This is a genomic window from Rhizobium sp. CB3060 (genome assembly GCF_025200735.1).
Classification (GTDB): Bacteria; Pseudomonadota; Alphaproteobacteria; order Rhizobiales; family Rhizobiaceae; genus Rhizobium.
Window position 1 is genome coordinate 3,527,575 of sequence record NZ_CP104158.1, and the last position, 57,363, is coordinate 3,584,937.

A 57,363-nucleotide genomic window follows, 5' to 3' on the forward strand; every position below is an offset into this window, starting at 1 on the left:
CCTCGCACGCGATCTGGCTCTGTCGAGCACGTCCGGGCGAAGCGATCTCCTACGCGCTGCTAAACTGGTCGGGCTGAAGGCAAAGCACGTCGAGATCCACACCGATGCCCGCCTTGGGACACTCCCAACGCCTGCCATCGTCTGCCTGACGGATGGCCGCTTTGGTGTCTTTGGCGGTGTCACGCCCGATGGAACCTACCGGATCATCGATCCCGTCGATTTTTCCAGCCGCAATCTCGGATCGCACGAGGTGTTGGCCGAGACAGCGGGACATTTCATCCTGCTGCAGCGGCGTCTGGCTGGGCCTGGATCTTCGAGGGGGAATTTTGGGTTCCGCTGGTTCCTGCCGTCTATCTGGCGGTATCGTCACGCCTTCGGACACGTGCTGCTGGCCTCACTGATCGTTCAGATTTTCGCGTTGGTGACGCCACTATTCTTTCAGGTCGTGGTCGACAAAGTTTTGGCCCATCGCAGTTACTCGACTCTGATCGTGCTGGTCATCGGACTGGCGGCGGTCGGACTGTTCGATGTCATCCTGCAGTATCTTCGCACCTATGCGCTGTCGCATACGACCAACCGCATCGACGTCGAACTCGGCCGCCGGCTGTTCCGACATCTCTTAAATCTACCGCTCTCCTATTTCGAGACGCGGGCGACCGGCCAGACGATCGCGCGGGTCCGTGAGCTCGAAACGATCCGCAACTTCCTGACCGGGCAGGGGCTGTTCTCCGGTCTGGACCTGATCTTCACCGTCGTCTTCATCTTCGTCCTGTTTTCCTACTCGTCCAAGCTTGCCTGGATCGTCATTGCCTCGATCCCCTTCTACCTGGCGATCGGTTTCCTGGTGCGTCCGTTCCTGAAGGAGAAGATCGACGAGAAGTTCGAGCGCGGCGCTTACAGTCAGCAGCTTCTTGTCGAGACGGTCGTCGGTGTGCAGACCTTGAAGGCAGCCGCCGTCGAACCGGTGGTCTCGGCGCAATGGGAGGAGCGGCTGGCTGGGTATGTGCAGTCGTCGTTCGGGACAACGATGTTGGCCGCCAAGGGCCAGAACGCCATTCAATACGTCAACAAGATCACCTCGGCGGTGTTGTTGTTGTTCGGCGCCCAGGCGGTCATCAATGGCGAGCTGACGGTCGGCGGATTGGTGGCATTCAACATGATCGCCGGACAGGTTTCGCAGCCGATCCTGCGTCTGTCGCAGCTCTGGCAGGATTTCCAGCAGGTGCAGGTGTCGGTGGCTCGACTTGCCGATATCCTCAACGCGCCGCCGGAGCCGCGGCCGGAAGTCTCCGTCAGCCTGCCGAAGCCAAGAGGCGCCATTGCCTTCAAGGGTGTCAACTTCCGCTATACTCCCGATGGACCGGAAGTACTGCGCGACATCTCGTTCTCGGTGCGGCCCGGCGAAGTGATCGGCATCGTCGGCCCATCCGGATCGGGCAAGTCGACGCTCACCAAGCTGGTGCAGCGCTTCTATATCCCCAATCGCGGTCAGGTCTTCGTCGACGGCCAGGACATCGCCCAGGTCGATCCGGCGTGGCTACGCTCGAACATCGGCGTCGTCCTGCAGGAGAACATGCTGTTCAACCGGACGATCCACGACAACATCTGTCTGGTGAATCCATCGATGTCGCGAGCAGCGGCGATGCAGATGGCACGGCTGTCGGGCGCCGACGAGTTCATCGCCAAGCTGCCGAAGGGCTATGACACCTTGATCGAGGAGCGCGGCGCCAATCTCTCCGGAGGCCAGCGGCAGCGGCTGGCGATTGCCCGCGCCCTGGCGACCAATCCGCCGATCCTCATCCTCGATGAAGCAACCAGCGCGCTCGATTACGAAAGCGAGCGGATCGTTCTCGCCAATATGCGCGAGATCGTCAAAGGCAGGACGGTGATCATCATCGCCCACCGCCTGGCGACTGTTCGACACTGCGACCGCATCATCGGCATGAAGGATGGCCGCATCGTCGAGGAAGGCAATCACGATAGCCTGTTGAATAAGCCCAACGGCCTCTACGCCCATCTCTGGCAATTGCAGACGGGACTGAACCAGGCATGAACCAGGTCATCAAGCCCCCGAAACGGCCAAGACGGCCACGCCGCACGAGGATCGAAAACGAGTTTCTGCCGGCGGCGCTCGAGATTCTGGAGACGCCGGCCTCTCCGATCCGCACCGCCTTCATCTGGTTCATCGCTGTCGTTGTCTGCAGCACGCTCATCTGGAGCTATCTCGGCACGTTCGACATCGTCTCGACGGCGCAGGGCAAGCTGCAGCCGACTGGCCGCGTCAAAGTCATCCAGTCGCTGGAAGTCGGCAAGGTCAGGTCCATCCCAGTGGTCAACGGCTCGAAGGTGAAAGCCGGGGACGTCGTCGTCGAGCTCGACGATACCGAGCTCAAATCCGATGAAGAAGCATTGACCGTCAACCTGCATGCGTTACGCGCAGAAATCGCCCGGCGCGACATCGCCCTGGTACTGGTGAGAAGCTGGCTTGCAGGAGACATCTGGACCAGCGACCGCACCATACCTGCGATCCCGTTGTCGCTTCCCGCCGACACACCCGACAATATTCGCACGCGTGAACAGACGATCTTCGCGGCTGATCTGGCGCAACTCGATGCCAATCTCGATAATCTCGCCGCCCAGCGCACCCAGCAGCAGGCGACCATCGAGCGGCTGAGCGCGACGATCGATGCCCACAAGCGATTGATCAGCACGCTGGCTGAGCGAGTTGCGATGCGCTCGACCTTGGTGGATCAGGCAGCCGGCTCAAAATCCGGTGTCATCGATGCACTGGAGACGCAGCAGAAGGAGGAAACCGATCTTGCGACAGAGGTCGGTCAACTCGCCGAGGCAAAAGCCGCGCTCGCTGTTGCGACAAGCGAAGGGGAAAAGGCCTTGCGCGCCTTCATCGCCGACAATGCCGAGAAGCTGGGCGATGCCTCAAAGCAGGCGGACGAGCTGGATAAGCAACTCATCAAGGCAAACAAGCGCCGCCAGTCGATGACGATCGCAAGCCCGATCGATGGCGTTGTTACCGCCTCGGCGATCACCACCATCGGCCAGGTCGTCAACCCCGGTTCTGAACTGATGCGAATCGTACCGGCCGATACCGCCCTCGAAATCGAAGCCTTCCTGCCGAACAGCGATATCGGCTTCGTCGCGGCCGGACAGGAAGCGGTGATCAAAGTGCAGGCCTTCCCATTCACGCGTTACGGTGTGGTCCACGGTCATGTGACCGCGGTCGCAACCGACGCTGTTCCGGAGCCGGATGCGCAGCAGATGGAGGGCGAACCGGCCAAGCAGCTTCAGAGCCTCATTCCGATCGGTAACGTCGAGCGGGTTCAGAACTTGGTCTTCCCCGTCACCGTCCGACCGGACACAGAGGTGATCAATGTCGACGGCGTGCTGCAGCCGCTGTCTCCGGGCATGGCAGCGACAGTCGAGATCAAGACTGGCAAGCGGCGGATACTGGAGTATCTGTTCTCGCCGCTTGCGGAGGTGGCGTCGGAAGCGATGCAGGAGCGGTAGGGATAAATCCTTTAAGGCGGTTTTGTCGCCGCACTGCTGCCAAGCCTGCGACATCGGGGTATAACCAGAAGGTGCGATCGGCTTGTTACGCGATCCTACGTAACTTCGATCTTGACGCCGACTATTTGTGACAGGCTAGCCTCGGGTTTAAACCTTGAGGTGATACATGACGAAAATCGGTTATGCCCGGGTCAGCACAGTTGATCAGGATTTTGAAATTCAGCAGCAGCGCCTGAAGGCTGAGGGGTGTCTAATCATACGTGCTGAAAAGATGTCCGGCGCGAGCCGCGACGGCCGAACGGAGCTTGCAACAATTATCGAATTTCTTCGCGAGGGCGACGAACTCGTCGTGACGCGTCTGGATCGTCTCGGTCGCGACACACGCGATGTACTGAACATCGTGCACGACTGCGAGCGGCGCGGTGCCTACGTAACGATCCTGGATCCGCATGTATCGACACGAGGTGAAATGGGCCACGTCATTTTGACTGTGCTGGGCATGGTCGCTCAAATGGAACGGCGCTTCATAAAGGAGCGCCAGCGTGAAGGTATCGAGCGGGCCAAGTCAGCCGGGCGGTACACCGGTGGGAAGGTTCGAATTGACCATCAAAAAATTCGAGAGCTGTCAGCATCGGGCGTCGGCGCAACGGCGATCGCAAAGGAAATTGGTTGTTCGCGAATGCAGGTTTATAGGGTCCTCAACGCAGCTAGCTTGTGATCGCTTGCGCCTCCATACCGGTCGTCCAGCGGCTTGCACTGCTTCCTGGAAGCCGTCGTTGATCATGCGTTCGCGGAGTCTAGCTGACCGTCCACGGACAAGCGCCGTATTTCCCGCTAAGCAGGCTGTGACGTCCCCGCCTGGTTCGTCATGCATCCGCCGACCTGCGCCTCAGTCGGTTCAATATCGCGCCGATCTCGCGTGACTCCAAGGGGGCGGCGAACCTATTCAGGCGCTGCGCGCTGTAGATGTCATTAAACATGGCGGTGACAAAGATCTCGACCAACCCTTTCAGGTGAGCGTCCCGTAACCCCGCCTTCCTCACGTCAGCCTTCATCTCCTCGAGTTCGGAGAGCGCGGTCGACGACATTCGCTTGTCACGCGCCATTATCTGCCACCGCCGCAGCTGGAGTTCGACGCGATCATCTATGGCGATCGCCTTTTCAAGTTCAGCCACGGCAACGTCTGGTGCTTCCCTGAGTTCGGCATCCTCCGCGAGCACCTCGTGATATGCGCCCGTTCCTCCAGGATGCGCCTGGAGGTCGTTGAGCGCGTCGTCGTATCGCTTTTTCAGGTCGGCCGGGGTCGGATTTCGCAACGTCGGCCCTTCGTGCATCCAGAGGAGATAGATGCGGCAAAGGGCGTGCTTGGCGAATACAGTCTGCCTCACCTTGGCCCAGTCCAGCGCGTAATCCTCGGCCAGTCCGAAGTCGGGAAATTTCGTGAGAAGAATGCACTTTATGAGCGGGCGGTAGATGCGCTCCAGCCGGTTTCCCATTCCCTGATTCAGCCTCAGAGCCTCCTCATACTTCTCCTTCGCCTCCAAGAAGCGCTGCTGAACTTCAAGGTTGAATGCCTCAAGATACGAAGCTATTTCCTTGCTCTTGTAGTCGCCGTTTAGGAGCAAGATGCACCTTTCGACGTCCTCGCTGTGTCCGGTCCTGATCGCTGCTAGTCCGAAGTAACGGAGAAGCTCGGTGCGCGACGCCTGTGAGAAGGATTCCCTTGCCGCGAACACCTTCTTCAACAGACGGTGCGCCGCGGCGTGCTGTCGCGCGTGATAGAGGCGGACGCCCGCTTGGAACCAGTGGGATGCAGATACGAACTTCTCTATCAGGTTCGGCAAATCATCCTTGCCCGTCCAAAGCGAAGCCTGGATGCGGGCTTCGATCCGGATGAACCCATTCTCCGTATCGAGATCTATTGGCGACTTCGCAAAGTTCTCGATGACCGTACGCCGCCAATCAACGAGGTCCGCGCGGACCAGATGGCGGCCCAGCCGACCTGACAGGAACGGCGTCAGCCTATAGAGCCCGCCGCTGTCACGCTCCACGAAACCAAGCTTAATGCACTTTGATAGAATATTCAGGATCGATTCGCTGGCATCCTCGAAGAGGCTCCCCAGATCCCGGGGATCGCAAGGACTTACGTCATTAAGGAACAGCAGAAGCCGCTGACAGTGAATGTGGTCGTGCAAAGTCCCGAACGCCCAGTCCACATAGTAAGCTATGGACTGCAGCGCCCTATTCTTCGCATGGGCGACTAGTTCGTCGACCTCCCCAAGATCAATCACGGAGCTGGCCGCTTTGGCAAGCGTCACCAACAGGCCGAGATTGCCTTGGGCAGCCTCTATCAAATCGTCGACCGCCTTTGCGCTCCACCGATCCGGCTGGGGGTCGAAGTGCGCCAGGAGGGACTCGGTGAAGGACGTTACCTCGTGATTGGAGAAGCCGGGCACACGCTGTTCCGCCAGCTTGTCGAAACAGGCCTTTCTGCGCTCGATGGACAGCGGCATCTGCGACACGATGAAGAGCTTGGGCCGCTGCGCCGGATCGAGAGCACCGACTACGTCGTCGAACCATTCGGGCAGGTCAACATTGTTCTGGAGGATCATCTCATGCCTAAACACGACGTAGTTCCCGGCCTGGAATATCCTGTCGATCCTTGCGGCCACGCCTGAAGGCATTGCTGCCTCCTCCGCCTCCTGCACCTGCTGCAGCCGCTCGAAATCCGCACCCAATCCCCCGCTCTCAAGCTTGAGGCAGATCTGCCGGGGAAGAGAGGCGGCATTAATGTCGATCGAGATGAGGCGTCCGTTCGGCGTCATCGACCTGTTCAGCTGCTCCACCAACGTGGTGCGCCCAGCCCCTGGGAAGCCGGAGATCCACATGGCCGGAAAGCACTTGAACCGCTCCTTTTGTACAGCGGACCGCATCGGCTCGAGTATGTCGTCGCGGGGGAACATCGGATGGGCTACGTTCATCGCGGGCTCGATGAACCTCTGCACTAGATGGCTCGCGTCATCGACGGGGATGTTCGGTCTGGATGTCCGGACCTCCAGAAGAGGGGCGAGATCCGAAAACACCTGCTTCAGCTCGCCGGGCAGCTCGTCGCTCCAGATTATCGGAAAATCGTCCAATCGCAGGATCAAGGGCGAAAGCGTTCCACTGGCGACAAGTTCCGCCGCCTGGCGCAGCTCCCGCACGCAGCCTTTGGCTCTTACATAATCCTTAGACCAGAAGACGATGAGATAGTTGGAAGATGGGAGCTCACGTCTGGATATCTCGTCCCAAAGTTCTGCGCCCTCTTCGCCTGACGCGGAGTAAAGGTATGCCCAGTCACGCGGCAGATCTTCCCATATGGAATGGGCGAATTTCTCGTCGTTTGAACTAACCGAAAGGAATACGGGGTACATAGTGCTGAGAGCCTCTTGGTATTTCGACGCACGTCGGTAGATCCAAATAATGCACACGACAACGCCTATCGGCCAAGCGCGGAAGGCCCTTTAGACGAGGTTCCAGTCGGCCAATGGCCGACACTTCCATATTGGATCACCTAACTATGCCGTTACAAGATCTTTCTAAACCTCGAGATCAACACCCAAGTACGAGGCCCCCCGGGGATCGCCGCATCCGGAGCGAACCCGCTGCACTTGTTAGCGGCAATCAGCTTCATGTTAAGCCGCCTGGTTCATGGGTTGAATCAGCGACTGTACGAGATCAAACATACCTCGGAAAGCCTCAAAATACTCGTTGCCCAAGGTTGGTAGCACGTCCTTTGCAAACCGCTCCTTTTGGGCATCGGACTTTAGGATTATCCTTTCGCCGCCACCTGGAACTGGCTCAGTTTCGAAGAACTCTGCCGTCCTCGGGTCACCGTAGAAGAGGTGCTCGATCTCACACAGCGCGGAGCCACCGAAAGAATCCCCGGAAGGCGCCAAGACTTGACGTCGGATCGTGGCGTTCTCAGGCACGGGAAGCATAAACGCATAGGACTGCTTACCTGCCAACTTCTTGCACCTTCCGGCATCCCAGTCCGGCTGAATAATTTCCCCGTTCATGCCATTCCAGTGATCGTAGGCCTTGTCGAAGTCGAACAGGCCAAACATAGGTCTACCGCCCATTTCATGGATGATCCGATCATCCTGCAGAAGCTGCTTGAGGTACGAACAGCTAAAAGCGAAAAAGGGAATAAATGGTAGCTCTGTCTCGTAGAGCCTGTGCCAAGCCTCCTTGATGATGATCGGATCAATGCTGCCTTCTGTGAAGAAAACCGGCTTCCGCTCGATCTGGATGGCATTTATAATGCTCAGCAACTGCTCTTCTTCGGTGTATTTGATCAGGTTGGAGCTAAGCTTTTGGATCGCAACCCTTTTGGGCATTGAATAGCATTTTGTAATGCCAGCCTTGAGATCGAAAAATTTCACTTTGGCCTGGATGCTTGGGATCAATGTAGCCGCGCTATGGCTGCTCATCAGGATGTGATTGGATCGCGCCGCGGCATCCGAAATCGCTTCCGTTTGCTTCAAAAAATCGAACTGCCATTCCGGGTGGAGAAATGCGTCGGGCTCATCAAGCAACGTGATGCAATTGCGGTCCTTGAACACCTCGGCGATGGCAAAGAGATAGACGGACTGGAATTGGCCGTCGCTGAAGAGGCCAAGGTCCGAAAGCTCAAGGCCTTGTAATGTCATATCCATCCGGATTTCACTCAGCATACCCAGAATCTTGAGATTGTTAAACAGGCTGAAGAGTTCGTGCCAGCTTCGCTCCTCGAAAACACGCCGAAACAGGGCAACATCGATCGGCAAGATATATTGGTCTGCTTCGCGGTTGTGAAGCGCGCCCGGCGTTGCACCACCCTTGATGCAGCTTACCAGATCGACCAAAAAACTTTGGGTAACACCCTGTAAACCCCAAAAGAGATCCCTGGGGTCGAGATGGTCGAAATCCTTTCGCTCAGCGAATCCAGGGCGGCCAAGATGCAGGGTGACGCTTCCCCTTGTTCCCAAGATGCCGAGCTTCTCGCACAGGAAGAGCCTGGCCCTGCGGTCTTCCGGCAGCAGCAATAGAAGTAGGATCAGAAGCTTCTTGTATTCGGGGCCGATACCGATAAATGCCGGGCTGCTAGCCAGATTGGATCCACGAACGCGCCGGCGAAACCGGGTCTCGTAGCGCTCGACGAGTCCGGCGACATTGCGGTTTTGGCCTGAATAGTAGACGATCACGTTCTCGGGCAGCGGCATTTGCCCCCGTGTACGGCGCGCACGGCCGTCCACTGACAACACGCCCGCTCTCCATTGAATTTGGGTCGCCCTGCCATCGATCTCCAAAGCAAGAATGTAGTCGAAACCCGGTCCTGGAGCATCGGCATCGAAGTCGAAGAGGTGATCGAAAATCTCAATCAGTGCTTCAAGAAAGTTGGATTTTCCCGAGCCGTTCTTGCCGACGAAAATGTCGATGAAGCCTTGGCCATCGAATTCAATCGTGAAGTCTTTGAGGTTCTTGTAGTCGTTGATCCAGGCGGAGCGAAGATGCATCAGGCAGCAGCCCTTTCGACAATGGCGGCGGCAAGCTGCTTTTGAGTGGCTGCAGCGTCGAAGAGGCGGGCTTTCAGCTTGTCGCATAGCGCCATGAGTTCATCTACCTTGGCTACGATGCGCTGTTGTTCGGCGAGAGGTGGAGTGGGAATCGGATAACCGCGTACGGTCGACATGTTCACTCTTGGCGCCGCGCCACCTGTCGTGAAATGTTTTGCAATACTAACGACGAACGGCGAGTTCAAAGCGATTTCCACGTACTCAGGTGCGACAGTAGGATTACAGCGAATTAGCATAGACCGTTGTCCGAGGCAGAGTCTTACCCCTCCAGGAATTCTGCATCCCACGCCGAGAATCCCACCTTCTCTGATATAGAGAATGTCTCCCGGAGCCGGCTCAAGGCGTTCAACCCGTTCGACGTAAGTTTTGGCGCTGACGAAATTGGGCTCCGAGAGATCCAAATGACGTGGCTTGATTTGATTCGTCCTGACGCATAGTTCGCCATCATCGGTCCACTTTGGTGTTGTATGTGGGCAATCAACAATGTGCGAACATAATTGAGACAGCGGCGCGAATGTCCAGTTTTTTGGCAACGCAAAAATTTTGCTCCCGTAAAGAAACACTTTTTTGTCCCACTCGCTCGATTTCGACACTTCTCTGAAGTTTGGTAGCAATACTGAGGGGTCGTTCTCATTCTGTGGCACGAGCCGCCCCCGCACTGCTAGTTCCAACACCGTTTGCTTCAAGGCATCGATGGCGGCTTCGGTGGAGAAGAGGATGTCGAAGTGGATTTTCAGTCGTGCCCAGTTGGTAGCGAGGTCGGTGGCGTCAGCGCTATTCACCAATGTGGCGAGGAGGGTTTCGACCAGCGTCTGATGCACGGCCAACGCCGACGCGCTTTGCTCCTCCAGGGCATCACACAGGGCCATGAGCTCATCAACCTTTGCTACGATGCGCTGTTGTTCGGCCAGAGGTGGAAGAGGCAAAGGTGATGCCTCGAAGTAGGCTCGGGTAACGCGCTTTTGACCGGCAGTCCCCGTCATCTGCTTCTCGCCTTTTGCGAGATAGGACCCGGTTTTCATTGTTAGCAGCAAGTAGCGTCGATTAACGTCTTCAGACCACGGTCGGGCCACGTGCAACTCCGTCGTGCCCGCCCCGATCCCGTTCCGCAGGTTCTGGAAGATCGCAGCCTTGCCGTTTTCAAAACACGGCGTGATCTTTGCCAATCCGATGTCGCCTTCAGCGAACTGCGTAAATCCCTTTTTGATCTCTCCCCATTTCCGTATTTCGATTCCGTGCTCGCCAGAAATACTGGTAGAAATCATGGCCATCGGTACGAAGGAGGCTTCAATATCATCGGCTGCTGAATTGCCAGGACCGATTTCGGCAATCGTACCTAGTTGGGTCCAAGCCCAGCCTGACGGAAGCCGCGTGAGGTCAGCCGGTAATGGCGCCAAAGCCTTCGGCTTTCGCGCTATGCCTGCAGCGAGTTTTTGTTGGCGAGCTTTGGCTATCTTTCTCAAGGCGTTGTGAGCCGGCTCATCTTCCGCATCCTGAGGCACTAACTTGCCTCTTACTGCTAGATCGAGAATTAAGGCCCTCAGCCGCTCGATTCCGTGAAAGCCCAACTTCCTCCCGCCGCGCCCAACACCCGACTTACGCTCGACGGCGGTAGTCCAGATGTCGAGATTGTCGCTGATCAACGCCGCGATATCGGTCCTCACGCCTTGTCCCCCAGCGCCTCGGTGAGGATGGACTTCAACTGGTTACGGATCGACTGGATGCCGGCCTGCTGATCGGCATGGCGTGTCAGCAACTCATCGGGATCATGAGTCTCGGCCTCAGGCGTGTGCGGATTCTTGAGATCGAGGTTGTAACCGCGTTCAGCCACGTCTTTGGCGGTGATCTTCCAAGCCTGCTCAGTTTCGTATCGACCACGAAAACCGCCGGCTTCGTCGCCCCACCAGGCGCGCTCCGCAGCGAACTCCTCATACTGCATTGGCTTGGTCTTGTTGTAGCTCGTCACCCCAGGCGGATAGGGGTGCTCATAGAACCAGACGTTCTTGGTCGGCGTGCCTTTGGTGAAGAATAGGATGTTGGTCTTGATGCCGGTATAAGGCGCGAACACACCATTGGGCAGGCGGACAATGGTATGGAGGTTGCACTCCTCGATCAGCCGCTTCTTGAGGCTGGTCTTCACCCCTTCGCCGAACAGGAAGCCATCGGGCAGGACCACGCCGGCGCGGCCCTGACTCTTCAGCAGCTTGATGATCAGCGCCATGAACAAGTCTGCTGTCTCGCGGGTGCGGAACTCTGTGGGGAAGTTCTGCTCGATGCCGTCCTGCTCCATGCCGCCGAAAGGCGGGTTGGTAGCGATGACCGGGACGCGGTCCTTCTCACCATAATCGCGATAGGGCTTTTCCAACGTGTTGCCGTGGCGAATTCCGCTGGGCGTATCGATGCCGTGCAGGATCATGTTGGTGACGCACAACATGTGCGGGAGTGCCTTCTTCTCGACGCCACGGATAGAAGCTGCCAGCTTCGCCTCATCCTCGGGCGATTTCACGAACTGGCGCTTGTGGTCGATAGCGCAGGTGAGAAAGCCGCCGGTGCCGCAGGCCGGGTCAAGTACGGATTCGTTTAACTTTGGTGCAAGCCGATCGATGATAAAGCGCGTGACAGCGCGAGGGGTATAGAACTCACCTGCATTGCCAGCACTCTGAAGGTCCTTGAGAATCTGCTCATAGATGGCGCCGAAGGTGTGGCGGTCGCTGGTGTTGTTGAAGTCGATCTCGTTGATCTTGTTTATGACCTGCCGCATCAGCGTGCCGGACTTCATATAGTTGTAAGTGTCTTCGAACAGATCCCGTACAACCTGGGCGCGGCGACCGACCTGGTCAGTGGTGGGCAACGTGTTCTTTAGGGCGAAAAACATGTCATCGACGAATTTCACTAGCTCGTCGCCAGTGATACCCTCGCGGTCCCTAGCCCAATTGCGCCAGCGGTACTTCTTGGGGATTGGGGAGCGGAAATCGTCCTCGGTCAGCTCCAGCTCTTCCTCACGGTCGTCGTAGATCTTGAGGAAGATCATCCACGTCATCTGGCTGATGCGCTGGGCGTCGCCATCGACGCCGACATCCTTGCGCATGATATCCTGAATGGATTTGATGGCACTCGAAACGCTGCTCATTAATTGAATACCTGGCCGTAAATCTGGGCTTCAAGATCGCGGAGGGCGGCCTCATACGCGGCCTTTCCGCCGAATGCACCCTTGATGATCTCAATGGGGGTGCCGATGCCATCAAACGGCTTCAGGCGCAAGACTTTGGTATCTTCTATGGTGGCAATACCCTCGTCGGCATATTTGTCGAGGAGGGCCTCAAGCACTGCGCGGGCCTGGTCGCCATACCTGGTGAAGTAGTTGCGTTTCTTAACGTTGTCGGCCCGCTCGCGTCGGGTCAGCGGCGGCATGTCGTAGGCGATGTGAGCGAGGAGATCGAAATCCTCGACCTCGCGGCCGACCTCATCGTGGAGGTTGGCGAGGATTATGCCGTGTTCCTCCAGCACATCGATAATGGCGTGCTTGCGATCTGCCGCATTCCAGCGGGAGACGAACTCGTCGAGCGAGCGGAACTCAGTGGTGATCGCCTTCCGGGCAAACTCGCGGTAGCTCTCGGTGATCAGCTTGCCATCCGCACCGACATATTCGATCCGTTCAGCAATGATGCGTGCTGGAACTCCCGATACCACAATCTTGGTGGTGCCGCGTGCATCGTCATCGTCATCATCATCGCCCGGATCATCGGGGGGATCTGGCGGGACAGGGTCACCTCCGTTGTCATCCGGATCATATACGACGATCGGCGGCCCGTCGAAATCGTCGTCGCGGAACAGCTCGGTCGCCTTCTTGAAGTCCATGATCGTGAAAAAGTATTTGTTGTTGTCCTCGTCGATTCGGGTGCCGCGACCGATGATCTGCTTGAACATGGTCATCGAGGTGATCGTGCGATCGAGTACGATCAGCTTGCAGGTTTTGGCATCGATGCCGGTAGTAAGGAGCTGGGAGGTAGTGGCGATGACAGGGTAAGGTTGCTCGGGATCGATGAAGTTGTCGAGCTGAGCCTTGCCTTCAACGCTGTCGCCAGTGATACGCATGACGTACTTAGGATTATCCCGCACAAGCTTGCCGGCGGCGTTGACTATGGCTTTGCGCATGCGCTCGGCGTGATCGATGTCCTCGCAAAAGATGATTGTCTTTGACATCGGGTCGGTAGCGCGCAAAAACTTCATTACCCTCTCCGCGACTAGTTTTGTCCGCTGATTGAGGATAAGCGTGCGGTCCATGTCGGCGCGGTTGTACTCACGTTGCTCAATTGGATTGCCCAGGTCATCGACCATTCCCTCGGGTGGCCTCCAGCCAAGGAGGTCCTTGTCGATGTCGATGCGGATCACCTTGTACGGGGCGAGGAAGCCGTCTTCGATACCCTGCTTCAGGCTGTAAGTGTAAACCGGCTCCCCGAAGTAAATGATGTTGGAGACGTATTCTGTCTCTTTTGGCGTGGCGGTCATCCCGATCTTAATGGCGCCATCGAAGTAATCGAGAATTTCGCGCCAGGCGCTGTCCTCAGCCGCGCTGCCACGGTGGCATTCGTCGATGACGATAAGGTCGAAGAAATCGCGGGAAACGGTCTTGAAAATCTTGTCCTCCTCCTCAGGGCCGGTGAGCGCCTGATAGAGGCCGAGCTGGATTTCGTAAGCCGGGTCGAGCTTGCGGTTGCGGACTTTGGCCATTGCTTCGCCGAACGGCTTAAAGTCGTTCACAAGCGTCTGATCCACCAGGATGTTACGGTCGGCCAGGAACAGGATGCGCTTGGCGGCACCTGCCTTCCACAGGCGCCAGATGATCTGGAACGTTGTGTAAGTTTTGCCAGTGCCAGTCGCCATAACTAGCAGAACCCGGCGCTGCCCCTTGGCTATGGCCTCAATCGTGCGGTTCACCGCCTCGACCTGATAATACCTCGGCTCCTTTCCTGAACCGTCGAGATAATACGGCTGCTCGACCAGAGTAATCTCTGAAGGCAGAATGCCATGGAACCGGCGGTAGCGGTCAAATAGAAGTTCGGGGCATGGAAAGGCGTCAAGCACGAATTCGAATTCGATATCTTCGCCGGCAGCTGGCGCACGATTGTGCGAGGCAAAAGCGTCTCCATTTGAGCTGTACGCGCTCGGAAGGTCCAGGATTTCGGCATATCCCAAGGCTTGTTGAAGCCCGGCGCTGACCGAATGCGTGTTATCCTTCGCCTCGACAACAGCGAGTGGCATGCCAGGCTGCCAGGAAAGCAGGTAGTCGGCAAACTTCCGTTTCTTTTTGTTGCGGGAGGAGAGGTTGCCGCGAACGATAACCGGGCCGGGGGTCAACGTCACCTCGCGCCTGATCTGCTTGAACTGATCCCAGCCCGCCTGCTTAATAGCCGGCGTGATGAACAAATCGCAGATATCGATTTCACTCAGCTTGAGTTTATTTGGCTTGTCCACGGAACCCCCAATGATGCCGCATAATGGTATACACATCAGAGGTTCGCCACTGGAATTTTTCAATTTCCCAAGTATCAAAGGACTCTTGCAATAACAAATCGAGTGCCTTTGGCAGAACACTTAAAAGCACACGGCCACATCAGTGCTTGGACTCAACGCATTGTGGACGAAAGCTTGAGGCCGCGAAACAGTATCTCGTCCTCACCCGCTCTGAAGGCGAGCTCCCGGATAGTCCCCCGCCGCCGCCATTCGATCAGAGCTGCATTGATGTCAATTTTCAGGAAGGCGGCAGATGAGATGGAATGACCGAAACGGCGCGAAGCGGAAATCATTTCCGGTGGGAGGCCGGAAGCAGACTGGCCGTTCTTGGTGATACAGCCACTTTACCGCCAACTGGCTACGTCGATCCGATAAAAGTTCCATACCCTATGATAGGCCGATCCGATGTCGGGGTCGATCTAAACGACTCTCCAGCCCGGCCCGTGGAGTACCCCTCCAGGTTTGGCGCCTTGATAGTACCTTGTCGCCGATGCTCCGCTCCGACAGTCCGATCGACCTGCTCGCGTGCCTTGACAACGGGCTCACCGGCCGCGACTAGGAGGATCCTTTAGAGCAACTCACTTCTCGCGAAAAAGCATCAATATCTGCTTAGCCTTGAACGTCTCGCCCGAGAACGTTTGCGCGGTGCCATTTCGGTCGGTAAGTGAAAAGCTGCGCTCGGCCACCATACGCTGCTTGCCGTAAGGCAATAGCGGCTTGAGTGGATGCCCATGCCCGACGGAGGCGATCAGGGAGCTGCAGTCATATTTCTCGGCAAAGGACTTCGACGCGATAATCCGCCGAACTTCGTGACGACCGCCAGAGCCGATCAAAGCTTCGGGTTCGACGACCACCAGGCAGCATGCGCGCGGATTGACGTTCACGTAACGCCGAAACGTCGCGTAGTTGGAGCCGCCAAACTGCGTGGCCAGCGACATCGCGTGTTTCACGCTGAATGCGCTCGATAGGGCATGGTCACGGAATACATCGCCCTGAAACATCACCTCGGAGGCGAATACGTTGGCCTCGCGCTCAAAAAGATCCTTCGTGTCGTCATCCAAGGTCTGATTGCAGTCGTGCATCAGTGCATACATGCTTGTCTGGTGAGGCATGCTGCCATGACCTGCCTCGTGCAGTTTGACGAAGGCCCGCCGTGGGGCGGGCACTTCCTTGTCCAGGATTACCAGGCGTTCGTTGGCTTCGAACAGGCCAAGGACCTTGCTGAACGCTGATTTGATCACGTTCACGCCAAATGCGAGCCCGGCGCGGGCTTTGTCTGCCAGCCGTCGCAGCATCGACTCGTCGAGTATTTCGTCTTCGATCACTGTGACCTTGGCGGCCGCCATCAGATCGTCAATGGGCGTTGGAAATCTGCCGATGGCGCCTGCGTCTTTCAGAAGACGCTGGGCCTGCCGGATTACGTTGGCCAGTTCGTGATCTTGAAGGGACGAATCGTCTGGTTTGGTCATTTCTTGTTCTGTTTTCGGTAGAAGTCTAGATACGCAATTAAGGCCTGTTCTTCTTCGGAAGTGAGATCCGATATTGCGAAAGTCGCAGGCCTAGCCTGCCCGGTCGTTAGATAACCGGCTTTTTCCATGAGACTTTCATAGGACGATTTGTAGACACTCGCCAATGCATACAGGATGTTCGGCGACGGCTTCGTTATCTTATTGTTTTCCAGCTGGCTCAAATAGGCGTTCGATACTTCCTTCTCCGTAGCATCTTCGACCTGCCTAAGTGTCAGCTGCGCGGCACGGCGGAGAGAGGCGAGGTGCTCGCCGAGTGTGGTTGCTGTGTCAGCGTCGTTACCTTTCTCATTCATTGTGACCTCCAGAGGCTTGATTCACTTAGGTAATTTGGCCTTGATTGCTTGATTTGTCAAGCGGCGCTTAGTATTTGCTTGACAAATTTAGCATAGCGTTTCATTTTTAGCGTGAGGCCGAACAAGCGAAGGAAAGTGCCATGCCCAGTAGCAATCAAATTGAAGTCGCCGGCACAGATCTTGAGTTCCGTGTGATTCCTCTTGACGACCAGACGCCTTCAGGCGCGCAAATCGCGCGCGCTGCTGGTTTCTCCGCCGATGATTTCGTCTATGTCCTGCAGCTGCGTGCCAACGATGAGCTCGAGGATGTTCGCGCTGTCGAGTCGGTCTCACTCGCCGAGGGTTGCCGGTTCATCGTGGCTCGGAGCGATCGCTCGTATCGCCTGGCCATGGACGGGAACCCTCTCGACTGGCCCAGCCGCTTCATCACAGCCGCAACGCTGCGCAAACTTTCCGGCGTTGACCCTAACAAGGTCATTTTTTTCGAAAAGACCGACGAGTCTGACCACCTGCTTGCCGAGGACGACCTTATTGACCTCGACGAATCGGCCGTTGAGAAATTCCGTTCTGGCAAGGATGACCGTCCGAGAGAGCAAAACGTCCATGTCAAGCACCTGGGGGAACTGGAGACTGCAACGTTCAAGGTCGCCGAGACCGCGACGCTGCAGCACATCTGGGACCGGGCTTATATCGAGCTGGAAGTGGCCCGCGATCCGCGCGATGTCTTCCAGGCCGAGGTGAACAAGCAGCCCGTGAGCCTGATGGAGCACCTCGAGCTGTCCCTCGTCGAGGCGCAGCGCCGCGAGCTGTGTAAGCGCAAGTTCGAGATCGCCGCACGCACCGGTGGTGCCTGAGATGGCCAATCACAGCTCGCGGCCCAACATCGACCTAGCGGCCGGCAAGCAGGTGCTGAACGAGCACCTGCCCCGCGTGCTGTCACTTAGGGGCAAGACCTTGGCCGAACTGGGCTGGCAACAGCCTTCCGATCGTACCTTGCTGGTTCCCATGCATGGCATCCATCAGGGCGTCGGCGAGGACTACCTGCTACGACTCGACTTTCTCACCGGCAAGGACTGGCCGCCGAGCGCCAAGTTCGTGAACCCCGTAACGTTCGACTACCAGATCGGCGCAGATCAGCATCACCTTCCGATAATCACCTCGCCCGAGCTACACGTACACTCGGCATATCAAGGCAATGATGGGCGCACGATCCAGCTAATTTGCTGCTCGGCGGTCTTCCAGTACTACGACGTCGTCCATGGCGGCGAGGACAGCATCCTATGGCGCAGCAGCGACACGTTCCTGACAACGCTCAGCGCGGTCGAGCGTGCATTCGTGACCCACTACTCAGGGAGGTTTCCGCGCCATGGAGGATGAGGACTTCCTGCGGCGCCCGCCAGCACCGCGCCCCTACGCACCGACCAACACGCGCCTTCTCGTGCCACCGCAAGCCGTGCTGGCAACGCACCAGTTGCTGCAGCGCGCCGGGCGCCGGGAAGCGTGTGTGTTCTGGTATGGGGATCGCGACGATGTATCCGTGGTTCGTTCGGTGCGGGCACCAGTGCAGCAGTCGTTTCGCGGCAACTATCACGTCGAGCCCGAGGCAATGAGCCAGATGGTACATAACCTCGACACCAACTGGCGTCCGCTTGCCCAGATTCATAGCCATCCCGGCCTCAACACCGAGCATTCGCGCTATGACGACAAGATGATATCGAGCCGCAAAGTGCTCTCCATCGTTTTTCCGCTGTATGGCGTACAGGCCGCGCTGTGGCCAAGGGGGCTGGGCGTCCACGAGTGGCAAATCGATTACTGGCACATGCTGACCCCTGCGGAAGTCGACGGCCGACTCCCGCTGCACCAAGCCTCCGACCTGGATGTGAGAGATTTCCGATGAGCGACATCGATTTGGGTGATCGGCATCGCCGCGCCGTGTCCGGGCTAGGCAACGCTGCCCTGCCGAAGGTTGTCAAGATCACGGCCGGGCAATTGGGCAACGAGCTAGCCCGCCAGCACCTGCTGGTCTGTCTGGTCAACTTGCTGGCTCGATTGCATGGCTCTGTTAAGACGATCAAGCTCCAGGTCAGTGGCGACATCACCGTTCCACTTCCGCATGCAGCGCCGCTCGGCAAAGCGTTCGCGGCGATGGAAAATCTGGCTGCGTGGGCAAATGGCGGACGGATCCCCGTACTGGCCGCAACCGGTGAGTCCGACATCACCATCGACATCAGCTCTGACCCGGTTGAAGGTGCTCATCTTTACGCCTGTGGCGCCGGATGGAAGAGCTGGATCGGCATTAGGCCGCCGGATTTTGCGCTCAGCGAGGATGAACCTGGCTGCCTGGGCCCCTATTTCGCTGCTACTATGCTGGCCGGCGAAGTCTTCAAGATGAGCAAGGGCCTCACGAAAGGTCGCTACGCCGCCAACGACGCATACTCCCTCTGGACCGGCGAAGTCGGCGCATGGGATGATCTGGCCGATGGCCCGCCAGTCCGCGGAACGTCCCTGCCAGCCGTATACCTCGTAGGAGCGGGCGCCGTGGGGCAAGGCGTGATGCAGATTCTTGGGGCGAGCGAGCTCGCCGATGCCTATGTCGTAACGATCGACCATGATCATCACGACAAGGAGGGTACCAATCTCAACCGCTGCTTCCTTGCAGGTATCGAGGACATCCTTGAGCCTAAGGTTGAGGTGGTGAGCAAGTACCGTGGCCTCACTAATCTAAACGGCTTCGAATTTAAGGGCCGCCTTGGCGACTATCTGATCGGCGCGAAGGTAGGTCTGCGGGCCGACTTGGTGGAAGCGGAACGAGCGGACCGCTACGGCCTCGTGGTCTCAGCCGTCGACATCAACCGCTCGCGGCAGGATATCCAAGGGCTATCCCCAACCATCGTCATCGGTGGCAGCACGGACAGTCTACGTGCGCAGGCGACCTCTTATGGCGTGGTCGAGAACGCAGAGTGCCTTGGTTGCTGGAATGAACCTGAGGATGACCGGGCGCGAGCGATTGTGCTCGAAGCTAATCTGCGCAGCCTGGGTGTTGAGGAGCGCCGCCGCCGCCTTGCAGGAGAGGTCGATGATCTCGACGCCGCTCTGGCATATCTGGCAACAGCGAAGCCGCGTTGTGGGCAGCTTGGCGAGTCGGACGTGCGAAGCTTCACTAGCGCCGTATCGCCAGAATTTTCAGTCTCCTTCGTTTCTATGGCTGCAGCGGTGATGACCGCGGCTCGGCTGTTCACTGTAATCATGTGGCCGCATGAAGCGGGTCGTCGAGCCGCGAAGGGGCTGTTCCAGTTCAAGAACCTCAGGGCCGATAATGTCACGACTCCGCGCCGCGACGCCTGCCCGCATTGCGCCAAGGGCCGCCACCCCATCACGCGCCGGTAGCAGTTCGTGCCGAGAGGATGTATGCGAAGGCGACCTCGTTCTAGCGTGTCGTTGCAGACTATGAGCCTCTCATCCCAGCGGATCTTGAACCCTCACAACCGCATTGCGACGTTTAGCATCACAGTGACTGGTACTTTCGCAATCTCTCTAAAAAAAGCCGCCAGTCTGCTACCCGCCCTCGATTTCGTGATTTGGTTGGGTCAGCAGCAAATGTTCGCTTCTGGAAAAGTAGGCAACGTAGTCGAACGACCGGAATGAAAGGCGCAAAGCTGTCGCCAGAAAATCAAGCAAAATGTACGTAGCGAGATAGAAAGGAAGCCTGTTAATGCATGTCGGCCAATGCAATCCAACCTGATTGGTCACATGCCCCTTTCCATATCACCCAATCTTATTCCGAAAGACCGTCGAACGAGGTGATAAGCAGCGGTCTCACTTCGCCGGGAGCGATAACAATTTGCCCGCGTTTCAGCTTGAATCCGTTGGTCACGAGCCGGGTCGATATTTGATGCGCCCCGTAATTCAGCGCCATCTCCCCAAGAAGCGCTTCGTCGTCGATGTATTCCAGGCCTCGAAAGCCGTCATGTTCATTGTATCCCGGCAGCAGGTTGAAAACGAAACCGCCGCCGAACTCGCCATCTGGCACGAAGTTCGTCCCCTCCATCAGCGGCGCCGTCGTAGCCCCCAACAGCAATGCAGCCGCCCCTCTTGCCGACGTGAGTTGATTGCTGGGAGCGGTGCAGAGATACTCGATCGCAGCGTATTTTTGGGCATCCTTCATAAGCAGGCCGTACGAAGCAAGAAATATAACATTCCCGTTCGCTGCCGAACCAACCTTTTCGATCATGTCTGACAACAGCCTACGCGCCAAGTCGAAGTCAAAAGCCGAGCCATCGCCGATTTCCTGGCACTGCTCGTTGATGACAAAGGCCTCTCGGCACCAACGATATCGGCTTGCAGCCTCAGTTGCGAAAAACTGAGAGACCAGCGCATCTAAGTCGGAACCGCACATCGGGCATCGCCCGTCAAAGCAGGGGCTGCCGTCACCACATTCCGGTATGCTCACCTCAGAGTGCCGGCGTTTTCGACCAGAAAGCGCTTCATCGATAAACATGCGTTGGCCTTCGGCCATGGCGTAATCCATCATATTGTGACCTCGATATTTGGATTGGGGTTGGCGAGCGACACAGGAAGTCGGCTCGGGCTCAACCTTATTTACCGACGATGAAGGTCTATTTTTTCGAGTTTGTATCAGCGGCAACGCGGGCTTGATCGCGCAGCGGTCCTTTGACTTGCTCGACAATATCAGTCTAAAGCGACACCAATGAATTCCAACACCCCGCCCCCCATTCTCTGGTAGGATGAAGAAAGCGAAGAAGTGGGACTGCTTAGGCCTTCGCGCGCCCAATTAAGCAGCCGAATAAAATTTGTGGGGCAATACGTGGGGCGTACGCTACGCCGTCGCCTAAGCTGCTGAATTAAAGACGTTTTTCGTGGAAAATGGCGGAGAGGGTGGGATTTGAACCCACGATGCCCTTGCAGGCATGCCGCATTTCGAGTGCGGTGCATTCGACCACTCTGCCACCTCTCCGGTTATGCTGGTCGGCGCGTTTCTCGGCGCGGGCGTTCTCATAGCGAGAGAAGGATGGGATGGCAAGGGTGAATATTCAAGCTTTTCATCCTTTTGCCTTGACAGATCACAGGCCCTTATATATCCCGTGCGACGCAATAGGTGTGGATAAGTCCGTGCCTTGGCCGCCTCGCTCTGTGCGGGGTTTCACCGGCAGATCTTTTTCGAGGCCGCAAGCCTTTGGAATCCCTGCTAAACTTAGACTGATAAAAAGACGGCCGCTTGTCCTTTCGGGCGAGAGAGCCGGAACGAACATGAAAGGATAAAAAATGTTCGCAGTCATCAAGACCGGCGGTAAGCAGTACCGTGTGGCAGCAAACGACGTGCTGACCATCGAGAAGCTTGAAGTCACCGCCGGCGACACCGTAGAATTCACCGAAGTCCTCGTTATCGGCGAAGGCGCCGACGCTGCGATTGGTGCTCCCTTCGTCAAGGGCGCTTCCGTCAAGGCCGAAGTGGTCGAGCACAACCGCGGCAAGAAGGTCATCGCCTTCAAGAAGCGCCGTCGTCAGAACTCGAAGCGTTCGCGCGGCCATCGCCAGCATCACACGGTCGTCCGCATCACGGACATCGTGGCTGCCAAGTAAGTAACGGGATCAAGGTTTAAAGGAGAACTCCAATGGCACACAAAAAAGCTGGCGGTTCCTCGCGCAACGGTCGCGATTCCGAATCTAAGCGCCTTGGCGTGAAGAAGTTCGGCGGCGAAGCCGTCCTCGCAGGCAACATTATCGTGCGTCAGCGCGGTACGCAGTGGCATCCGGGCGCCAATGTCGGCCTCGGCAAGGATCACACGATTTTTGCGCTTACGGCGGGCAACGTGGACTACCGTACGAAGGCCAATGGCCGCGTGTACGTCTCTGTAATGCCGAAAGCGGAAGCAGCGGAATAAGCCGGTAGCGCTCTAAAACAGCCGGCGTCTCATCGACCCGGCTGAAGCATCAGGTTCAGTCAAGAAAAAAGGGGAGATGGGGCGCCATCTCCCCTTTTTTCTTTACCCTCAACCAAGGAGGACTGAACCATGCAAGGCGAATTGTTAAGGGAAGGCCAATCGAGGTCTCCCGAAGAACGGCTGAGGCCGGAGCGGTTAAGGACCGATTGCCCTGTCTTATTGTCGGAAAGGCTCGTTCTGCGCGCGCCCCACGAAGAAGACATCGACGCCCTTGCCCATCTCGCCAACAACGCCAACGTCGCCACAATGGTATCGCGTATGCCGCACCCGTATACGACCAATGATGCCGCCGATTTCGTGCGACGCACGAAGCTTGGCGAGATTGGCAAGTGCGTCTATGCGATTACCAAAGCCGACAACGGCGCCTTTCTCGGTTGCTGCGGGGTCGAACCCACGGCCGATCCGCGCACTGTTGAGATCGGTTATTGGCTGGGCGAGCCCTATTGGAACCAGGGCTACACGACGGAAGCCGCCCATGCCCTGATCGACATGGTCTTCCGCACGCGCGAAAACGTCGCGCAGATCGACGCCCGCTGCAGGGTCATGAACGTCGCCTCCAGGCGGGTGGTGCAGAAGTGCGGCTTCCAGTTCCAGGGATCCGGCCTTGCCGCATCGCTGGCACTCGGCAGCACGGTATCGGTCGAATGGTACCGGCTCGACCGCAAGACCTGGATGTCACTCAGAAGCTGGGGAGGCATGCGATGAACGCCGCCATCTTGCCCCGCCGGGACGTCAGGAGCCTGACGCCCGGACCGACGCCGGTCATCCGGACGGAGCGACTGACGCTGCGCCCGCACCGGCTCGGCGATGCCGACGCGATGACGGAATCCCTGTCGGATTTCGCCGTCACTCGCATGCTCGCCCGCGTGCCGGTGCCGTACGACCGACAGGATGCGCTGGACTGGCTTGTCCCGCGCACCGCCGGCCTCGATAGCGACTGGATGCTGGCCATCACCGAGGGGGACGACGTCCATATCGGCTGCGTCGGCATCGACCTCCGGCATGGCCGCTGGCATCTCGGCTACTGGCTGAACCGCTACTACTGGCGGCGCGGCATCATGAGCGAGGCTGTCCCGGCCGTACTCGAGCGCTTCGCCCGCCGCATGCCCGAAGTCGCCGTCTTCTCCGGCGTCTTCGCCGACAATCCGGCCTCGTTGAAGCTGCAGCAGAAGCTCGGCTTCGACATCATCGGCTGCGCGGAGGTCTACAGCTTCGCCCGCAACACCATGGTTCCGCATATCGAAACCGTGCTGAATCCGGGCGCGCTGCGGCTCTCGCAGGCGGCGTGAAGCCAAACATGTCGCGCAAAAGTGCGCAGCGGTTTTGCGATAACGACATCCGCAAAATCAAAGATCTAAAGCGCAAGGAGCGAATCTGAAAGATTGCAATGCGCTTTAAAAACCAGTCATCGCCGGCTCCACCGGCGATGGCGCCCTATCCGTCGATTTCGACCCAGACCGGAAAATGATCGGAGCCTTCCGCATCGATATCCACATGGGCCGAGCGCAGACGGTCACTCAACCCGCAACTGATGAAGCAGTAGTCGAGATGCATGCGCTTGTTACGATCCTTCGGATCCATCCAGCTATAGGCTTCGGGCTTCAGCGCGCCGACAACGTCGAGCGCGTCGGTCGGCACATCGAAACGCGGCATGCGCCCGTAGAAGGCGTCCTTCAGGCCGGCAAGCGCGCAATATTCCGGCGATTCCGGCACCATGTTGAAATCGCCCATCAGGATAAAATCCTCCGGCAGCGGCGGATCGTCGAAGTCGATCTCCACGGCGCCCGTCAGCGAACCGCCATCACGCACAAAATTGATCGCACGATCCTTGAGATAGTGGATCTGGCGGATGCGCTCATCCGGAGAGACGTGGTCGAGATGCACGGAATAGACCCGGACCGCGCCGCCTGGGGCATCGATCACCGCTTCGACGGCAACGCGCTGCAGATTGAGTTTGGAAAGCGTGCGGCTGCGCGGCAGAAGCAGCGTCCGCGTCGCAAGGATCGGCCAGCGCGACAGCACCATATTACCGAACTGGAAGCGCAGATCGCGTGGGCCGCTCCCGGCGGCAGCAGATCCAGCCCCGTTCCATAGATGGAGTAATAGTCTGGCAGCAACGCTTCGATCGCAGCGACCATATCGGTACGGCCGTTGCGGACAAAGCCGCGGGTTACTTCCTGCAAAGCGATGATATCGGCGCCCGCAAGGTTTCCGACGATGCGTTCAAGATCATATCTTTCATCGAGGCCGAAGCCGCACTGGATGTTATAGCTTGCCAACTTCACGATAATCTTTGACCTCCGGCTGAAGCGCCTATATCGAAGGCGACATGACGGGCAAATGACCGCGCCGCCTGTCCTGGCGGACATGCAGAGGACGCGGTAACAATTGAAAAGAGCGCATAGGCTTTCCTGACTCCATTCGTTGTAAGGGGTTATGCGCCAATACCGAGTGACGGAAGTAAAATGAAATTTCTCGACGAAGCAAAGGTCTATATTCGGTCTGGTGATGGCGGCGCGGGCAGCGTGTCCTTCCGGCGTGAGAAATTCATCGAGTTCGGCGGTCCGGACGGTGGCGATGGCGGCCGCGGCGGCGATGTCTGGGTCGAGGCCGTCAACGGGCTGAATACGCTGATCGATTTCCGCTATCAGCAGCATTTCAAGGCGAAGATCGGCATGCATGGCATGGGCAAGAACCGCGCCGGCGCCAAGGGCGACGACGTGACGCTGAAGGTCCCGGTCGGCACGCAGATTTTCGAAGAAGACGAGGAAACCCTGATCTGCGACCTGACACAGGAGGGCCAGCGCTTTCGTCTCGCCGCCGGCGGCAATGGCGGCTTCGGCAACGCCTATTTCAAATCCTCGGTCAATCAGGCGCCCGATTGGGCCAATCCCGGCCTGCCCGGTGAAGAAAAGACCATCTGGCTGCGGCTGAAGCTGATCGCCGATGCCGGCCTCGTCGGCCTGCCAAATGCGGGCAAGTCGACCTTCCTTGCCGCCGTCAGCCGCGCCCGGCCGAAGATCGCCAACTATCCATTCACGACGCTGCACCCCAATCTCGGCGTCGCCACCATCGATAGCCAGGAATTCATTCTGGCCGACATTCCCGGCCTGATCGAGGGCGCGCATGAAGGTGTGGGCATCGGTGACCGTTTCCTCGGCCATGTCGAGCGCACCCGCGTGCTGCTGCATCTGGTCTCCGCCCAGGAAGAAAAGGTCGGCAAGGCCTACAAGACGGTGAAGCACGAGCTCGAAGCCTATGGCAACGATATCACCGACAAGCCGGAGATCGTCGCACTGTCGCAAATCGACGTGCTGGACGAGGAGACGTTGAAGAAAAAGACGCGGGAACTGGCGCGAGCCTGCGGCAAGACGCCGTTCCGCATTTCCGCCATCACCGGCAGCGGCATGACCGAGGTGTTGCGCGCTTTGCGCGACGTGATTGTCGAGGCGAACGCTGGCACCCAGGAAGAGAAGCCGGCGAAAGCGCCGAAACTGCGCCATCGTGACATGGCCGTTGTCGATAAGGAAAGCGACGACGACGAGGAGCAGCAGGGATGACTGCCCGCAAGCCGCTCGACCGCTACCGCCGCATCGTCATCAAGATCGGCTCCGCCCTTCTGGTCAATCGCAAGGCCGGCCTGAAGAAAACCTGGCTTGACGGCATGTGCGCCGATATTGCCGGGCTGAAGGCCAAGGGGGCCGATGTCCTCGTCGTCTCCTCCGGCGCTATCGCGCTCGGCCGTTCGGTGCTCGACCTGCCCTCCGGTGCATTGAAGCTGGAGGAAAGCCAGGCGGCCGCGGCCGTCGGCCAGATTTCGCTGGCGCGCGCCTGGTCAGAAAGCCTGTCGCATGACGATATCGTCGCCGGCCAGATCCTGCTGACACTCGGCGATACCGAAGAGCGCCGCCGCTATCTCAACGCCCGCGCCACCATCAATCAGCTCCTGAAGATCGGCGCCGTACCGATCATCAACGAAAACGACACGGTCGCCACCAGCGAAATCCGCTATGGCGACAATGACCGGCTGGCCGCCCGCGTCGCCACCATGACCGGCGCCGACCTGCTGATCCTGCTGTCTGACATCGATGGGCTCTACACCGCCCCACCGCATCTCGATCCGCAAGCGAAATTCCTGGAAACGATCGCCGAGATCACGCCGGAAATCGAAGCCATGGCCGGCGGCGCGGCCTCCGAACTGTCGCGCGGCGGCATGCGCACCAAGATCGATGCCGGCAAAATCGCCACGGGCGCCGGCTGCGCCATGATCATCGCCTCGGGCAAGACCGACCGGCCGCTGAACGCAATCGAAAACGGCGCGCGCTCCTCCTGGTTCGCGCCTTCGGGCACGCCCGTCACCGCCCGAAAGACCTGGATTGCCGGGCAATTGCAGCCCGCCGGTGAGCTGCATGTCGACGAGGGCGCCGTCACCGCGCTCGGCGCCGGCAAGAGCCTTCTGCCTGCCGGCGTGCGCAGCATTGTCGGCAATTTCGGCCGCGGCGACACCGTTGCCGTTATCGGCCCCTCCGGTCGAGAAATCGCCCGTGGCCTTGTCGGTTACGATGCCGAGGAAGCCCGCCAGATCACCGGCCGCAAGTCGGCGGAGATCGAGGCGATCCTCGGCTATCCCGGCCGCGCCGCCATGGTGCATCGCGACGACCTCGTCATGACCGCGTCCGTCAAGACGAAGGCCGAGAAATTGAAGAAGGATGAAGCTCATGCTTGATACTGTCGCACAAAGCCCCGACATCGATGCGCTGATGAACGATATCGGCCGCAAGGCCCGGGCTGCGTCGCGACCTCTGGCCTTCGCTTCGACCGAAAGCAAGAACAAGGCGTTGAACGCCATGGCCGATGCCATTCTTGCCCGCAAGGATCATATCCTTGCCGAAAACGCCAAGGACCTGAAAGACGTCGAAGGCACGGATATGCTGGCCTCCTTCGTCGATCGCCTGACGCTGAACGACAAGCGCGTCGCCGAGATGGCCGAAGGCATTCGCGCCATCGCCGCCTTGGCCGATCCGGTGGGTGAAGTTATCGCCGCCTGGGATCGTCCGAACGGGCTGAAGATCGAACGCGTGCGCACGCCGCTCGGCGTCATCGGCGTCATCTTCGAAAGCCGGCCGAACGTCACCGCCGATGCCGGCGCGCTGTGCCTGAAAGCCGGCAATGCCGTAATCTTGCGCTGCGGCAGCGATTCGCGCCGTTCCTCTCAGGCGATCCATGAATGCCTGGTCGAGGGGCTGAAGGCAGCCGGCCTACCCGAGCACGCCATTCAGCTCGTGCCCGTGAGCGACCGTGCCGCCGTCGGCGCCATGCTGCGCGGCCTCGAGGGCAATATCGACGTCATCGTGCCGCGCGGCGGCAAGAGCCTCGTCGCCCGGGTGCAGACCGAAGCGCGCGTGCCGGTCTTCGCCCATCTCGAAGGCCTCTGCCACATCTATATCGATGCCTCGGCCGATCTGGAGATGGCGAAATCCATCGTCGTCAACGCCAAGATGCGCCGCACGGGCATCTGCGGCGCGGCTGAAACGCTGCTGGTCGATTCGAAGGTGGCGTCCACCCATCTGAAGCCGCTGCTCGACGGGCTTGCCGCGGCAGGCTGCGAAATCCGCGGTTCTGCCGAGGTGCTCAAGCTTGTGCCGGGATTGAAAGCCGCGACGGAAGAGGATTGGTCGACCGAATATCTCGCCGCCATTATTTCCGTCGCCATTGTCGACGGTATTTCCGGCGCGATTGGCCATATCGGCAAATATTCGTCCAACCATACCGAAGCCGTCATCGCCGAGGATCCCGCCGTGGTCGAGCGCTTCTTCACCGAGATCGATTCGGCGATCCTGCTGCACAATGCTTCGACGCAGTTTGCCGATGGCGGCGAGTTCGGCATGGGCGCGGAGATCGGCATCGCCACGGGCAAGATGCATGCGCGCGGGCCCGTTGGCGTCGAGCAGCTTACCTCTTTCAAATATCGCGTGCGCGGCACCGGACAGATACGGCCCTGACGTGCTGAAAGAAGAGATCGATTACCGCTATCTGCGCATGCCGCATGCCGAACGCGGCATGGTAGTCGGTCTTTTCGGCGGTTCCTTCAATCCGCCGCATCAGGGCCATGCGCTGGTGGCTGAAATCGCCATCCGACGGCTTGGCCTCGACCAACTCTGGTGGATGGTGACGCCTGGCAATCCGTTGAAGAACCGCAATCATCTGGCGCCGCTTGCCGAGCGCATCGCGCTCAGCGAGGCGGTCACGCATGACCCGCGCGTCAAGGTGACAGCTTTCGAGCAGACGCTCGGCATGAGCTACACGGCCAATACGCTCGCCTACGTCAAGGCGCGCAATACCCATGTTCATTTCATCTGGGTCATGGGTGCGGATAGCCTCAACACGTTTCACCGCTGGCAGAAATGGCAGGAGATTGCCCGCACCTTTCCGATCGCCGTCATCGACCGGCCGGGATCGACGCTATCCTATCTCTCCGCGAAGATGGCCAAGACGTTTCACTATGCGCGCGTCGACGAGGATGACGCACGGGTATTGTGGAAAAAACCGGCTCCGGCCTGGACCTTCATTCACGGTCGGCGCTCGACATTGAGCTCAACCGCCTTGCGCGCAGCACAATGACGGCCTCGGCGCGATAACGAGTCTGATTTTCAGGAAAACCTCCAAAATGAAAAAGCCCGACGGGGGAGGAGATCCGTCGGGCTTTCAAACCTGATCAGCAACTGGGAGGAGGAGTGTTGCTGATCGATATCGAAAGGCTTTGGGAGGAGGAGATCGCCGTTTCGATGATTATGTTTTAGCAGATTTGACCAAATGATAAAACGCTGATAGCGCAATGCAGCAATGCATTTTCATCGTGGCTCCGAAAACAATCTGCCCAAAAAACGCTTCTTTTACATGATCTGAGCTAATTGCGTCGCGGCTTCCGGCGCGACCTTCTCCAAAATCTCCCTAAAATCGCACGATTCGTAACGTTACGTCTCATCCCGTGAGCGTTCGCCATCCTTTTGGGCGTATTCAGCCATGCATTTATGCAATGGCAGGGCGTTCTTGTATGCGCCCCGGGGGCAAATCCCTATAAAATTCGTAGAGTTACGCTCCGCCGTAACGCTATATTTTCTGGAACATATCCCCTAGCCAAGCATCGTCGGCCGTTATATCTGTCCAGATATGTCGATATCTTCCAGGAGAAATAGAATGGCCACGCGCCGCCGCCAATGGATCAAGCTTGCAACCGCCGCCCTTTCCGCCGCCTGGCTCGGCGTGTCGGTCATTCCGACGCCGGCATTCGCCGCCGACAAGATCACCGTCTTTGCCGCCGCCAGCATGAAAAACGCCCTGGATAATATCGACGCTGCCTTTACCAAGGAAACCGGAAAGCAAGTCACCGTCTCCTATGCGGCAAGCGGACCGCTGGCCAAGCAGCTCGAAAACGGGGCGCCGGCCGATGTCTTCATTTCCGCCGATACCGACTGGATGGACTATGCCGCCAAGAAAAAGTTGATCAAGGACGACAGCCGCGTCAACCTGCTGGGCAATCAGATCGTTCTCGTCTCCGCCAAGGACAAGGCCAAACCCGTCGACGTCAAGCAGGGCATGGACCTTGCCGGCCTTCTCGGCGACGGACGCCTAGCGATCGGCCAGCCGGAATCGGTGCCGGCGGGCAAATACGGCAAAGCAGCGCTGGAAAAGCTCGGCATCTGGTCTTCCGTCGAGAAGAAGGTCGCCGGCGCTGAAAGCGTGCGCGCCGCGCTTGCGCTCGTTTCACGCGGCGAAGCGCCCTATGGCATCGTCTACAAGACCGACGTTTCCGCCGATCCGGGCGTTGCCGTGGTCGGCACCTTTCCGGAAGACAGCCATCCGCCGATCATCTATCCGATCGCGATCACGGCCAGCAGCACCAACCCTGATACACAGGCCTATGTCGATTATCTGAAATCGGCTAAGGCTGTTCCGTTCTTCGAGCACGAAGGCTTCACGGTTCTCAAGAAGTGAGCGTCATCGCTCGACCGTAGGCAAAAAAGCTCGTCTTTACAGGCTCGCCGGCTGATGGCGGGCCTGACATGTCTTTGCGAGGCCGAACTTGGACGCATTGGGTTTGAGCAGCGACGAATGGACGGCGATCGAGCTGAGCCTGCGCGTCTCGACCGTCGCCATGCTGGTGAGCCTGCCCTTCGGCATAGCCGCCGCGATGTTGCTGGCGCGCGGCAAATTCTGGGGCAAATCGATCCTCAACGGCATCATCCATCTGCCGCTGATCCTGCCGCCCGTCGTTACCGGCTTCGTCCTCCTCATCCTCTTCGGCCGCAAAGGCCCCATCGGGGCTTTGCTCGATCAATATCTCGGTATCGTCTTCTCCTTCCGCTGGACCGGCGCGGCGCTTGCCTGCGGCGTAATGGGCTTTCCGCTGATGGTCAGAAGCATCCGCCTGTCGATCGAAGCGGTCGATCGCAAGTTGGAAGAGGCTGCCGGAACGCTTGGCGCCAGCCCGCTCTGGATATTCCTCACGGTGACCTTGCCGCTGATCCTGCCCGGCATCATCGCCGGCATGATCCTTTCCTTCGCCAAGGCCATGGGCGAGTTCGGCGCCACCATCACCTTCGTCTCCAACATTCCCGGCGAAACGCAGACGTTGTCGTCGGCGATCTACACCTTTACGCAGGTGCCAGGTGGTGATGCCGGCGCGTTGCGGTTGACGATTGTCGCGATCGTCATTTCCATGGTGGCACTGCTCGCCTCTGAATTCCTCGCCTATCTCGCCGGCAAGAGGGTGGATTGGGAATGACGCTGATCGTCGATATCCGCCATCGATTGGGCGCATTCTCGCTTGAAGCCGCCTTCACCTCCGACGGCGGCGTCACGGCCCTGTTCGGCCGCTCCGGCTCGGGCAAGACCTCGATCATCCGCATCATCGCCGGCCTGATCCAACCCGATCATGGCCGCGTCGACCTCGATGGCACGGTGCTCGGAGACACCGACGCCCAGGTCTTCGTTCCGCGCCACCGCCGCCGTTTCGGCTACGTCTTCCAGGAGGCGCGGCTGTTTCCGCATCTTTCCGTGCGGCAGAACCTGAATTACGGCCGCTGGTTCGCGCCGAAAAGCGGCCATAGCGAAAGCTTCGATGGCGTCGTTGATCTCCTCGGCATCGCAGCCCTTCTCGATCGACGACCGGCCAAACTCTCCGGCGGCGAGAAACAGCGCGTCGCCATCGGCCGCGCCCTGCTGTCGTCACCACGGCTGCTCTTGATGGACGAACCGTTGGCCGCACTCGACGAGGCCCGCAAAGCCGAGATCCTGCCTTATCTCGAACGGCTTCGCGACGAGACGAAGGTGCCGATCATCTATGTCAGCCACTCGATCGCCGAGGTAGCGCGACTGGCCAACCGTGTCGTCGTCATGCGCGACGGCAAGGTGGAAGCGACGGGACCGGCGGTCGAGATCTTTAGCCAGCTTTCCGGCCCACAGGCGATCGACCGCCGCGAAGCGGGCGTTCTGCTCGAGGGCCGTGTGGAGCATATCGACCGCGAGCACCGCCTGACCATTGTGGCGCTGAAAGCGGCAAGGCTCTTCGTGCCCGGGGAAGCGGCTGGAATTGGCAAGATCGTCCGCGTCCACATTCCCGCCCGCGACGTCATACTGGCAACGGCACGGCCCGAAGGTCTCAGCGCCCTCAATATCCTCGAAGGACGGGTGCTTGCCCTCGGCACGGCGGCCGATGGCACCGTGGAAGTGAAAGTGGATTGCGGTGGCGACACGGTCCTTGCCCGCATTACGCAGTTTTCCTCCGAACGGCTGGGTCTGCGCATCGGACTGCCCATCCACGCGGTCATCAAGACCGTGGCGCTCGAATCCTAAGGGCGATCAGGACTCCACCTGCGGCTCTGCGACGGCGTCGTCAGGGTTGCGATTGGCCTCCAGCCATTCGAGATCACCGGCAATGGCGGCCCGCACCGAACTCTCCATGCCGCGGAACCGCCGCAGCAATTCCTCGCCGAAGGGCGTCAATGCCGCGCCGCCGCCGTTCGGGCCGCCGCGCTGGGATTCGACGGCCGGCTCCTGGAACATATGGTTCAATTCGCTGATCAGCAGCCAGGCACGGCGATAGGACATGTCCATGGCCCGACCGGCGGCCGAGATCGAACCGGTTTCGCGAATATGTTCAAGGAGTTCCATCTTGCCGCGCCCAAGCCGGCCCTGCCCCGAAAAACTGATGCGGAGGATGGGTTTCAGGGATTGTTGTGGAGCTTTGGTCATGGCGTCGGAGCGTTTCGATCTGATCTTGTGTATACGCGTCCTTCGCGCGCCTGTACATGGGAAGCGGGCGGCCGAGATCGGAGGACGGGGCTCACCTCACCTTGCGTTACCCTGACGCTCGCCGCGCAGCCGCCCGGCCGAATTGCCCACATATGGTGCGAAAGAGGCGGGAAATACCACAAAAGCTTGTCTTTACGTCCAATAGATGACAACCAGCGTCTTGAAACCTTAATGCTTTGGTGCCTATCTTTAAGGTGTGATCGACTCAGATCATGTGCCTGTTCTGTTACTCAAGGAAGGAAGAGCACTGACAACAGTACACGCCAAGGGAAGAACGCCTGTCGTTGTCCCGAAGAGCCCGGAACGTGGCGTCGATGCCGCTGCCCGCGCCCTGCAAGCCGTCCTCGTAAGCCTCGAGGACTCCAAGGCCGAAAATATCGTCACCATCAACATTGCTGGCAAGTCCGCGCTTGGAGACTACATGGTCGTCGTCTCCGGACGCTCGAACCGGCATGTCCTGGCGATCGCCGACCATCTGATCACCGACCTCAAGGAAGAAGGCCTGGGCAATGCCCGCGTCGAAGGCCTGGAAGGCGGCGACTGGGTGCTGATCGACACGGGTGACATTATCATTCACGTGTTCCGTCCCGAGATTCGCGAGTTCTATAACATCGAAAAGATGTGGGCCGCGCCCGATCTCGACGAGGGCACGCTGCACTGACCTATTCCGGGCAGTATTCCCGGTCCCGGTTAGTAGGTTTGAATAGCCGGACATGATTGTCCGGCAACGGTCTATATTTTGTGCCGCCATGATGGCGGATATGCTTGGGAGCGGGAATGCGGATAGGCCTTTTTGCCGTGGGACGGTTGAAAACCGGCCCTGAAAAGGATCTTGCGGCCCGTTATCTCGACCGTTTCGCCAAGGCTGGTCCAGCAATCGGCCTCGAATTGGCGCGCATGACGGAAGTCGCCGAAAGCCGCGCATCCAACGGCGAGACGCGCAAGCGTGAAGAAGCGGTCCTGTTGCAGAAAGCGCATCCGGACGGCGGCGTTCTTATTCTGCTCGACGAGCGGGGCAAGGCGCTGGACAGCGAAGCCTTCGCCGCTTTGCTTGGCACGTTCCGCGACCAGGGCAAGCGCGATCTCACGATCGCCATCGGCGGCGCCGACGGTCTCGACCCCTCCCTTTACGAGAGAGCCGACGCAACCATCTGCCTGGGCAAGATGACCTGGCCGCATCAGCTTGTGCGCATTCTCATCGCCGAACAGCTCTATCGTGCGGTCACGATCCTCTCCGGTCACCCCTACCATCGGGTTTGAGATTCCGCTGCCCCGGATCGAATTGCTCGAAAACAGTTTGGCTTTCGGCTATTTTGCGTTAACGGAACGCTCACACAGGCGTGTTTTGATTCCCGCCGCAAAATTGATGATGCTTCCTGGATAATCGCGGCAAACCGGTTTAATTTCGCGCGATCTGAAGGGGCCGAGCCCAAACGACTGGATGAGAAAAACCCCACCCACGCTTTCCCGCTTGCTGCTGCCCTCACTGGCGGTGTGTCTTGGCGTCGGTGTCTATGTGGAAAGCCCGTTTCAGTTCCGGGATATGGCCCTGGCGCAGGAAGATGACGGCGCCTCGCCCGCGCAGACCCCCACGCAAACCAAGGACGACCAGCCCGGCGTCGCCTCGACCGCATCCTCGACGCAGCCGGCCGAACAGGCGCCGGACCCTGCCGCCGATCTTGCCAAGAAGCGCGATCAAACCCGCACCGAGCTGGAGGAATTGTCAAAGACGATCAGCCTTTCCTCCGACAAGACGAAAGCCCTGGAAGACAGCATCGCCTCGCTCGACAAGAGCACGGCCAGCCTGCGCCAGGCGCTGATCGACAGCGCGGCCCGCCGAAGGGATATGGACCGCAAGATAGAGCAGAGCGAAAGGAAGCTGACCGATCTCGCAGTCAAGGAAGACAAGATTCGCAAATCATTGCATGAGCGACGTGCGCTGTTGGCCGAAGTTCTGGGCGCGCTGGAACGCATGGGCCGCAACCCGCCGCCGGCGCTGCTGGTAACGCCCGACGATGCGCTGGCTTCCGTGCGCAGCGCCATCCTGCTCGGCGCCGTCGTTCCCGGCATGCGCAAGGAGACGGACAAGCTCATCGCCGACCTTACCGATCTCACCAAACTGCATGCCGCCACCGCGGCAGAAAAGGCCGATCTCACCGCCACCATGACCAACAGTCTGGAGGAGGAACGACGCATGGACATGCTGGTCGCCGAAAACGACAAGCACAGCCATGAGAATGCCGCCGAACTGGACGCCGAACGCAAGCGTTCCGAAGAATTGGCGGGTCAGGCGACCAGTCTCGAGGGCCTCGTCGCATCGCTGGAAAGCCAGATCGGCTCGGTGCGCGATGCCGCCGCCGCGGCCCGGGCGGAAGAGGCCCGCCGGGAGCAGATGACCGATCAGCAGCGCGAACAGGCGAGGGCACTGGCCGAAAGCGGCGTGCCCGATAAAAACCGCATTGCGCCCGCATATCCGTTTTCCGACCTTAAACGGAAATTGGAGCTGCCTGTGGCGGGTGATATTCTCCGCCAGTTCGGCGACGATGACGGTACGGGACATACCGCGATGGGCCTGACCCTCGCAACCGGCGCCGACGCGCTCGTCACCGCTCCTGCCGATGGGACTGTCGTTTACGCCGGCGCATTTCGCAGCTATGGCCAGATGGTTATTCTGGATACCGGCGACGGTTATCATATGGTGCTGTCGGGAATGGACGCGATCAAGACGCGTCTCGGCAAATTTGTCTTCGCTGGCGAGCCGCTCGCTGTAATGGGCCAAAAAAGAGTCGCGAGCGCGACTGCATTGGCGCTGGAAACGGATCGACCAACGCTTTACATTGAATTTCGAAAAGATGGGAAGCCGGTCGATTCTCGGCCTTGGTGGACCTCCAAAGACACTGGAAAGGCACGCAATGATACGTAGGGCTTCTCTTGTTCTCGTTGGCGCATTGATGGGTGCGACCGCGATGAGCGTCATCTACACGGCGGTAGCGCCGGCGGAAGCCGCGGGCGCTTCCACGTACAAGGAACTGTCGATTTTCGGCGACGTCTTTGAACGTGTGCGCGCGCAATACGTAACGCCGCCCCAGGAAGACAAGCTGATCGAAGCCGCCATCAACGGTATGCTGTCCTCGCTGGACCCGCATTCGAGCTACATGAATGCCAAGGACGCCGACGACATGCGCACCCAGACCAAGGGTGAATTCGGCGGTCTCGGCATCGAAGTGACCATGGACAATGACCTCGTCAAGGTCATCACCCCGATCGACGACACGCCCGCCGCCAAGGCCGGTGTTCTCGCCGGCGACTATATCACCGCCATCGACGGCCAGTCGGTCCGCGGCCTCAAGCTGGAAGACGCTGTTGAGAAGATGCGCGGCGCCGTCAAGACGCCGATCAAGCTGACGCTGATGCGCAAGGGCGCCGACAAGCCGATCGAACTCACCATCATCCGTGACGTGATCGCCGTTGCCGCCGTCAAGTCGCGCGAAGAAGGCGGCGATGTCGGTTATCTCCGCATCATCTCCTTCACCGAAAAGACCACGCCGGACCTGGAAGCCGCGATCGCCAAGATCAAGAAGGATATCCCGGCCGACAAGCTGAAGGGCTATGTCCTCGACCTGCGCCTCAATCCGGGCGGTCTGCTCGACCAGGCGATCAACGTTGCCGACGATGTGCTGGAGCGTGGCGAAGTCGTCTCGACCCGCGGCCGCAATCCGGACGAAACCCGCCGCTTCAACGCGGGCCCGGGCGACCTGACCGACGGCAAGCCGATCATCGTGCTCATCAATGGCGGTTCTGCTTCGGCATCGGAAATCGTTGCCGGCGCTCTGCAGGATCTACGCCGCGCCACCGTCCTCGGCACCCAGTCCTTCGGCAAGGGCTCCGTGCAGACGATCATCCCGCTTGGCGATGGCAACGGCGCGCTGCGTCTGACGACGGCGCTTTATTACACGCCGTCGGGCCGTTCGATCCAGGGCACCGGTATTACGCCCGACGTCAAGGTCGACGAGCCGCTGCCGGACGATCTGAAGGGCAAGCTGGTGACGGAAGGCGAATCCAGCCTGCCGGGCCACATCAAGGGCCAGAGCGAAACCGACCAGGGCTCCGGCTCGGCCGCTTACGTGCCGCCGGATCCGAAGGACGACGTTCAGCTCAACTACGCGCTTGACCTGTTGCGCGGCGCAAAGACCGACCCGTCCTTCCCGCCGAACCCGGAAAAGGCGGTTTCCTCCAAATAAGGAAATAGCGCCGGGCTGGAAACAGACCCGGCGCTTTCATATCCAGGGCGAGGTGATTGATCTCATCTCGCTCTAACTATTTGAATAAGCATGTCTTATTCGAAATCCATTTTGGATCTGCTTGAGTGTTTTGAATCTGCAGCGTCTCCCTGCTTTGATGGCTGCATGAAACTGGAATGCACGGGGGCGGACATTTTCCCATTTTGGGGTGGATACGGACTTTGGGAACGGATTTGCATGCACCGCTGGGCCAGAACCGCGGCTCTGGCCGCAAGCGGCGGCGTCCGCCCTTCGGGCGCATCCTCGCCGGCTTCTGTCTGATCGCGATCGCCAGTTTTTCCCTCTATTCAGCACTGTTGCGCGACCATCTGCAGAAGACTCCCCCGGTCGAGACTGCCGAAAAGGCGTCGCCATCACCGCAGGCCAGTAACAAGCCGGCCACGGGCGATCAAACGACAGGCCTGAAGCAGGTCGATCCGCAATCCGGCGCCGATACGCATCGCATCGTCACCAGCGACGGTTCGGTCGTGACCATGTTCAGCCCGAATACGCGCGACGGCGACGGCCCTGTGCTGATCAATGCCAATCAGGTCGGCCAGGATCCGCGCATGGCGGCGACGCCGAACGACAGCCTGCTGGAGGATTCGCCTTTCGGCAAGCTGCCGATTATCGCGCCGAGCGGATTGAGACCGATGGACCAATATGCGCGGCCCTGGTCCGGTGCCCGCGGCACGCGCGTCGCCATCGTCGTCAGCGGCCTCGGCCTCAGCCAGACCGGTACGCAGCGCGCCATCGAGAAACTGCCGGAGGAAATCACGCTCGCCTTTGCCGCCAGCGGCAACAGCCTGCAGCGCTGGATGCAGGAGGCGCGGCGTGGCGGCCATGAAATCCTGATCCAGGTGCCTTTCGAGCCATTCGATTACCCAGGCAACAACCCCGGACCCGATACGCTTTTGACCTCGCAGCCCGCGGCCAAAAACATCGAAGACCTGCACAAGGCTTTGGCCGAAATCACCAACTATACTGGCGTGATGAACTATCTCGGCGGACGATTCCTGTCGAATGCCGATGCCATGGAACCGGTCATGCGTGATATCGGCAAGCGCGGTCTGTTGTTCCTCGACGACGGCTCCTCGGCACAGTCCAAATCCGGTACGGTTGCCAAGGCGCTTGAGGTGCCGCATGCATTTGCGGATGTGCAGCTCGACGGAGAATTGAAGCAGGATGCCATCCTGAAGAAGCTCGACGAGCTGGAGCGCATCGCCCGCCGTAATGGCTCGGCTATCGGCGTTGCGTCCGCTTTCGACGAGAGCGTCGACGCCATCAGCAAATGGAGCGAGGAGGCCGCCATGCGCGGCATCGAGATCGTCGCCGTCTCGGCGCTTGCCGACGACCCCAAACATCCCTGAAGGCTTAGAGGATTACCATGAGCAAGAGCCGCGTCCCCATCAGAGCTGAAGACCTGCCTTATCGCCCCTGCGTCGGCATCATGGTGCTCAATCGCGAAGGGCTGGTCTGGGCCGGCAAGCGCATTCCGGACGGCAATTCCGAATATGACGGCTCGCCGCATCTCTGGCAGATGCCGCAGGGCGGCATCGACGAAGGCGAGGACCCGCTAGTGGCCGCCTATCGCGAGCTTTACGAAGAGACCGGCATAAAGACCGTGACGCTGCTCGCCGAAGCGAAGGACTGGATCAACTACGATCTGCCGCCGCAATTGATCGGCATCGGCCTCAAGGGAAAATTCCGCGGCCAGACCCAGCGCTGGTTCGCCTTCCGCTTCGACGGCGACGAAAGCGAAATCGCCATCAATCCGCCGCCGGGCGGCCATGAACCGGAATTCGAGGCCTGGGATTGGAAGCCGATGGCGGAGCTACCCAGTCTGATCGTCGCCTTCAAACGGTCCGTCTACGAGCAGGTCGTCGCCGAATTCCAAAATTTGGCTGGGTTGAAGGCGGAAGACTGAGCGCATTCCGACCGCCTGAAAGGGCGGCCGGAAAATCGATGCTAATTATTCAGCAGAATCAGCGGAATCGGCGTTGAGCTGGCCGTATTTGGCCTCGCCGATCTTTTCAAGCAGGTCGATCTGGGTTTCCAGGAAGTCGATATGACCTTCCTCATCCGCCAACAGCTCTTCGAACAGCTTCATCGAAACATAGTCGCCGGCATCGTGACAGATGTCGCGCGACTTCTTGTAGGCGGTGCGGGCGTCATATTCGCCGGCGAGATCGGCCTCCAGCACTTCCTTGACATTCTGGCCGATGCGCAGCGGCGCCAGTGTCTGCAGGTTCGGATGCCCTTCGAGGAAGATGATGCGAGCAACGAGACGATCGGCGTGGTGCATCTCTTCGATGGATTCCGCACGCTCCTTCTTGGCAAGCTTGGTATAGCCCCAATCTTCCAGAAGCCGGTAATGAACCCAATATTGATTGACTGCACCGAGTTCGAGAAATAGGGCCTCGTTAAGCCGCTCGATGACTTTTTTGTCGCCTTTCAATGTCCGCTCTCCTGTTTTCTTCATGGAACTTTTTCAAGCGGGACATGAAATCAAATATTTCCGCCTCCGTCGAGTGGCGGCGGGCATGATAGTCCTCGGTCGTCTGTATAATGATGTCGACGACATTCGGGAAGCAGCCGCAGCAACGGCCGCGCTTCGACATGGCGTGATAGACCTTGGCAGGAACGATGAGCTGCCAACAATCCTGATCGAGGAGCTCGATGATGACCTCCCGGATTTCCTTGTCGGTGATGTAATTACAACTGCAAACCAGCATTCTTCGCTCAGCCCGTCAAACATGACATCTGCTGTCTTGTTATCTGCGAAAGAAGACGATCTTTGTCAAGAAAAATTCGATTCATTTTTCATCGGGCGAGCCGGACAGGGTCACTTTGGCGTGACGCATGATGCCCTGCGCATCAATGGAAGTTACGGCCTCGCGGCATGACGCTTGCCGTCTCGGCCGCATTGCTGCGGCCATCTGCCGCTATCTCGGCAGCCTCTCGCACGGACGCACTTGTTTCGGTAAGCCGCTTCTTCTGCCGGTGATCCATGGTCGGACGCAGGGCCTCATCCGCCCGATCGCTGACGCCGAACCGCCTAGCTTCGCGTTGCAGGATCCCCAGCGCCGAAGTCATATCCTCGATATAGTCGACCACCACATGGATGACGCCGCTTTCGCTCTGCAGACGGCCGCGGATCTTGACCAGCCGGGCGCCCATGACGATGGCGCGGTATTTCTCGAACATCTTCGGCCAGACGATCGCATTGGAAACGCCGGTCTCGTCCTCCAACGTCATGAAGATCACGCCCTTCGCCGAGCCCGGCCGCTGTCGCACCAGCACCAACCCGGCAATCGTCACCATCCTGCCATTAGGAACATTGGGCAAATCCCTGTTCTGCACGATGCCCAGTTGGGCGAAATCCGCCCGCAGGAAAGACACCGGATGCGCCTTCAGCGACAGCGAAAGATAGCGATAATCCTCGATCACCTGCTCGCCAGGCAGCATTTCCGGCAGGGACACCACCGGCTCGATTTGCAGGTCGGTGCGGTCGGCAAGATCGAAGAGAGGTAGCTTTTCCGCAGCGCTGCCGACATCGAGAGCCCGCACGGCCCAAAGCGCCTCGCGACGGCTCAAACCGATGGAGCGGAAGGCATCCGCATCCGCGAGGCGTTCGATCTGCGCTTTGGCAAGACCGGAGCGCAGCCAGAGATCGCGCACGGAACTGTAACCAGCGCCACGACGCTCGACGAGCTGTTCCATCTCCTTATCCGACAGGCCCTTGACCTGCCGGAAACCGAGGCGGACGGCGCATTGCGTCTTGATCAGTGCGCGCATCGACACATGACGCGGCTCGACGGCGTCCTGATCGAAGCGCGCCCTCTCCAGCAGGCAATCCCAACTGGAATGATTTACATCCACCGGCCGCATCTCGACGCCATGCTCACGCGCATCGCGCACGAGCTGCGCCGGCGCATAGAAACCCATGGGCTGCGCATTGAGGATCGCCGCACAAAAGACATCGGGATAATAGGCCTTGAGCCAGGAAGAGGCGTAGACGAGGAGGGCGAAGGAAGCCGCGTGGCTTTCGGGAAAGCCATATTCGCCGAAACCCTTGATCTGCTCGAAACAGTTTTTGGCGAATTCCCGCTCGTACCCCCTTTCAGCCATGCCTTCGATCATCTTCTTCTCGAAAGTGTGGATGGTCCCCGTTCGTTTGAAGGTCGCCATCGCCCGGCGCAACTTGTCAGCCTCCGCAGGTGTAAACCCCGCTGCCGTAATGGCGATTTGCATTGCCTGTTCCTGAAAGAGGGGGACTCCCAGCGTTCGCTTCAGAACCTCCTTCAGCTCCGGGCTCGGATAGTCGAGTTCCTTTCCTGCCCGGTCTGCCTCTCGCCGCTTGAGATAGGGATGCACCATGTTGCCCTGGATCGGTCCAGGCCGGACGATCGCCACTTCGATGACCAGATCGTAGAATCTACGAGGCCTCAGCCGTGGCAGCATGCTCATCTGCGCCCGGCTCTCAATCTGGAAAACCCCAATCGTATCGGCGCGGCAGATCATGTCATAGACCGGCTCGCCGTCCGGATGATTGGCATTGCCGAGATCGGCGAGCGTCTTCTTCACATCATAGTGGAGGCGCAGCAGATCGAAGGCCTTGGCAAGGCAGGTCAACATCCCCAGCGCCAGGACGTCGATCTTGAGAATATCGAGGGAATCGAGATCGTCCTTGTTCCACTCGATCATATAGCGGTCGTCCATCGCCGTATGCATGATCGGCACGACTTCATCCAACCGGTCCCTGGTGATGACGAAGCCGCCGACATGTTGGGTCAGATGCCGGGGAAATCCCATCAGCGTCGAAGCATAGGACAGAACGCGCTGCGTCGTCCGATCCCTGAGGTCGAGGCCGGCAATCCTTGCCTCGCGTTCGGATAATTCTTCTGTCGACCAGCCCCAGACACCGCTCGCCAGAGCCGATTGCACATCCTCCGACAGGCCGAAGGCCTTCGCCACCTCGCGGCCAGCCGAGCGCGCCCGATAGCTGGTGACTGCCGCCGTCAGCCCGGCATGCTCCTTTTTGTAATGTTTGTAGATATACTGAATAACGTCTTCGCGCTTCTCGTGCTCGAAATCAACATCGATATCCGGCGGCTCTTCCCGTTCCGTCGAAATGAAGCGCTCGAACAAAAGCGTCGTGATCTCCGGATTGACCTCGGTAATTCGAAGGCAATAGCAGACCGTGGAATTGGCAGCGGAGCCGCGGCCCTGGCACAGGATATTTTCGCTGCGAGCATGTTCCATGATGCGATGCACCGTCAGGAAATAGGGCTCGTACTGCCTCTGCTTGATCAGATCGAGCTCGTAGTCGATCTGCTTGGCGACCTTGGGTGGAATACCATTAGGATAGCGCCATTTGGCGCCCGCCCGCGTCAGTCGCTCCAGCGTTTCCGAGACAGTCTCGCCCGGAACACTTTCGTCGGGATAATTGTGCTTCAGCTCATCCAGCGAAAAAGACAGCCGGCTAAAAAACTTTTGCGTATTGGCGATGGCTTTCGGGTAGTTTTTAAAAAGCCGTGCCATTTCCGCCCCGCCCTTCAAACAGCGTTCGGCATTGGCCGCCAGCCTGAAGCCGGCCTCGGCGATCGGCACATGCTCACGGATCGAAACGACGATATCGGCAAGCGGTTTGCGCTCGCTCGCGTGATAAAGCGGCTGATTGGTGGCGATCAAGCGCACCCCGTTTCTGAGCGCGAGGATGGAGAGTGTCGCGAAGAACAGGTGATCGCGCCCGTCATAGGCGGGCGACAGCGCCATATGGAGCTTCCTGCCGAAGCGCATCCACAGCCGCGCCAGGCACCCTTCCAGTTTCGCCTGTCCCTCCTGCGTCTCCACGCTCGCAGCATCCGGCACGAGCGCCAGCATCATCTCGTCGCCCCATTCCAGGAGGTCGGCCTCGTGAAGCTCGCATTCCCCTTTCTCGGCCCTGAGATTGCCGGCGCTCAACAGCCGACAGAGATGCGCCCAACCCTTGCGATTCTGCGGGAAGGCGAGGATGTCGGGCGTCTCGTCCGAAAAGATCAGGCGGGCGCCGGGCTGGAAGCGATAGCGATGCTGCTTGGCGATGACATGCGCCCTGACCACGCCGGCGACGCTGTTCCGATCAGCGATGCCGAGGCCGCTGAGGCCGGCGATCTTTGCGGCCAGAACCATTTCTTCCGGATGCGAAGCTCCTTCGAGAAAGGAGAAATTCGATCGTGCCCCGATCTCGAAAAAGGGCACGGTTTCGAGAGTTGGGGCAGGGGCACTCATGGGAAGATTCCATGCATGTACCAGCTCGGCCTTGTTGCACCCTGACCATAGAGACCCTTGCGAAACAGCCAGAAACGATGACCGGCCTCATCCTCGATGCGGAAATAATCGCGGGCCGGGGTTTCCTCCTCGTCGACCCACCATTCCGCCGCAAGCCGCTCCGGTCCTTCGGCCCGCAGGACTTTATGCGTGATCCGCCGCCAACGGAATTGCCGGGGCGGACCGTCAGGCACTTCGGTGGCAAAGGTTTCGATCGGCTCGGGCATGCGAAACAGCCGGAGCGGGCGCTCCCCGCGGAAGAAGCCATGACCGGCATGCTCGCTTCCTGTCCGTCTGTGGGCCGCAAGGATTTCTACGGCAGGTATCGATCGAACGGCACGTTCGGGAATATGGCTTTCCTGCAGCGCGAAGCCCTGCAGGCAGTCCGGCCCCAGCCGTGCCGCGACCCGGTCGGCGAAGGCGGCGAGCGAGCCATCCTGCCGGCCCTCTTCGATGAAATCGTCTTGCGCCGCGTCGAAAGGCGCATGTTCCAGGACATTGAGGCGGACGATTTCGAAGCCGTATCCCACATCGAGATCGTCATGAATGGCAGTGAAGCGCTCCGTGAACAGGTTGGCGATCCGGCTCGGCTCCCGCAGCGGCTGCGACGCCCCGGCGGCGATGCGGAACACCATGCCGTCGACCCGGAACAGCAAAAGCTCGAACGAACGGCCACCGACACCGCGGGCCTCCAGCCCCGGCTTCAAGGTTTCGGCAAGCTGGCGGGCAAGCTGCAGGATATCGGCCTCCGCCTGCACCGGTTCGGCAAGCCGCCGCTCGGCTGACAACTGCGCGACCGGCCGGCGCGGCGAGATCGGCTCCTCGATCAGGCCGACGGCCTGATCGAGCCGCAACAGGAGTTGCGCGCCGAAACGGCGGGTCAGCGGCGCCCGCGGTGCGGCCAGGAGATCGCCCACCTGCTTCAATCCCAGCTTCTGCAATGCGGCGACTGTTTCCTCGTCAAGCCTGAGCGAGGCGACCGGCAGTGGCGCCAGCGCCTCTTCCATGGCTTCCGGAGGAACGACACGGCTCTCGTCGAAGCGGGCCACCGCCCAGGACAGACCCGGCGCAGAGGAGATGGCGCCACGGACATCGAGACCAAGCCGGGAAATCCGGATCAGAATATCCTCGAGCAGCGCTTCTTCGCCGCCGAAGAGATGGGCACAGCCGGTAATATCGAGGAAAAGCCCGTCCTTGCCGTCGATCGCCACCAGCGGCGTATAGCGATCGCACCAATCGGCGATCGCCTCCAGCAGCTTGCGATCCGCGGCCGGATTCTCTTCGACGACGTCAAGGGCGGGACAGATCGCCTTCGCCTCGGCGACGCCCTGTGCAAGCTTCAGGCCGATCGTCTCGGCCCTTTCATTGAGCGCGGTGAGCCGCATGGCATTGTTCAGCTTGCCGGCACAGGCGAGTGGTGGCGCCTCAAGCCGACCGGTCGAACGCCAGGACAGACCCCATCGCTTGCGGGCGATCCGGTCGGTCGGCAGATGCGGAAAGGTCAGCGCCAGAATGCGCTGCGTATTCGCCGGGAAAGGCAGGGCGCTGAGTGTCGAGGACAGGGGCAAACTGGCGGTCATGGGCATTCCACTCCAGGGTTATGGAAAAGGGTGCCGGGTTGCGGCTCTTTTCCAGGGTGAGACGAAAGGCCGGATGACCGATGCTGCCGCCAAGTAGCGATCCGTCCGGCAGGGGCCGCGCCAGGGCCGGCGCGGGTTCGACGGCGAGACGGAAGAGAGCACTGCTCGCCTCCTCCTCGCCCGCTTGACGCAACAGAAACAAGGGCCGCCCCGCTGCCTTGGCCCGAAGCGCAAGCCGCCGGCTCTCCGTCAGCCCGAAACGGGCCGGATTGCCGCGTACCTCCAGAATGACGACCGCAAAGGCCGCACTGACGAGAGCCGCCTCCGCCAGCCATAGCGCCTCTTCCAGCTTGCGCGGCGATGCCTGCAGAAAACCGGCCGGCTCCAATCCGAAATCCCGAATCCCGATCGCATAGGGCAGGCCGGCCTCCATCGCCGCGACCGTATCGCCGATCCACAGAACCGGCGATACGGCCGCAGTTTTGCCGGCGGCTTGCCCCCCAGGCCGCGCAGCGAGAGCTCTAAGCCGTGCAGCGAGAGCAAGCGTGAAACCGCTGGCCGCTCCGGCATCCCGCAAGGCCAGTGAGCGGATCTCCGTCAGCGCATCGAGCGGCACGCCGCCCTGCATCGCCTCGTCGAGATCGGCAACCCCTATCGCAAGCGGCTGGACGGCATCGGCTGAACCAACCTCCGGCTCTGCTGCCCGTGCCTCATGCGCCACGGCAGCCAGCGCCGGTATCGGCCTGCCTTCCAGTCGGGCAATGGTTTCACGCAGGGCAAAAAGCGTCTCCCGCGCCACGGCGGCCTCGGCCATGACGTTAGCTCCAGATCAATTATGTTCCTGTTATGTTCTTATGGATTCCAGAGGTCGGAAGAAGAGTCAACACCATTTTATGAGAAAATATTCCTCTGCCTGAATCCACTCTCGAAAAACCGAAACAAAGGCTCTATATGACCAGCTAAGGAAGGAAGCATTCATGGCCCGCATTGACCAGAGCGAGGATTGGCGGGACCGCCATGCCCCCTCGATCAGCACATTCGAATCCCTGGCCACGGAGGCTTACAGCCACCTGCCGGACGAATTCCGTTCGCTCACCGGCAATCTCATCATCCTCATCGAAGATTTCCCCGACGACGACGTGTTCGAGGACATGGCGCTGGAAACGCCCTTCGATCTGCTCGGCCTGTTCGAAGGCCGCGGCATATCGGAGCGTTTCACCGCCCAAACCGGGGAAATGCCGAACAAGATCCGCCTCTATCGCCGGCCGATCATCGATTACTGGGCGGAAAACGAGGAAACCCTCGGCGACATCATCACCCACGTCCTGATCCACGAAATCGGCCACCATTTCGGCCTGAGCGACGAGGACATGGAGCGCATCGAGGCGAGCGCCGAAGAAGCGACGGACCGGTGAGGAACCGATCCTGCTATGCTTACTGCTCGGAAAGCTTCATTTCCGGATCGTAATCCTTGCCTTCGACGTCCTTGACGACCGCTTGGCCGCATTGCATCAGGCCGGTCGCGGCATTGAAGGCATAGGTCGGCGAGCCCGAGAGTTCCCAGCCCTTGTTCAGTGCCGCGGTCACCTTATGGCAGAAGGAAGCGTCGTCAGGGCCGGTGAGGAAGCGGTAGAGTTTCATCAAGTCGTCTTTCATACGTATCAGCCTCATCCTGAGCCTGTCGAAGGACGATGGCGTTCTGCAATCAGGCGAGCTTTATGGACCAGCCTTTCCGCCTGGACAAGATGCAGCCGCTCGACCATGCGTCCGCCGAGGTTTACGACATTGAGGCCGGCCGCCGCCGGATCGGCGAAAGCGGCGATGATGGCTTCCGCCTCCGCAATGGCAGCTTCATCGGGGCCGAAATGCCGGTTGGCGGCTTCGATCTGGTTCGGATGGATCAACATCTTACCGGCAAAGCCCATAGCGCGGCCCTCGGCACATTCGGCGTCCACTGCCTGCATATCCTTGAAATCGTTGAAAACACTGTCGATGGCGTCGAGCCCGTAGGCGCTGACGGCCAGGATCACCTGCATGAGCCAGGGCACGAGATAGGCGCGGCCTGGCTGCGCCAACACATCGGTCTCCTTGCGCAGATCATTGAGGCCGACGACCAAACAATCGAGCCGGCTTCCCGCCGTGCGCCCGGCCTCGGCGATTGCCGCGGCGTTCAAGACGCCGCGCGGCGTCTCGATCATCGCCCAGATGCGCAGGCTCTCCGGCGCATCCGCCTCGGCAAACCTATCGCTGACAACGGTCACATCCTGCGGCTCGTCGATCTTGGGCAGTAACACCGCATCCGGCTCGAGCGCCAGCACCAACTCCAGGTCATCGGCACCGAAGCCCGACGATAGCGTATTGATGCGGATGATGCGCTCCTTGCCGGCCTTTTCTTCGCTATCAGGCGGCGAGCCGGCGAAAAAAGCCCGCAAATTCTCCCGCGCTTCCGCCTTTTTCTCCGGCGCCACGGAATCCTCGAGATCGAAGATGACCGCATCGCAATCGAGATCGGCTATCTTCTCAAGAGCCCGGCGGTTGATCGCAGGGACACTCAGCACCGAGCGGCGCAGACGGACGGAACGGGGAGGGGCGGGACGGCTCATAATACAGTTTTGCCGCGCTTTCGGCCATCACGCAAGACAACAACAAGCAAGACAACAAAAAGCCATGCTCCTCTTGCAGAGAGAAACAGAGAGGACCACATTGCCATGAGTAGAGAGGTCTCGACCATGCAGAATATCCGTTCCTTGTTTATCGCGCTTGCCGGCATCACCGTGTTTGCAGCCCTGGCGCTGTTTACCGTTTCACTCACGCTCGCTGTCGGCGGCATCCTCACCGTGCTTATGGTGGGTCGCGCGATTTCGTTGCGGATGAAGCCTGCTCCGGTGCGCGCCAAGGCGAACGGTCAGCGCGAAATGCGCATTTGGAACGACGGTCGCGGCACGATCATCGATCTCTAGGCCAAGGTCAGGGCAGGGCGGCGCCTCGCCGCTCTCCAGTACGCTCATCCACGCGTAATTCCTGAATTGCGGAACTGCGGCCGAAGCGCCCGGTTTCAGAGCATTTCCAAGATTCCCCTTCATTTTTGCAGGGATTTGCTCTATTGGCAGGATAATTCGTGCATAGACGAAAATTGAAGGCAGGACCCCCATGGACAAGTTCGTGAAGTTGACCGGTGTCGCGGCACCCCTCCCGGTCGTCAATGTCGATACCGACATGATCATCCCGAAGGACTATCTGAAGACCATCAAGCGCACCGGTCTTGGCACAGGGTTGTTCGCCGAAGCCCGCTACAATGAGGATGGCTCGCCGAACCCGGATTTCGTGCTGAACAAGCCGGCCTATCAGAATGCTAAGATCCTCGTCGCCGGCGACAATTTCGGCTGTGGTTCGTCGCGCGAACATGCCCCGTGGGCGCTGCTCGACTTCGGCATCCGCTGCGTCATTTCGACGAGCTTCGCCGACATCTTCTACAATAACTGCTTCAAGAACGGCATCCTGCCGATCAAGGTCAGCCAGGAAGAGCTCGACAAGCTGATGGACGACGCCTCGCGCGGCTCCAACGCCATTCTGACGATCGATCTGGAAAACCTTGAGATCACCGGCCCGGACGGCGGCTCGATCAAGTTCGAGCTCGACGAATTCAAGCGCCATTGCCTGCTGAACGGCCTCGACGATATCGGCCTGACACTGGAAAAGGCCAAGGCGATCGACAGCTTCGAAAAGACGAACGCCGCATCCCGTCCCTGGGCTGCCTGATCGATTTCATTATCACATTTGCGTGTCAGAGCCGGGCTGAAAAGCCCGGCTTTTTCTTTTCATGCCATGGAAAGTTCATGAGGTTGCCGGCTGTAATATGCCCGACAAAAAGGGGGATCATATAGTCTTTGCGGAGCCCTTCAGGCTGCTCCCGCTCCTCCATTTCCTCCTCCCAATCGGAGCATTTCATGACCTCCCTTCCAATTCTTGGCGCAGCCATGACGCTTGCCGATGTCGAAGCCCATCGTGATTGGCTGCTCGAAAAACCGCGCGATCTGGAACTGCAGAGCTTCGTCGAAGCCGAAATCCTGAATGGCGACTGGGCGCCGCTCGCCGAGCACGCCAGGAAATTGCTCGACGGTCACCAGGGCCGGCTCGGCATCCACGGACCATTCTGGGGCTTCATCATCGCCTCGCAGGATCCGGAGATCCGCGCCGTCGTCACCAAGCGCCTCACGCAGGCGCTCGACGTCTGCGCCAATATCGGCGCCACGCAGATGGTCATTCATAGCCCCTATACGTCCTGGTCCTACAACAACCTCGACAACAACAAGGGCGAACGCGAGAAGATCATCGAATACACGCATCTGACGTTGAGGGACGCTGTCAGACGCGCCGAGAATATCGGCCTGACCATGGTCATCGAGAATATCGAGGACAAGGATCCGCATATCCGCGTCGGTCTCGCCGACAGCTTCAATACACCCGCCGTCGCCGTTTCGATCGACACCGGCCATGCCCATTACGCCCATGGCTACACCGGCGCACCGCCGGTTGACTACTATGTCCACGCCGCCGGCAACCGCCTGCAGCATGTCCACCTGCAGGATGCCGACGGCTATGCCGATCGCCACTGGAGCCTTGGCGAAGGCAATATCCACTGGCGCGCCGTCTTCGCCGCCCTTGCCAAACTCGACAGCAATCCGCGCCTGATCATCGAGATCAAGGACAAGTCGAAAATCCCGGCATCGGCCGCCTATCTCGCCTCGCTTGGATTGGCGGAGTAAGGATAAAGCAACGCAAGCCATCCGCCCTCGTGGTTCGAGACGGCCCTTTGGGCCTCCTCACCATGAGGGCTCATGCTCTCGCCTGGCTTATAGTTCGCTCCGCCCTCATGGTGAGGTGCGAAGCCCAAAAGGCGCAGCCTCGAACCACGAGGGTCGGCCGCAAAAGCCCCAAACCGTACCGTTTCCGCTCCTTCCTCGCTTGAAAAGCCGCATCTGCGGGTCTAAGAACCCGCAACTTGTTTCTTTTGCGGAGGCTTTCCCATGACAGTGCGCAATCTTTTCCTCCTGCCTGGCGACGGCATCGGTCCCGAAGCCATGGGCGAAGTCCGCAAGATCATCGCCTATATGAACGAGGCGAAGAATGCCGGTTTCGTCACCGACGAAGGTCTCGTCGGCGGCAGCGCTTATGATGCGCATGGCGCCGCCATCTCCGAAGAAGACATGCAGAAGGCACTTGCGGCCGATGCCGTGCTCTTCGGCGCCGTCGGTGGCCCGAAGTGGGATAGCGTTCCCTATGAAGTGCGTCCGGAAGCCGGCCTGCTGCGCCTGCGCAAGGATCTCCAGCTTTTCGCCAATCTGCGCCCGGCCATCTGCTATCCGGCGCTGGCATCGGCCTCCTCGCTGAAGCCGGAGCTGGTTGACGGCCTTGATATCCTCATCATCCGCGAGCTCACCGGCGGCGTTTATTTCGGCGAGCCGAAGGAAATCATCGACCTCGGCAACGGCCAGAAGCGCGGCATCGACACCCAGGTCTACGACACCTACGAGATCGAGCGCATCGCCGGCGTCGCCTTCGAACTGGCGCGCACTCGCAACAACCGCGTCTGCTCGATGGAAAAGCGCAACGTCATGAAGTCGGGCGTGCTCTGGAACCAAGTCGTCACCGCGACGCACAAGGAAAAATATGCTGACGTGCAGCTCGAGCATATGCTCGCCGATGCCGGCGGCATGCAACTCGTTCGCCAGCCGAAGCAGTTCGACGTCATCGTCACCGACAATCTCTTCGGCGACATGCTGTCCGACGTTGCCGCCATGCTGACCGGCTCGCTCGGCATGCTGCCATCCGCTTCGCTCGGCGCTCCGGATGCCAAGACCGGCAAGCGCAAGGCGCTCTACGAGCCGGTACACGGTTCCGCACCCGATATCGCCGGCAAGGGCATTGCCAACCCGATCGCCATGATCGCCTCCTTCGCCATGTGCCTGCGCTACTCCTTCGGCCTGGTTTCCGAAGCCGATGCGCTGGAAAAGGCAATCGCCAACGTGCTCGACAGCGGTATCCGCACCGGCGACATCATGTCCGCCGGCAGCCGCCAGGTCGGCACCGCCGAGATGGGCGATGCCATCCTTGCCGAATTCAAGGCTCTGTCGGCATAATCGCCGCCTAGAGCGCCACGCGTTCATCTGAACGCCCAAAGCTCGCTCTAGTATTTCACGTGAAACATTCAAAGCCCTCGCTCTTTGCTTGCAGAGCGGGGGCTTTTTGTTGAACTCAACGCGACGGACTCCTATTTCCCATCGCATGAGCACGGAAACGACATCGCCACCAGTAAGCACAATCCAGAGGCAATTACGACCTTGGCAGAGGCTGGCGCGGCGCTATGACGTCCGCCGCAGCCGTCATGGCCGCCTTCCTTGGCTCGGCTGCACGCTGACCGCCATCAACATCGTCGTTCTCGCCTTCTTCGTCTTCGACACACCGCTTGGGCAGGCTGCGAAAAACCTCTCGCCGCGACTGATTGCGGTCGCAGGCGCCGTCACCGATATCGGCAGGCTGGCCTGGATCCTCGCCGCCATCGCCGTCGTGTTTGCCGTCGGTCTTTTTATCGTACGACGCTCGCCGACGCATGGCGGTTACCGAAGCGTCCTTCTCATCCGGATAGTCACCTATGTCGGCCTGTCGGTTCTTTCCACCAGCATCATCGTCAATCTTCTGAAATACGCGATCGGACGGGCGCGGCCCCTGCTTTATGACCAATATGGCATTCTCGGCTTCGAACCGTTTCATGGTGACTTCCTGTTTCAGAGCTTTCCCTCGGCGCATTCGGCCAATGTGGGTGCTCTCTTTACCGCGCTGGCTCTGCTTTTCCCGCGATTCCGGCTGCTGTTCATCGGCATCGGCCTCTGGCTCGGCGCTTCTCGCATCATCATCGGCGTTCATTATCCAAGCGACGTCGCCGCGGGGCTGGCGCTCGGCGCCTGGATCGCCTTCGCCGTCGCGATCCTCTTTTCCCGTTTCGGCCTGGTCTTCTCCACAGGACAAGACGGTTGGCCGCGGCCGCGGCTGAACCATGGGCTTCGCTGAACTGCCGATCGTCTTAAATCTGTAAAAAAACTGTAGCAGGAGCCTGCTACGCGTGATCGTCGACTGGGGTGGAGTATCGACGACAGGCGGTGGGTATGCAGGCGATCTTGACGTCTCTGGACAGGCGGTGGCGGCGCAATAGGAGCGGCTTCGCTCCTTCGCATTGGAAGATCTGCCTGTTCCTGACCGCCAATATCGTATTGCTGGCGGCCCTGCTGTTCGATTGGCCGGTCGGCGCGACCATCAAGAACATTGCACCGCCCATTCATTTCTTCGGCAAGCTGCTCACCAATTTCGGCGAATCCGGCTGGATCATCTTGGTCAGCGCCTTCCTGTTCTTCGAAGGCTGGGCCGGCAGCCGGCTGCTGCAGTCGCCGCGCTGTCGCTGCCAGGCCCTGCGCATCTGTCAGATCGGCGGCTATCTGCTGACGACCATCGCGCTTTCGGGCATCATCGCCAATCTCCTCAAGCGCGCCATCGGTCGTGCCCGCCCCACTCATTTTGAGGATTGGGGTCCTTTCGGTTTCTCCCCCTTCAACGGCCATGCCAGCTTCGAAAGCTTCCCATCCGGCCATGCGACCACCATTGGCGCCTTCTTCGTGGCACTTGCCTTCCTCTTCCCCCGCTATCGCTACATCTTCGTCGCCTGCGCTCTTTGGCTCGCGACGACGCGAGTGATGATCGGCGCGCACTATCCGAGCGACGTCATCGCCGGCCTCGCGCTTGGCGGCTGGTTCTCCTTCATGACGGCGATCGTCTATTCCCGCTACGGCCTGCTCTTTCGCATCGGCGAGACTGGCTGGCCGGTGCCAAAATTACCGCTGCTGAAGGGGAAGTAGGGATCATTTCCCTCATCCGCCCTCGCCCTTCGAGGCTCCACCCTTCGGGTTCCGCTCCTTAAGGGTGAGAGCTCTCCTTGAGCTGGCCCGCGTCATCGCTCCGCCCCCATGGTGAGGTGTTTTGATGTCAGAGCGTCAGCAAAGGCAGCAAAGCCTCGAACCACGAGGGCCGCCCCCCCACAGCTCTCGAAAAATCATTCGTGAACTACCTTGGTCCCGTCCATCGCTGCACCCTGAATGGTTGCCAAGCATCCCCTGCATTCATATATCTGAAGCGGCGAATTTGCGGGAAACCTTTCCCCGTTTGAGTGTGGCGAAGACGATGACCGATGCAGGACAGACGAGGCTAAGCGAAAGGCAGATGGGATTGATTGCCCGGGCGCTCGCCGAGCCGCGCCGTGTGCAGATGCTGAAAGAAATCGGCGGTCGCGGCGAGCCTATGCCTTGCAGCGTCCTGACGCAGTGCCACACCGTCAGTGCCGCGACGATATCGCATCACATCAAGGAACTCGAAAACGCCGGTCTCATCGAGATCGTGCGGGAAGGCAAGTTCGCAAACCTGGTGCTTCGGCGCGATGTCCTGAATGCCTACATGGCGGAACTCTCCAACATCTGACAATCATTTTCCCCACACGCCGCGCCGGCGGCTCTTGCATCAGTTAGATGAGTATCTAAATATCAAAGTGACGCAGCGAAGACCGCCGGTGTAAGGCCTCGTCTGCGCCATCAGTTCGATATTTATAAAATCATCTAACAATTATCTCGACAGGAGCTAGACATGAGCAAACTGGCAGGCAAGGTCGCAATCGTGACCGGAGCATCGAAGGGGATCGGCGCAGGCATCGCCAAGGCATTGGGCGAGGCGGGTGCGGCTATCGTCGTCAACTATGCGTCGAGCCGCGAAGGCGCCGACAAGGTCGTGGCCGAGATCACCGCCAAGGGCGGCAAGGCGATCGCAGCTCACGGCGATGTTTCGAAATCCGCCGACGTGAAGCGGCTTTTTGCTGAAACGAAGGGAGCCTTCGGCGGCGTCGACATCCTCGTCAACAATGCCGGCGTCTATCAATTCCAGCCGCTGGAAGAGATCACCGAAGAGGAATTCCACCGGCAGTTCAACATCAACGTTCTCGGCACGCTGCTGACGACGCAGGAAGCGGTGAAGCATTTCGGTCCTGAAGGCGGCAATGTCATCAACATCGCCTCGACCGCCGTCACCATGAACCTGCCAACCGCCACGGTCTACACGGCGACCAAGGCCGCCGTCACCTCGATCACCCAGATCCTCGCCAAGGAGCTCGGTCCGCGCAATATCCGCGTCAACACCATTTCGCCTGGCGGGGTCGAAACCGAAGGCGTCATTGCAGCGGGCATCATCGGCAGCGATCTCGAAAAGCAGATGGTTTCCCAAACGCCGCTTGGCCGCCTCGGACAGCCGACCGATATTGCCCCGATCGCCGTTTTCCTCGCCTCGAAGGACTCCGGCTGGCTGACGGGCGAAACCCTCTATGCCGGCGGCGGCCTGAAGTAACCGCCTATCCGCAGAGCCGCTTCCCTCCTTGGCAAGGGAAGCGGAATTGCCCGCATGCCATGGTTCCGATCCGCGCGGCCACCTCCGGCGAGAATTGCCAAACCGTCTCCGTCTTCATAGTATCATTGCCGTTCGGGTTTTTCCGAAGATCTCCGCAGCCGCTTTTGCTGCAAAACGACATCTTGACCGCGGAAACTTTCAAGACAGATCCCTGTCTGCAATGCGACCCCTCGCGAGCGAACGCCATGAATTACTGCGAAAATCTCTGAGGATCGCTGTTGCGACCAACGAAACGGAGCACGTCATCATGAATACCGCCAACACCAAATCGAAACTGGGCACGCGCACCAATCTCAGCGAAGAAGCGACACGCGATATTTCCGCAGCACTGAATGCGCTGCTGGCCGACGTCTTTTCCCTTTATCTCAAGACCAAGAATTTCCATTGGCATATGAGTGGACCGCATTTCCGCGATTACCACCTGTTGCTGGACGAGCAGGGCGAGCAGATCTTCGCCATGACAGACCCGATGGCCGAACGCGCCAGAAAGATCGGCGGCACCACGCTGCGTTCGATCGGCCACATCGCCAAGCTGCAGCGTATCCCCGACAATGACGCCGAATATGTCGACGCCCAGGACATGCTCGCCGAACTGGCCGACGACAATCTCAGGCTTTCCGCCGAAATCCGCGCCGCCCACGATGTCTGCGATGAATATGGCGATATCGCCACCGCCAGCCTGCTTGAAAGCTGGCTGGACGAGACGGAACGCCGCACCTGGTTCCTGTTCGAATCCACCCGCAACACCAACCGCTGAGGGCTGATGTTGATTTCCGCGTTCCCGCATCGGTCGGAACGCGGAAATCCTTGACTCCTGTGGAAAACCCCGTAGAACCGGCGACGGAAAAGGAAGACCTCCATGGTTCGCTTCGAACAGATCGATAGCTTCGGTCACCTGGCAGACTATGCCGGGCAGGAGTTCCGTTTTCCGGTTTCTTCCAAAACCAAGGCCAAAACGACGACGAAAACCGTCTGACGTCTCTGGCCTGCCGCTCTCTCCCCGGCTCGGCTGGGGACAGGAACCGGCCGTTATGGCCGCGGTTCCCCCCCCTCGCCCAAGAGGAGAGAAGAGAAAGAGAGCTTGAGAAATGGGTTTCAAAGTTGCAGTTGCGGGCGCGACCGGGAATGTCGGCCGCGAAATGCTCAATATCCTGTCCGAACGCGGTTTTCCGGCTGACGAGGTCGTAGCCCTCGCATCGGCCCGCTCGCAGGGCACCGAAGTTTCCTTCGGCGACCGGACATTGAAGGTTTCGAACCTGGAGAACTACGATTTCTCCGACACCGACATCTGCCTGATGTCGGCCGGCGGCGATGTCTCCAAGAAGTTCTCGCCGAAGATCGGCGCCCAGGGCTGCGTCGTCATCGACAACTCCTCCGCCTGGCGCTACGACGCCGACGTGCCGTTGATCGTGCCGGAAGTAAACCCGGATGCCGTCACGCAGTTCACCAAGCGCAACATCATCGCCAACCCGAATTGCTCGACCGCGCAGCTTGTTGTGGCGCTGAAGCCGCTGCACGACTTCGCCAAGATCAAGCGCGTCGTCATCTCGACCTACCAGTCCGTCTCCGGCGCCGGCAAGGACGGCATGGACGAGCTTTTCAACCAGACCCGCGCCGTCTTCGTCGCCGATCCGATCGAGTCGAAGAAGTTCACCAAGCGCATCGCCTTCAACGTCATTCCGCACATCGATGTCTTCATGGAAGACGGCTACACCAAGGAAGAATGGAAGGTGCTGGCCGAAACCAAGAAGATGCTCGATCCGAAGATCAAGGTTACCTGCACCGCCGTGCGCGTGCCGGTCTTCATCGGTCATTCGGAATCGGTCAATATCGAGTTTGAAAACGAGATCACTGCCGATCAGGCCCGCGATATCCTGCGCGAAGCCCCGGGCTGCCTCGTCATCGACAAGCGCGAAAACGGCGGCTACATCACGCCTTATGAGTCCGCCGGCGAGGACGCGACCTACATTTCGCGCATTCGCGAGGACGCAACGGTTGAAAACGGTCTCAACATCTGGGTCGTCTCCGACAATCTGCGCAAGGGCGCGGCGCTGAACGCCATCCAGATTGCCGAACTCCTGATCAACCGTGGCCTGGTCAAGCCGCGCAAGCAGGCGGCATAAAGGGTTTATAAACCATTTACGGTTTTTCAACCTTTGCTGGCTAAGTAGGAACCAAATAAAAGCCTCGCTATTTCCGATCGAATGGCGAGGCTTTTACAAAGCTGCGTCAGGTATAGTGTTTCACGTGAAGCGAAAATATTGATCGCTTAACCGTGATAATGACAGAATTGCCGGATACTGGCATGGTCCGGTCACAGTAAGACCGCGCGTAGGCCTCAAAAATGGAAGGCTTATGCGCCATCAAAAACCATTACCGCGCCTCGCGCGGTAAGAATTCGGGGACTCTGAATGCGCATGACAAAGTCTGGAATGGCAGCTCTCGTGGCAGGCGGGTTGCTGTTGGTGACGCCATTTGCGGCGAATGCGGCAGCTTGCGGCAACTCGTCGGCCGGTTTTGAGAACTGGATGCAGGAATTCAAGCAGGAAGCACAGGCCCAGGGCGTCAGTGCCTCTGTTCTCGACCGAGCCTTCGCCAACGTGCATTACAATCAACCGACCATCCGCGCCGATCGCGGCCAGAAGAGCTTCAAGCTCTCCTTCGAAGATTTCATGAGAAAGCGCGGTGGCCAGGCGATTATCACTCGTGGCAAGAAAATGAAGCAGGCCAACGCCGCTCTGTTCGCGAGAATCGAGAAGCGTTATGGCGTGCCCGCCGGCCCGATCATCGCCATCTGGGGCATGGAAACCGGTTTCGGCGGCTTCATGGGCGACCAGCATACGCTCTCGGCCGTGTCGACGCTCGCTTATGACTGCCGCCGCTCCGACTATTTCACCGATCAGCTCTACGCCGCCCTCAAGCTCGTCGGCGAAGGCTATCTGAGCCCGACCGCCCGCGGCG

General features: G+C 59.4%; 53 protein-coding genes, 1 tRNA gene and 1 pseudogene (2 of these 55 cut by a window edge). 36 read left to right on the forward strand and 19 right to left on the reverse strand.

Annotated features, from left to right (window positions below; translation table 11 throughout):
• The 3 genes from N2601_RS16980 to N2601_RS16990 form a co-directional block, all read left to right on the forward strand.
• Positions 1-2,053 carry the 3' portion of a type I secretion system permease/ATPase gene (locus tag N2601_RS16980; protein ID WP_445944968.1) on the forward strand. It extends 173 nt beyond the left edge of the window, so only the last 2,053 of its 2,226 coding nucleotides appear in the window; the start codon falls outside the window, past its left edge; it ends in the stop codon at positions 2,051-2,053.
• Positions 2,050-3,525, forward strand: a complete 1,476-nt coding sequence (locus N2601_RS16985) for an HlyD family type I secretion periplasmic adaptor subunit (protein WP_260303226.1) — start codon at positions 2,050-2,052, stop codon at positions 3,523-3,525. The genes N2601_RS16980 and N2601_RS16985 overlap by 4 nt, the downstream gene beginning before the upstream one ends.
• A 166-nt stretch (positions 3,526-3,691) precedes the next feature.
• Complete coding sequence (locus N2601_RS16990) at positions 3,692-4,243, forward strand: recombinase family protein (protein ID WP_260303227.1); 552 nt, start codon at positions 3,692-3,694, stop codon at positions 4,241-4,243.
• A 148-nt stretch (positions 4,244-4,391) separates the two neighbouring features.
• On the opposite strand, the gene N2601_RS16995 is transcribed toward N2601_RS16990, so the two are convergent.
• From N2601_RS16995 to N2601_RS17025, 7 genes are all read right to left on the reverse strand, one after another.
• Positions 4,392-6,938: a toll/interleukin-1 receptor domain-containing protein gene (locus tag N2601_RS16995; RefSeq protein ID WP_260303228.1), complete on the reverse strand. Its 2,547-nt coding sequence runs from the start codon at positions 6,936-6,938 to the stop codon at positions 4,392-4,394.
• Between the two features lie 261 nt (positions 6,939-7,199).
• Positions 7,200-9,062 carry an AAA family ATPase gene (locus tag N2601_RS17000; RefSeq protein ID WP_260303229.1) on the reverse strand — a complete coding sequence of 621 codons (1,863 nt, stop codon included), beginning with the start codon at positions 9,060-9,062 and terminating at the stop codon, positions 7,200-7,202.
• Positions 9,062-10,786: a restriction endonuclease subunit S gene (locus N2601_RS17005; RefSeq protein WP_260303230.1), complete on the reverse strand. Its 1,725-nt coding sequence runs from the start codon at positions 10,784-10,786 to the stop codon at positions 9,062-9,064. Before N2601_RS17005 ends, N2601_RS17000 begins: the two co-directional genes overlap by 1 nt.
• On the reverse strand, positions 10,783-12,210 hold the full coding sequence (locus N2601_RS17010; RefSeq protein WP_260303231.1) for an HsdM family class I SAM-dependent methyltransferase: 1,428 nt from the start codon (positions 12,208-12,210) through the stop codon (positions 10,783-10,785). The genes N2601_RS17005 and N2601_RS17010 overlap by 4 nt, the downstream gene beginning before the upstream one ends.
• Positions 12,211-12,251: 41 nt before the next feature.
• On the reverse strand, positions 12,252-14,633 hold the full coding sequence (gene hsdR, locus N2601_RS17015; protein WP_445945009.1) for an EcoAI/FtnUII family type I restriction enzme subunit R: 2,382 nt from the start codon (positions 14,631-14,633) through the stop codon (positions 12,252-12,254).
• Positions 14,634-15,214: 581 nt separating this feature from the next.
• Positions 15,215-16,105: an ImmA/IrrE family metallo-endopeptidase gene (locus N2601_RS17020; protein WP_260303233.1), complete on the reverse strand. Its 891-nt coding sequence runs from the start codon at positions 16,103-16,105 to the stop codon at positions 15,215-15,217.
• On the reverse strand, positions 16,102-16,458 hold the full coding sequence (locus tag N2601_RS17025; RefSeq protein WP_260303234.1) for a helix-turn-helix domain-containing protein: 357 nt from the start codon (positions 16,456-16,458) through the stop codon (positions 16,102-16,104). The genes N2601_RS17020 and N2601_RS17025 overlap by 4 nt, the downstream gene beginning before the upstream one ends.
• 140 nt (positions 16,459-16,598) lie before the next feature.
• On the opposite strand from N2601_RS17025, the gene N2601_RS17030 reads away from it, so the two are divergent.
• The 4 genes from N2601_RS17030 to N2601_RS17045 are packed head-to-tail and all read left to right on the forward strand — an operon-like array spanning position 16,599 to position 19,845.
• Positions 16,599-17,312, forward strand: coding sequence for a multiubiquitin domain-containing protein (locus N2601_RS17030; protein WP_260303235.1), 714 nt, complete (start codon positions 16,599-16,601; stop codon positions 17,310-17,312).
• Between the two features lies 1 nt (position 17,313).
• Positions 17,314-17,835 carry a hypothetical protein gene (locus N2601_RS17035; RefSeq protein ID WP_260303236.1) on the forward strand — a complete coding sequence of 174 codons (522 nt, stop codon included), beginning with the start codon at positions 17,314-17,316 and terminating at the stop codon, positions 17,833-17,835.
• A complete protein-coding gene (locus N2601_RS17040) occupies positions 17,825-18,355 on the forward strand; it encodes a Mov34/MPN/PAD-1 family protein (protein WP_260303237.1) in 531 nt (176 codons plus the stop codon). Before N2601_RS17035 ends, N2601_RS17040 begins: the two co-directional genes overlap by 11 nt.
• Positions 18,352-19,845: a ThiF family adenylyltransferase gene (locus N2601_RS17045; RefSeq protein ID WP_260303238.1), complete on the forward strand. Its 1,494-nt coding sequence runs from the start codon at positions 18,352-18,354 to the stop codon at positions 19,843-19,845. Before N2601_RS17040 ends, N2601_RS17045 begins: the two co-directional genes overlap by 4 nt.
• Positions 19,846-20,233: 388 nt before the next feature.
• Here the strand turns inward: N2601_RS17045 and N2601_RS17050 are convergent, their stop codons facing one another.
• A complete protein-coding gene (locus N2601_RS17050; RefSeq protein ID WP_260303239.1) occupies positions 20,234-20,989 on the reverse strand; it encodes a hypothetical protein in 756 nt (251 codons plus the stop codon).
• Positions 20,990-21,343: 354 nt separating this feature from the next.
• Positions 21,344-21,433, reverse strand: a tRNA-Ser gene (locus tag N2601_RS17055).
• A 308-nt stretch (positions 21,434-21,741) separates the two neighbouring features.
• Between N2601_RS17055 and rplU the strand changes: the two genes are divergently transcribed.
• From rplU to N2601_RS17075, 4 genes are all read left to right on the forward strand, one after another.
• On the forward strand, positions 21,742-22,059 hold the full coding sequence (gene rplU / locus N2601_RS17060) for a 50S ribosomal protein L21 (RefSeq protein WP_028753733.1): 318 nt from the start codon (positions 21,742-21,744) through the stop codon (positions 22,057-22,059).
• Positions 22,060-22,091: 32 nt separating this feature from the next.
• Positions 22,092-22,361 carry a 50S ribosomal protein L27 gene (gene rpmA / locus N2601_RS17065; protein WP_104824874.1) on the forward strand — a complete coding sequence of 90 codons (270 nt, stop codon included), beginning with the start codon at positions 22,092-22,094 and terminating at the stop codon, positions 22,359-22,361.
• Between the two features lie 129 nt (positions 22,362-22,490).
• Entirely contained in the window at positions 22,491-23,126 is a 636-nt protein-coding gene (locus N2601_RS17070; protein WP_104824875.1) for a GNAT family N-acetyltransferase, read from the forward strand.
• Complete coding sequence (locus tag N2601_RS17075) at positions 23,123-23,710, forward strand: GNAT family N-acetyltransferase (protein ID WP_104824876.1); 588 nt, start codon at positions 23,123-23,125, stop codon at positions 23,708-23,710. Before N2601_RS17070 ends, N2601_RS17075 begins: the two co-directional genes overlap by 4 nt.
• A 145-nt stretch (positions 23,711-23,855) precedes the next feature.
• Here N2601_RS17075 and N2601_RS17080 read toward each other — a convergent pair.
• Positions 23,856-24,706 (reverse strand): annotated as a pseudogene (locus N2601_RS17080) (endonuclease/exonuclease/phosphatase family protein).
• A gap of 180 nt (positions 24,707-24,886) precedes the next feature.
• Here N2601_RS17080 and obgE point away from each other — a divergent pair.
• The 7 genes from obgE to modC all read left to right on the forward strand — a co-directional run bounded on the left by obgE (position 24,887) and on the right by modC (position 32,276).
• A complete protein-coding gene (gene obgE, locus N2601_RS17085) occupies positions 24,887-25,981 on the forward strand; it encodes a GTPase ObgE (protein WP_260303240.1) in 1,095 nt (364 codons plus the stop codon).
• Entirely contained in the window at positions 25,978-27,147 is a 1,170-nt protein-coding gene (proB, locus tag N2601_RS17090; protein ID WP_104824878.1) for a glutamate 5-kinase, read from the forward strand. Before obgE ends, proB begins: the two co-directional genes overlap by 4 nt.
• Positions 27,140-28,423 carry a glutamate-5-semialdehyde dehydrogenase gene (locus N2601_RS17095; RefSeq protein WP_104825278.1) on the forward strand — a complete coding sequence of 428 codons (1,284 nt, stop codon included), beginning with the start codon at positions 27,140-27,142 and terminating at the stop codon, positions 28,421-28,423. The genes proB and N2601_RS17095 overlap by 8 nt, the downstream gene beginning before the upstream one ends.
• Before the next feature lie 37 nt (positions 28,424-28,460).
• Complete coding sequence (locus N2601_RS17100) at positions 28,461-29,042, forward strand: nicotinate-nucleotide adenylyltransferase (RefSeq protein ID WP_245464001.1); 582 nt, start codon at positions 28,461-28,463, stop codon at positions 29,040-29,042.
• A 576-nt stretch (positions 29,043-29,618) separates the two neighbouring features.
• Positions 29,619-30,416: a molybdate ABC transporter substrate-binding protein gene (modA, locus tag N2601_RS17105; protein ID WP_104824880.1), complete on the forward strand. Its 798-nt coding sequence runs from the start codon at positions 29,619-29,621 to the stop codon at positions 30,414-30,416.
• Between the two features lie 88 nt (positions 30,417-30,504).
• Positions 30,505-31,206: a molybdate ABC transporter permease subunit gene (gene modB / locus N2601_RS17110; protein ID WP_104824881.1), complete on the forward strand. Its 702-nt coding sequence runs from the start codon at positions 30,505-30,507 to the stop codon at positions 31,204-31,206.
• Positions 31,203-32,276 (forward strand): molybdenum ABC transporter ATP-binding protein, encoded by a 1,074-nt coding sequence (gene modC, locus N2601_RS17115; protein ID WP_104824882.1) that lies wholly within the window; start codon positions 31,203-31,205, stop codon positions 32,274-32,276. Before modB ends, modC begins: the two co-directional genes overlap by 4 nt.
• 6 nt (positions 32,277-32,282) lie before the next feature.
• On the opposite strand, the gene N2601_RS17120 is transcribed toward modC, so the two are convergent.
• Positions 32,283-32,675: a winged helix-turn-helix domain-containing protein gene (locus N2601_RS17120; RefSeq protein ID WP_104824883.1), complete on the reverse strand. Its 393-nt coding sequence runs from the start codon at positions 32,673-32,675 to the stop codon at positions 32,283-32,285.
• A gap of 274 nt (positions 32,676-32,949) precedes the next feature.
• Between N2601_RS17120 and rsfS the strand changes: the two genes are divergently transcribed.
• The 6 genes from rsfS (at position 32,950) to N2601_RS17150 (ending at position 38,942) form a co-directional block, all read left to right on the forward strand.
• Positions 32,950-33,396, forward strand: a complete 447-nt coding sequence (rsfS, locus tag N2601_RS17125; RefSeq protein ID WP_104825279.1) for a ribosome silencing factor — start codon at positions 32,950-32,952, stop codon at positions 33,394-33,396.
• A gap of 116 nt (positions 33,397-33,512) precedes the next feature.
• Positions 33,513-33,995 (forward strand): 23S rRNA (pseudouridine(1915)-N(3))-methyltransferase RlmH, encoded by a 483-nt coding sequence (gene rlmH / locus N2601_RS17130; RefSeq protein WP_104824884.1) that lies wholly within the window; start codon positions 33,513-33,515, stop codon positions 33,993-33,995.
• Between the two features lie 181 nt (positions 33,996-34,176).
• Positions 34,177-35,658: a murein hydrolase activator EnvC family protein gene (locus N2601_RS17135; RefSeq protein ID WP_104824885.1), complete on the forward strand. Its 1,482-nt coding sequence runs from the start codon at positions 34,177-34,179 to the stop codon at positions 35,656-35,658.
• Positions 35,648-36,976 (forward strand): S41 family peptidase, encoded by a 1,329-nt coding sequence (locus N2601_RS17140; protein WP_104824886.1) that lies wholly within the window; start codon positions 35,648-35,650, stop codon positions 36,974-36,976. Before N2601_RS17135 ends, N2601_RS17140 begins: the two co-directional genes overlap by 11 nt.
• A gap of 221 nt (positions 36,977-37,197) precedes the next feature.
• Positions 37,198-38,385, forward strand: coding sequence for a divergent polysaccharide deacetylase family protein (locus tag N2601_RS17145; protein WP_104824887.1), 1,188 nt, complete (start codon positions 37,198-37,200; stop codon positions 38,383-38,385).
• 17 nt (positions 38,386-38,402) lie between these two features.
• Positions 38,403-38,942 carry an RNA pyrophosphohydrolase gene (locus tag N2601_RS17150; RefSeq protein WP_104824888.1) on the forward strand — a complete coding sequence of 180 codons (540 nt, stop codon included), beginning with the start codon at positions 38,403-38,405 and terminating at the stop codon, positions 38,940-38,942.
• 45 nt (positions 38,943-38,987) lie between these two features.
• On the opposite strand, the gene bfr is transcribed toward N2601_RS17150, so the two are convergent.
• The 5 genes from bfr to N2601_RS17175 all read right to left on the reverse strand — a co-directional run bounded on the left by bfr (position 38,988) and on the right by N2601_RS17175 (position 45,721).
• On the reverse strand, positions 38,988-39,473 hold the full coding sequence (bfr, locus tag N2601_RS17155) for a bacterioferritin (protein ID WP_028753752.1): 486 nt from the start codon (positions 39,471-39,473) through the stop codon (positions 38,988-38,990).
• Entirely contained in the window at positions 39,439-39,750 is a 312-nt protein-coding gene (locus tag N2601_RS17160) for a (2Fe-2S)-binding protein (RefSeq protein WP_104824890.1), read from the reverse strand. The genes bfr and N2601_RS17160 overlap by 35 nt, the downstream gene beginning before the upstream one ends.
• A gap of 142 nt (positions 39,751-39,892) precedes the next feature.
• A complete protein-coding gene (locus N2601_RS17165; protein ID WP_104824891.1) occupies positions 39,893-43,288 on the reverse strand; it encodes an error-prone DNA polymerase in 3,396 nt (1,131 codons plus the stop codon).
• Complete coding sequence (locus N2601_RS17170; RefSeq protein ID WP_260303987.1) at positions 43,285-44,712, reverse strand: Y-family DNA polymerase; 1,428 nt, start codon at positions 44,710-44,712, stop codon at positions 43,285-43,287. The genes N2601_RS17165 and N2601_RS17170 overlap by 4 nt, the downstream gene beginning before the upstream one ends.
• 40 nt (positions 44,713-44,752) lie before the next feature.
• Positions 44,753-45,721, reverse strand: coding sequence for an ImuA family protein (locus tag N2601_RS17175; protein ID WP_245463911.1), 969 nt, complete (start codon positions 45,719-45,721; stop codon positions 44,753-44,755).
• A gap of 163 nt (positions 45,722-45,884) precedes the next feature.
• Between N2601_RS17175 and N2601_RS17180 the strand changes: the two genes are divergently transcribed.
• Positions 45,885-46,322 (forward strand): metallopeptidase family protein, encoded by a 438-nt coding sequence (locus N2601_RS17180; RefSeq protein WP_104824893.1) that lies wholly within the window; start codon positions 45,885-45,887, stop codon positions 46,320-46,322.
• Between the two features lie 19 nt (positions 46,323-46,341).
• On the opposite strand, the gene N2601_RS17185 is transcribed toward N2601_RS17180, so the two are convergent.
• Positions 46,342-46,548, reverse strand: a complete 207-nt coding sequence (locus N2601_RS17185) for a DUF1737 domain-containing protein (protein ID WP_104825280.1) — start codon at positions 46,546-46,548, stop codon at positions 46,342-46,344.
• A 26-nt stretch (positions 46,549-46,574) separates the two neighbouring features.
• On the reverse strand, positions 46,575-47,510 hold the full coding sequence (locus N2601_RS17190; protein WP_104824894.1) for an HpcH/HpaI aldolase/citrate lyase family protein: 936 nt from the start codon (positions 47,508-47,510) through the stop codon (positions 46,575-46,577).
• 126 nt (positions 47,511-47,636) lie between these two features.
• Here N2601_RS17190 and N2601_RS17195 point away from each other — a divergent pair, with 126 nt between their 5' ends.
• Complete coding sequence (locus N2601_RS17195; RefSeq protein WP_104824895.1) at positions 47,637-47,867, forward strand: hypothetical protein; 231 nt, start codon at positions 47,637-47,639, stop codon at positions 47,865-47,867.
• Between the two features lie 190 nt (positions 47,868-48,057).
• The gene (gene leuD / locus N2601_RS17200; protein WP_104824896.1) at positions 48,058-48,666 is read left to right on the forward strand and encodes a 3-isopropylmalate dehydratase small subunit; all 609 of its coding nucleotides are present in this window, start codon (positions 48,058-48,060) and stop codon (positions 48,664-48,666) included.
• Between the two features lie 25 nt (positions 48,667-48,691).
• Here leuD and N2601_RS17205 read toward each other — a convergent pair whose 3' ends face one another.
• The gene (locus N2601_RS17205; protein WP_158704501.1) at positions 48,692-48,829 is read right to left on the reverse strand and encodes a hypothetical protein; all 138 of its coding nucleotides are present in this window, start codon (positions 48,827-48,829) and stop codon (positions 48,692-48,694) included.
• Positions 48,830-48,854: 25 nt separating this feature from the next.
• Between N2601_RS17205 and N2601_RS17210 the strand changes: the two genes are divergently transcribed.
• From N2601_RS17210 to N2601_RS17255, 9 genes are all read left to right on the forward strand, one after another.
• Positions 48,855-49,673: a sugar phosphate isomerase/epimerase family protein gene (locus N2601_RS17210; RefSeq protein WP_104824897.1), complete on the forward strand. Its 819-nt coding sequence runs from the start codon at positions 48,855-48,857 to the stop codon at positions 49,671-49,673.
• 261 nt (positions 49,674-49,934) lie between these two features.
• Positions 49,935-51,047 carry a 3-isopropylmalate dehydrogenase gene (gene leuB / locus N2601_RS17215; RefSeq protein WP_104824898.1) on the forward strand — a complete coding sequence of 371 codons (1,113 nt, stop codon included), beginning with the start codon at positions 49,935-49,937 and terminating at the stop codon, positions 51,045-51,047.
• A gap of 145 nt (positions 51,048-51,192) precedes the next feature.
• A complete protein-coding gene (locus tag N2601_RS17220) occupies positions 51,193-51,975 on the forward strand; it encodes a phosphatase PAP2 family protein (RefSeq protein ID WP_260303242.1) in 783 nt (260 codons plus the stop codon).
• A 95-nt stretch (positions 51,976-52,070) separates the two neighbouring features.
• Positions 52,071-52,814: a lipid A 1-phosphatase LpxE gene (gene lpxE / locus N2601_RS17225; RefSeq protein ID WP_104824900.1), complete on the forward strand. Its 744-nt coding sequence runs from the start codon at positions 52,071-52,073 to the stop codon at positions 52,812-52,814.
• 322 nt (positions 52,815-53,136) lie between these two features.
• Positions 53,137-53,430, forward strand: a complete 294-nt coding sequence (locus N2601_RS17230; protein ID WP_104824901.1) for a winged helix-turn-helix domain-containing protein — start codon at positions 53,137-53,139, stop codon at positions 53,428-53,430.
• Positions 53,431-53,592: 162 nt separating this feature from the next.
• Positions 53,593-54,342, forward strand: coding sequence for a glucose 1-dehydrogenase (locus tag N2601_RS17235; protein ID WP_104824902.1), 750 nt, complete (start codon positions 53,593-53,595; stop codon positions 54,340-54,342).
• Positions 54,343-54,649: 307 nt separating this feature from the next.
• Positions 54,650-55,159 carry a Dps family protein gene (locus tag N2601_RS17240; protein WP_104824904.1) on the forward strand — a complete coding sequence of 170 codons (510 nt, stop codon included), beginning with the start codon at positions 54,650-54,652 and terminating at the stop codon, positions 55,157-55,159.
• 331 nt (positions 55,160-55,490) lie between these two features.
• Positions 55,491-56,525, forward strand: coding sequence for an aspartate-semialdehyde dehydrogenase (locus N2601_RS17250; protein ID WP_104824905.1), 1,035 nt, complete (start codon positions 55,491-55,493; stop codon positions 56,523-56,525).
• 288 nt (positions 56,526-56,813) lie between these two features.
• Positions 56,814-57,363: the 5' portion of a lytic murein transglycosylase gene (locus tag N2601_RS17255; protein ID WP_260303243.1), read on the forward strand. 272 nt of this gene lie beyond the right edge of the window; 550 of the gene's 822 nt are visible here — the first part of the coding sequence; it begins with the start codon at positions 56,814-56,816; the stop codon falls past the right edge of the window.

Bases quoted from the DNA above. Each gene is read 5' to 3' on its own strand.
- N2601_RS16985 (WP_260303226.1), top strand. From the start codon at position 2,050: ATGAACCAGGTCATCAAGCCCCCGAAACGGCCAAGACGGCCACGCCGC.
- N2601_RS16990 (WP_260303227.1), top strand. From the start codon at position 3,692: ATGACGAAAATCGGTTATGCCCGGGTCAGCACAGTTGATCAGGATTTT.
- N2601_RS16995 (WP_260303228.1), bottom strand. From the start codon at position 6,938: ATGTACCCCGTATTCCTTTCGGTTAGTTCAAACGACGAGAAATTCGCC.
- N2601_RS17000 (WP_260303229.1), bottom strand. From the start codon at position 9,062: ATGCATCTTCGCTCCGCCTGGATCAACGACTACAAGAACCTCAAAGAC.
- N2601_RS17010 (WP_260303231.1), bottom strand. From the start codon at position 12,210: ATGCGCAAGGATGTCGGCGTCGATGGCGACGCCCAGCGCATCAGCCAG.
- hsdR (WP_445945009.1), bottom strand. From the start codon at position 14,633: ATGTGTATACCATTATGCGGCATCATTGGGGGTTCCGTGGACAAGCCA.
- N2601_RS17020 (WP_260303233.1), bottom strand. From the start codon at position 16,105: ATGACCAAACCAGACGATTCGTCCCTTCAAGATCACGAACTGGCCAAC.
- N2601_RS17025 (WP_260303234.1), bottom strand. From the start codon at position 16,458: ATGAATGAGAAAGGTAACGACGCTGACACAGCAACCACACTCGGCGAG.
- N2601_RS17030 (WP_260303235.1), top strand. From the start codon at position 16,599: ATGCCCAGTAGCAATCAAATTGAAGTCGCCGGCACAGATCTTGAGTTC.
- N2601_RS17035 (WP_260303236.1), top strand. From the start codon at position 17,314: ATGGCCAATCACAGCTCGCGGCCCAACATCGACCTAGCGGCCGGCAAG.
- N2601_RS17040 (WP_260303237.1), top strand. From the start codon at position 17,825: ATGGAGGATGAGGACTTCCTGCGGCGCCCGCCAGCACCGCGCCCCTAC.
- N2601_RS17045 (WP_260303238.1), top strand. From the start codon at position 18,352: ATGAGCGACATCGATTTGGGTGATCGGCATCGCCGCGCCGTGTCCGGG.
- N2601_RS17050 (WP_260303239.1), bottom strand. From the start codon at position 20,989: ATGATGGATTACGCCATGGCCGAAGGCCAACGCATGTTTATCGATGAA.
- rplU (WP_028753733.1), top strand. From the start codon at position 21,742: ATGTTCGCAGTCATCAAGACCGGCGGTAAGCAGTACCGTGTGGCAGCA.
- rpmA (WP_104824874.1), top strand. From the start codon at position 22,092: ATGGCACACAAAAAAGCTGGCGGTTCCTCGCGCAACGGTCGCGATTCC.
- N2601_RS17070 (WP_104824875.1), top strand. From the start codon at position 22,491: ATGCAAGGCGAATTGTTAAGGGAAGGCCAATCGAGGTCTCCCGAAGAA.
- N2601_RS17075 (WP_104824876.1), top strand. From the start codon at position 23,123: ATGAACGCCGCCATCTTGCCCCGCCGGGACGTCAGGAGCCTGACGCCC.
- obgE (WP_260303240.1), top strand. From the start codon at position 24,887: ATGAAATTTCTCGACGAAGCAAAGGTCTATATTCGGTCTGGTGATGGC.
- proB (WP_104824878.1), top strand. From the start codon at position 25,978: ATGACTGCCCGCAAGCCGCTCGACCGCTACCGCCGCATCGTCATCAAG.
- N2601_RS17095 (WP_104825278.1), top strand. From the start codon at position 27,140: ATGCTTGATACTGTCGCACAAAGCCCCGACATCGATGCGCTGATGAAC.
- N2601_RS17100 (WP_245464001.1), top strand. From the start codon at position 28,461: ATGCCGCATGCCGAACGCGGCATGGTAGTCGGTCTTTTCGGCGGTTCC.
- modA (WP_104824880.1), top strand. From the start codon at position 29,619: ATGGCCACGCGCCGCCGCCAATGGATCAAGCTTGCAACCGCCGCCCTT.
- modC (WP_104824882.1), top strand. From the start codon at position 31,203: ATGACGCTGATCGTCGATATCCGCCATCGATTGGGCGCATTCTCGCTT.
- N2601_RS17120 (WP_104824883.1), bottom strand. From the start codon at position 32,675: ATGACCAAAGCTCCACAACAATCCCTGAAACCCATCCTCCGCATCAGT.
- rlmH (WP_104824884.1), top strand. From the start codon at position 33,513: ATGCGGATAGGCCTTTTTGCCGTGGGACGGTTGAAAACCGGCCCTGAA.
- N2601_RS17135 (WP_104824885.1), top strand. From the start codon at position 34,177: ATGAGAAAAACCCCACCCACGCTTTCCCGCTTGCTGCTGCCCTCACTG.
- N2601_RS17140 (WP_104824886.1), top strand. From the start codon at position 35,648: ATGATACGTAGGGCTTCTCTTGTTCTCGTTGGCGCATTGATGGGTGCG.
- N2601_RS17150 (WP_104824888.1), top strand. From the start codon at position 38,403: ATGAGCAAGAGCCGCGTCCCCATCAGAGCTGAAGACCTGCCTTATCGC.
- N2601_RS17160 (WP_104824890.1), bottom strand. From the start codon at position 39,750: ATGCTGGTTTGCAGTTGTAATTACATCACCGACAAGGAAATCCGGGAG.
- N2601_RS17165 (WP_104824891.1), bottom strand. From the start codon at position 43,288: ATGAGTGCCCCTGCCCCAACTCTCGAAACCGTGCCCTTTTTCGAGATC.
- N2601_RS17170 (WP_260303987.1), bottom strand. From the start codon at position 44,712: ATGCGGCTCACCGCGCTCAATGAAAGGGCCGAGACGATCGGCCTGAAG.
- N2601_RS17175 (WP_245463911.1), bottom strand. From the start codon at position 45,721: ATGGCCGAGGCCGCCGTGGCGCGGGAGACGCTTTTTGCCCTGCGTGAA.
- N2601_RS17180 (WP_104824893.1), top strand. From the start codon at position 45,885: ATGGCCCGCATTGACCAGAGCGAGGATTGGCGGGACCGCCATGCCCCC.
- N2601_RS17185 (WP_104825280.1), bottom strand. From the start codon at position 46,548: ATGAAACTCTACCGCTTCCTCACCGGCCCTGACGACGCTTCCTTCTGC.
- N2601_RS17190 (WP_104824894.1), bottom strand. From the start codon at position 47,510: ATGAGCCGTCCCGCCCCTCCCCGTTCCGTCCGTCTGCGCCGCTCGGTG.
- N2601_RS17195 (WP_104824895.1), top strand. From the start codon at position 47,637: ATGCAGAATATCCGTTCCTTGTTTATCGCGCTTGCCGGCATCACCGTG.
- leuD (WP_104824896.1), top strand. From the start codon at position 48,058: ATGGACAAGTTCGTGAAGTTGACCGGTGTCGCGGCACCCCTCCCGGTC.
- N2601_RS17205 (WP_158704501.1), bottom strand. From the start codon at position 48,829: ATGGAGGAGCGGGAGCAGCCTGAAGGGCTCCGCAAAGACTATATGATC.
- N2601_RS17210 (WP_104824897.1), top strand. From the start codon at position 48,855: ATGACCTCCCTTCCAATTCTTGGCGCAGCCATGACGCTTGCCGATGTC.
- leuB (WP_104824898.1), top strand. From the start codon at position 49,935: ATGACAGTGCGCAATCTTTTCCTCCTGCCTGGCGACGGCATCGGTCCC.
- N2601_RS17220 (WP_260303242.1), top strand. From the start codon at position 51,193: ATGAGCACGGAAACGACATCGCCACCAGTAAGCACAATCCAGAGGCAA.
- lpxE (WP_104824900.1), top strand. From the start codon at position 52,071: ATGCAGGCGATCTTGACGTCTCTGGACAGGCGGTGGCGGCGCAATAGG.
- N2601_RS17230 (WP_104824901.1), top strand. From the start codon at position 53,137: ATGACCGATGCAGGACAGACGAGGCTAAGCGAAAGGCAGATGGGATTG.
- N2601_RS17235 (WP_104824902.1), top strand. From the start codon at position 53,593: ATGAGCAAACTGGCAGGCAAGGTCGCAATCGTGACCGGAGCATCGAAG.
- N2601_RS17240 (WP_104824904.1), top strand. From the start codon at position 54,650: ATGAATACCGCCAACACCAAATCGAAACTGGGCACGCGCACCAATCTC.
- N2601_RS17250 (WP_104824905.1), top strand. From the start codon at position 55,491: ATGGGTTTCAAAGTTGCAGTTGCGGGCGCGACCGGGAATGTCGGCCGC.